The sequence below is a fragment of the Planctopirus sp. SH287 genome (genome assembly GCF_056500625.1).
In genome coordinates this window covers 3,650,001-3,707,671 of record NZ_CM151403.1, presented here as the reverse complement: position 1 = coordinate 3,707,671, position 57,671 = coordinate 3,650,001, and the positions used below count along the sequence as shown (strand labels likewise).

General features: G+C 53.4%; 35 protein-coding genes and 1 other RNA gene (1 of these 36 only partly in view). 19 read left to right on the top strand and 17 right to left on the bottom strand.

The annotated features are described in order from the left end of the window. Window positions 1-398 precede the first annotated feature (398 nt). From SH287x_RS13725 to SH287x_RS13710, 4 genes are all read left to right on the top strand, one after another. Window positions 399-890 carry an ecotin gene (locus SH287x_RS13725; protein ID WP_479514886.1) on the top strand — a complete coding sequence of 164 codons (492 nt, stop codon included), beginning with the start codon at window positions 399-401 and terminating at the stop codon, window positions 888-890. 329 nt (window positions 891-1,219) lie between these two features. After that, window positions 1,220-2,506 (top strand): efflux RND transporter periplasmic adaptor subunit, encoded by a 1,287-nt coding sequence (locus tag SH287x_RS13720; protein WP_479514885.1) that lies wholly within the window; start codon window positions 1,220-1,222, stop codon window positions 2,504-2,506. Window positions 2,507-3,011: 505 nt separating this feature from the next. After that, window positions 3,012-3,896, top strand: a complete 885-nt coding sequence (locus SH287x_RS13715; RefSeq protein WP_479514884.1) for an alpha/beta fold hydrolase — start codon at window positions 3,012-3,014, stop codon at window positions 3,894-3,896. A gap of 167 nt (window positions 3,897-4,063) precedes the next feature. Continuing rightward, on the top strand, window positions 4,064-5,653 hold the full coding sequence (locus SH287x_RS13710; protein WP_479514883.1) for an aspartate aminotransferase family protein: 1,590 nt from the start codon (window positions 4,064-4,066) through the stop codon (window positions 5,651-5,653). Window positions 5,654-5,669: 16 nt separating this feature from the next. Here the strand turns inward: SH287x_RS13710 and SH287x_RS13705 are convergent, their stop codons facing one another. Beyond that, window positions 5,670-6,074, bottom strand: a complete 405-nt coding sequence (locus SH287x_RS13705) for a Rieske (2Fe-2S) protein (protein WP_479514882.1) — start codon at window positions 6,072-6,074, stop codon at window positions 5,670-5,672. 220 nt (window positions 6,075-6,294) lie between these two features. Here SH287x_RS13705 and SH287x_RS13700 point away from each other — a divergent pair, with 220 nt between their 5' ends. Continuing rightward, the gene (locus SH287x_RS13700; protein ID WP_479514881.1) at window positions 6,295-7,089 is read left to right on the top strand and encodes an HpcH/HpaI aldolase family protein; all 795 of its coding nucleotides are present in this window, start codon (window positions 6,295-6,297) and stop codon (window positions 7,087-7,089) included. A gap of 14 nt (window positions 7,090-7,103) precedes the next feature. Here SH287x_RS13700 and uvrA read toward each other — a convergent pair whose 3' ends face one another. Then, entirely contained in the window at window positions 7,104-14,522 is a 7,419-nt protein-coding gene (gene uvrA / locus SH287x_RS13695) for an excinuclease ABC subunit UvrA (RefSeq protein ID WP_479514880.1), read from the bottom strand. A gap of 402 nt (window positions 14,523-14,924) precedes the next feature. Here uvrA and SH287x_RS13690 point away from each other — a divergent pair, with 402 nt between their 5' ends. Further along, entirely contained in the window at window positions 14,925-16,229 is a 1,305-nt protein-coding gene (locus SH287x_RS13690) for an HlyD family secretion protein (protein WP_479514878.1), read from the top strand. A gap of 97 nt (window positions 16,230-16,326) precedes the next feature. Here the strand turns inward: SH287x_RS13690 and SH287x_RS13685 are convergent, their stop codons facing one another. Beyond that, window positions 16,327-18,087: a 30S ribosomal protein S1 gene (locus SH287x_RS13685; protein WP_479514876.1), complete on the bottom strand. Its 1,761-nt coding sequence runs from the start codon at window positions 18,085-18,087 to the stop codon at window positions 16,327-16,329. A 435-nt stretch (window positions 18,088-18,522) separates the two neighbouring features. Here SH287x_RS13685 and SH287x_RS13680 point away from each other — a divergent pair, with 435 nt between their 5' ends. Beyond that, window positions 18,523-19,440 carry a DNA-methyltransferase gene (locus SH287x_RS13680; protein ID WP_479514875.1) on the top strand — a complete coding sequence of 306 codons (918 nt, stop codon included), beginning with the start codon at window positions 18,523-18,525 and terminating at the stop codon, window positions 19,438-19,440. 230 nt (window positions 19,441-19,670) lie between these two features. On the opposite strand, the gene cysK is transcribed toward SH287x_RS13680, so the two are convergent. Continuing rightward, window positions 19,671-20,609: a cysteine synthase A gene (gene cysK / locus SH287x_RS13675; RefSeq protein ID WP_479514874.1), complete on the bottom strand. Its 939-nt coding sequence runs from the start codon at window positions 20,607-20,609 to the stop codon at window positions 19,671-19,673. A 111-nt stretch (window positions 20,610-20,720) separates the two neighbouring features. Further along, complete coding sequence (locus SH287x_RS13670; RefSeq protein ID WP_479514873.1) at window positions 20,721-21,185, bottom strand: RrF2 family transcriptional regulator; 465 nt, start codon at window positions 21,183-21,185, stop codon at window positions 20,721-20,723. Window positions 21,186-21,484: 299 nt separating this feature from the next. Here SH287x_RS13670 and SH287x_RS13665 point away from each other — a divergent pair, with 299 nt between their 5' ends. Further along, the gene (locus tag SH287x_RS13665; RefSeq protein WP_479514872.1) at window positions 21,485-21,766 is read left to right on the top strand and encodes a hypothetical protein; all 282 of its coding nucleotides are present in this window, start codon (window positions 21,485-21,487) and stop codon (window positions 21,764-21,766) included. Window positions 21,767-22,128: 362 nt separating this feature from the next. On the opposite strand, the gene SH287x_RS13660 is transcribed toward SH287x_RS13665, so the two are convergent. The 3 genes from SH287x_RS13660 to SH287x_RS13650 form a co-directional block, all read right to left on the bottom strand. Next, window positions 22,129-22,251 carry a hypothetical protein gene (locus SH287x_RS13660; RefSeq protein WP_479514871.1) on the bottom strand — a complete coding sequence of 41 codons (123 nt, stop codon included), beginning with the start codon at window positions 22,249-22,251 and terminating at the stop codon, window positions 22,129-22,131. An 833-nt stretch (window positions 22,252-23,084) separates the two neighbouring features. Further along, window positions 23,085-24,347, bottom strand: coding sequence for a 2-oxoglutarate dehydrogenase complex dihydrolipoyllysine-residue succinyltransferase (odhB, locus tag SH287x_RS13655; RefSeq protein ID WP_479514870.1), 1,263 nt, complete (start codon window positions 24,345-24,347; stop codon window positions 23,085-23,087). A 191-nt stretch (window positions 24,348-24,538) separates the two neighbouring features. Continuing rightward, window positions 24,539-27,577 (bottom strand): 2-oxoglutarate dehydrogenase E1 component, encoded by a 3,039-nt coding sequence (locus SH287x_RS13650; protein WP_479514869.1) that lies wholly within the window; start codon window positions 27,575-27,577, stop codon window positions 24,539-24,541. A gap of 747 nt (window positions 27,578-28,324) precedes the next feature. Here SH287x_RS13650 and SH287x_RS13645 point away from each other — a divergent pair. After that, entirely contained in the window at window positions 28,325-29,434 is a 1,110-nt protein-coding gene (locus tag SH287x_RS13645; RefSeq protein ID WP_479514868.1) for a ComEC/Rec2 family competence protein, read from the top strand. Between the two features lie 43 nt (window positions 29,435-29,477). Here the strand turns inward: SH287x_RS13645 and SH287x_RS13640 are convergent, their stop codons facing one another. Together SH287x_RS13640 and SH287x_RS13635 are read right to left on the bottom strand one after the other, a co-directional pair. After that, window positions 29,478-30,416, bottom strand: a complete 939-nt coding sequence (locus SH287x_RS13640) for an alcohol dehydrogenase catalytic domain-containing protein (RefSeq protein WP_479514867.1) — start codon at window positions 30,414-30,416, stop codon at window positions 29,478-29,480. Between the two features lie 26 nt (window positions 30,417-30,442). Then, on the bottom strand, window positions 30,443-32,482 hold the full coding sequence (locus SH287x_RS13635) for an ABC transporter ATP-binding protein (RefSeq protein ID WP_479514866.1): 2,040 nt from the start codon (window positions 32,480-32,482) through the stop codon (window positions 30,443-30,445). Window positions 32,483-33,466: 984 nt separating this feature from the next. Between SH287x_RS13635 and SH287x_RS13630 the strand changes: the two genes are divergently transcribed. Together SH287x_RS13630 and SH287x_RS13625 are read left to right on the top strand one after the other, a co-directional pair. Next, complete coding sequence (locus tag SH287x_RS13630; RefSeq protein WP_479514865.1) at window positions 33,467-34,846, top strand: hypothetical protein; 1,380 nt, start codon at window positions 33,467-33,469, stop codon at window positions 34,844-34,846. Between the two features lie 518 nt (window positions 34,847-35,364). Next, window positions 35,365-37,107: a hypothetical protein gene (locus tag SH287x_RS13625; protein WP_479514864.1), complete on the top strand. Its 1,743-nt coding sequence runs from the start codon at window positions 35,365-35,367 to the stop codon at window positions 37,105-37,107. A gap of 903 nt (window positions 37,108-38,010) precedes the next feature. Here the strand turns inward: SH287x_RS13625 and lpxB are convergent. Further along, entirely contained in the window at window positions 38,011-39,183 is a 1,173-nt protein-coding gene (lpxB, locus tag SH287x_RS13620) for a lipid-A-disaccharide synthase (RefSeq protein WP_479514863.1), read from the bottom strand. A 223-nt stretch (window positions 39,184-39,406) separates the two neighbouring features. Next, window positions 39,407-39,646: a hypothetical protein gene (locus SH287x_RS13615; protein WP_479514862.1), complete on the bottom strand. Its 240-nt coding sequence runs from the start codon at window positions 39,644-39,646 to the stop codon at window positions 39,407-39,409. A 397-nt stretch (window positions 39,647-40,043) separates the two neighbouring features. Between SH287x_RS13615 and SH287x_RS13610 the strand changes: the two genes are divergently transcribed. Continuing rightward, the gene (locus SH287x_RS13610) at window positions 40,044-40,934 is read left to right on the top strand and encodes a hypothetical protein (protein ID WP_479514861.1); all 891 of its coding nucleotides are present in this window, start codon (window positions 40,044-40,046) and stop codon (window positions 40,932-40,934) included. A gap of 228 nt (window positions 40,935-41,162) precedes the next feature. Beyond that, on the top strand, window positions 41,163-42,293 hold the full coding sequence (locus SH287x_RS13605; protein ID WP_479514860.1) for a methylated-DNA--[protein]-cysteine S-methyltransferase: 1,131 nt from the start codon (window positions 41,163-41,165) through the stop codon (window positions 42,291-42,293). Window positions 42,294-42,464: 171 nt separating this feature from the next. Here SH287x_RS13605 and SH287x_RS13600 read toward each other — a convergent pair whose 3' ends face one another. Further along, on the bottom strand, window positions 42,465-45,296 hold the full coding sequence (locus SH287x_RS13600; protein ID WP_479514859.1) for a protein-disulfide reductase DsbD family protein: 2,832 nt from the start codon (window positions 45,294-45,296) through the stop codon (window positions 42,465-42,467). A gap of 516 nt (window positions 45,297-45,812) precedes the next feature. On the opposite strand from SH287x_RS13600, the gene ssrS reads away from it, so the two are divergent. Both ssrS and SH287x_RS13590 read left to right on the top strand, forming a co-directional pair. Further along, window positions 45,813-46,011: non-coding RNA, 6S RNA (gene ssrS, locus SH287x_RS13595), on the top strand. 263 nt (window positions 46,012-46,274) lie between these two features. Continuing rightward, on the top strand, window positions 46,275-47,573 hold the full coding sequence (locus SH287x_RS13590; RefSeq protein WP_479514858.1) for a replication-associated recombination protein A: 1,299 nt from the start codon (window positions 46,275-46,277) through the stop codon (window positions 47,571-47,573). 117 nt (window positions 47,574-47,690) lie between these two features. On the opposite strand, the gene SH287x_RS13585 is transcribed toward SH287x_RS13590, so the two are convergent. From SH287x_RS13585 to SH287x_RS13575, 3 genes are all read right to left on the bottom strand, one after another. Beyond that, a complete protein-coding gene (locus SH287x_RS13585) occupies window positions 47,691-49,367 on the bottom strand; it encodes a sulfatase family protein (RefSeq protein ID WP_479514857.1) in 1,677 nt (558 codons plus the stop codon). A gap of 349 nt (window positions 49,368-49,716) precedes the next feature. Then, window positions 49,717-50,184: a transthyretin-like family protein gene (locus tag SH287x_RS13580; RefSeq protein WP_479514856.1), complete on the bottom strand. Its 468-nt coding sequence runs from the start codon at window positions 50,182-50,184 to the stop codon at window positions 49,717-49,719. A gap of 71 nt (window positions 50,185-50,255) precedes the next feature. Continuing rightward, window positions 50,256-51,290 carry a DUF1559 family PulG-like putative transporter gene (locus SH287x_RS13575; protein WP_479514855.1) on the bottom strand — a complete coding sequence of 345 codons (1,035 nt, stop codon included), beginning with the start codon at window positions 51,288-51,290 and terminating at the stop codon, window positions 50,256-50,258. A 435-nt stretch (window positions 51,291-51,725) separates the two neighbouring features. Between SH287x_RS13575 and SH287x_RS13570 the strand changes: the two genes are divergently transcribed. Then, window positions 51,726-52,451, top strand: coding sequence for an AraC family transcriptional regulator (locus SH287x_RS13570; protein WP_479514854.1), 726 nt, complete (start codon window positions 51,726-51,728; stop codon window positions 52,449-52,451). Window positions 52,452-53,059: 608 nt separating this feature from the next. On the opposite strand, the gene SH287x_RS13565 is transcribed toward SH287x_RS13570, so the two are convergent. After that, the gene (locus tag SH287x_RS13565; protein ID WP_479514853.1) at window positions 53,060-53,536 is read right to left on the bottom strand and encodes a hypothetical protein; all 477 of its coding nucleotides are present in this window, start codon (window positions 53,534-53,536) and stop codon (window positions 53,060-53,062) included. Window positions 53,537-54,058: 522 nt separating this feature from the next. Here SH287x_RS13565 and SH287x_RS13560 point away from each other — a divergent pair. From SH287x_RS13560 to SH287x_RS13550, 3 genes are all read left to right on the top strand, one after another. Beyond that, window positions 54,059-55,624, top strand: a complete 1,566-nt coding sequence (locus tag SH287x_RS13560) for a MotA/TolQ/ExbB proton channel family protein (protein WP_479514852.1) — start codon at window positions 54,059-54,061, stop codon at window positions 55,622-55,624. 166 nt (window positions 55,625-55,790) lie between these two features. Beyond that, entirely contained in the window at window positions 55,791-56,597 is an 807-nt protein-coding gene (locus SH287x_RS13555) for a hypothetical protein (protein ID WP_479514851.1), read from the top strand. Window positions 56,598-56,735: 138 nt separating this feature from the next. Next, window positions 56,736-57,671, top strand: partial view of a hypothetical protein gene (locus SH287x_RS13550; RefSeq protein ID WP_479514850.1) — the 5' portion only. 117 nt of this gene lie beyond the right edge of the window; the window shows 936 of its 1,053 coding nt (coding positions 1-936); its start codon is at window positions 56,736-56,738; its stop codon lies beyond the right edge, outside the window.

Here is a 57,671-nt window from a genome sequence, read left to right as displayed (position 1 = left end):
TCGCCAGATCATGTTCAGTACCATCAACAGCGACAATCCGCAGATCATCGCGCGCCCAGAATCAAGTTACCACCCGTTTTGTGGGATTTCCTGCCCTGTTTCTCCTGATCTGTGCGCGAGCTTTCCTTTCGCCAATCAGTTTTATGCGAGAAAGAGCGATGCGGGCGGGGGATTTGTCAGGAATTTCGTATCGCGATGCCCTATTTCAGGGAATCATAATGCTCACTTGTGATAAAAGTGCGGCAGAACACGGGCCTTCAACACCCCTTGGTTTGCTTCCACCAATGACTGGCGTTTCTTACTCGAACTCTGTTACTCGAACTCTTTGCCACCGGTGCAATCTGAACTATTGGCAGACATCGACCAAACCCCTCTGAATTTCCCTCTGGAGAGTCGCCGTGAAAGTCAGCCTGCTCTTTTCATTTTCGATGGCCGCATGGTTGAGCTTGTCGATGATTGGCTGGGCCACTGAAGCGGAAGACAATCTCAAAGCTTTTCCGCCAGCAGCGAAAGGAACGACCCGTCACGTGCTGTTTGTCCCGGCTCAGGCCGATGAATCGCTGTTGAAAGTCGAATTGCTGATTGGCAAGACCGTTAAAACAGATGCCCACAACCGTTTCTTTTTTGGCGGGCAGATTCAGTCACAGAACATCGATGGCTGGGGCTTTACCAAATATGTGGTTCCTCAACTGGGGCCGATGGCCGGAACGTTAATCGGAGTGGATCCCAACGAACCGCAAGTCGAACGATTTATTACTTTGGGCGGTGACCCTTTTCTTGTTCGCTATAATAGTCGGTTACCGCTGGTGGTTTATGTTCCTGAGGGAACCGAAGTTCGGCATCGCATCTGGAAAACTGAAGCCGAGGCGGTGGCAATTCCTGTTAAGTAAATCCGACACTGACAATGATCCCGAATGCCGGGTCTTATCAGTCGGGTTTGATGGATTCTCCGCGACCTTGCTCAGGAGAACAGATTTTCATACGGCGGGACTCGCCGAGTCCTGCCCGGCGTGCAAGAATCAGGAACGTACCCTCCTTTCGTATGGCTTTCTGAGATCTTTAGTAAGATGGCCTTGTGAATACATGGCTATGAAAACAGAGTGTTCTGAAAACTATCGTGTTTTATGAACATCGTGTTTTGCGAACAGAGTGCTGAAAGCCGCCTGGGGGCATGACCCACAAGTAAGAGTTGTCGGCGAACAATTGACTGGGGATTTTGATGAACGTCGCGACGAAGTCCGTATGCTTGCTGATGGCTGGTGGTGTGCTGATCAGCCTGATGACAACGGGCTGCACCAAGTCGAATGCTTACCGGGAGTCCCCTCCCCCTGAAGTCACTGTTTCCAGGCCGCTCATACATCCGGTGACACAGTATTGGGAGTTTACTGGCTCAACATCCTCTGTTGATACGGTACAGCTCAAGGCCCGTGTGACGGGATATCTGCAGTCGGTTCACTTCAAAGATGGGGCGACCATTAAAGCGGGAGATCTGCTGTTCACCATTGAACAGGATCCGTTCCGGATTGCTCTGGATGCGGCTCAAGCCAACCTGCGTAAGGCCGAAGCGGCCTATGCTCTTTCAGTGGCTGACCTGGCTCGGGTCGAAACCTTGATCAAGAAAAACGTTTCGACCGAAGCTGATCTCGATGCGAAAATCGCCGAACGCGATAGCAACAAGGCTCTGATCGAAGCGGAGAAAGCGGCTGTCGATCGGGCACAACTGGATTTGCGTTACACGGAAATTCGCTCACCGATTAATGGCCGGGTGGGCCGCCGCATGGTCGATGTCGGAAATCTCGTGCTGGCTCAGGAAACACTGCTGACAACGGTTGAAGCTTATGATCCCGTTTATGCTTACTTCAATGTGAGTGAGCGTGATTTGCTGGAATTCCGAGCCGAGCGAGCCAGGAAATCCGAAGAGCCTGACCACTCTGAACCCATCGCGCTGCAAATGGGACTGCTGAACGAAAAAGGCTACCCGCATGCGGGCTTTTCGGATTACTCCGACCCTGGCGTGGAAGCCAGCACGGGAACTTATCTTGTTCGCGGAACATTCCCCAATTCCAACGGTTCGATTCTTCCTGGCTTGTTTGTGCGGATCCGGACAGCTCATAAGGAGTTCCCCAAGGCACTCCTTGTCCCGGATGTCGCGTTAGGCTCGGATCAGGAAGGGAAGTATCTGCTTGTGGTCGGGCCTGAAAATATTGTGGAACGAAAGTCTGTTGTCACGGGAACAAAAGTGGGTGAACTCCGTGTGATCGAATCCGGAATCACCGCCGATGATCGGGTGATCATCACGGGGTTGCAGCGTGCCCAACCAGGCAATCCTGTTCAACCCAAGGACGTGGAAATCGCACCGCCACCCGCAGAATTGACAGGTTCGCCAGTTCCTCAGGCACCGGCCTCTGCTGCGCCTGGTGAGAAGACCTCACTAGCTCGTCCACAGCCGGTTTCTTCTGCAGCAGAGACTGATCAAGGAAGTGGAGAAACTGGCAAAGGAAGCTGATATCGCAGGAACTCAGAATTCAGTCCGAAAACCCTTCTCCCTGAGGGAGAAGGTGGCCGCAGGCCGGATGAGGGGGCGAGCGTTGCCAGTGGTAACACTTGTGATTCATCGACCCTCACCCCGGCCCTCTCCCGCTTGCGGGAGAGGGAGTGTTCTCGGACAGGAACTCAGAGTCAGTCCGAAAGCTCCACAATCCTTCTCCCAGAGGGAGAAGGTGCCCGTAGGCCGGATTTCACGGCAGAGATTTGTCATCCCTGTTTCGACAGAAAACATCGCTATCGATTAAAGTCGTGGGTGCTTGCTCAGCTCGGAAAGAGTATTCTTTTGGTGGGATTTCAGTGACCAGAGCCAGCTTGCTCAAAGCCATGACATGGCCTCTGTCTGGATGGTTTGGTGACGCTGACAAATATTGAAACTTTTTTAAGCAGAGGACGGTTCGTTTGTTGAATCGGGAAACAATTCCTGATTCGGCTTCGCAACATTTCCGACCTGCCGAAAGATTGAAGTGACAGGAACATTTGCGGATAGCCAGTTTGCCGTCATTGGTGGAAACCGCTTCCACTATCTCGATGCAGGAAGTGGTTCACCGGTCGTCATGCTGCATGGCAATCCCAACTGGTGCTATTATTATCGCAATCTGGTGGAGTCATTGCGATCGACGCATCGTTGTCTGGTTCCCGATCATATTGGCTGCGGCCTTTCAGATAAGCCTGTCGATCGTGCGTATCCTTATCGTCTGGAACGTCGCATTGCAGACATCACTGAATGGATGGACGGATTGGGATTAACCGAACCGGTCACTCTGGTCGTTCATGATTGGGGGGGAATGATCGGCTGTGGCTGGGCCGTTAAGCATCCCGAACGTGTTTCCCGACTGGTGATTCTTAACACGGGGGCGTTTCCACTTCCGGCAGAAAAACCGGTTCCCTGGCAACTCCGGGTCGCCCGCACGCCAGGGTTAGGAGCGCTGGCTGTTCGTGGGATGGGTGCCTTCAGTGAGGGAGCTGTTCGCAGTTGCGTGACCCGTCGGCCCATGCCGGCAGATGTGGCCCGAATGTACTGCGCTCCTTATGACAGCTGGGATCATCGACGGGCCGTCCATCGTTTTGTGCAGGATATTCCCTTGAATCGACGCCATCCCTCGTGGAAAACGGTGGTGGATGTGGCCCAGCAACTTCCGGTTCTGGAAGGGAAACCCATGCTGATCGGCTGGGGTGCCAAAGATTTTGTCTTTGACGACCATTTCCTGGCCGAATGGCGACGACGGTTTCCATTGGCAAAAGTCTATTACTATGCCGATTGCGGCCACTATGTTCTTGAAGATGCACAAGAAGAGTTGGTACCACTGATCAGCCAGTTTATCAGAGAGCCATCAGGCAAAATGGTCTAATGTGTTTTCCCTCTTAACAGTCGCGTTCTTGCGGCGTAAAAACCCATACTTTTCAGGACAAATGACGGACATACGCCGCCACACTGACCCAAATACGGGTCTAGTCCAGACGGGCTGGCCACCTTGAGTTGCCTCTTCTTGTTCACTCCCCAGGGAAATTGGCCACGATGACTTCAGAGAAGCCTCCCTCTGTCAGTGCGTGTTCTGTCACTGCGTCTTCTGCCACGACATCATCATCAATGATGCCTCCGGTTCGGTCGTCATCCGGTGAGAATAAAACGGTCGTGTCGCATTTTCAGGGATCGCGCGAACCCTGGTTTAAGCCTCTGGCGAATTTCACCGATGAGCCTGATTCCAACCGGATTCGCCGGGCCACCGAGGCCATCGAACCACCCGCATTGAGAACCTACACACCGACACAAGCCGTCTTTGCCAAGTCTGCGGGCGTCTTTCACTGGACACCTGAAGGGAAGCAGCTCTATGACTTTTCGTCTGGAGTTCTCGTTTCTAATCTGGGGCATGGCCCGTCGCGCTGGATGAAGCGATTGGCCGCCTATTGCGGCTGGCAACCCGAGATGCTTTTCAGTGCGGCAGGTGCCTCATGGAATGATGAAGCCGAGCAGTTTGTCACGACCACCACGCTGACGGCTTACAACGGCATTACGCCCATCGAAACGATGGCTTGCGAGCGGCTCCTGACCAGCCTGCGGCGCGCGCCGGGTGGTCAGCGTCTGGAGTCAATCGTCTGGGCAGCTTCGGGTTCGGAAGCCATACAAAAAGCCCTCTGGTGCTGCCTGAAGCGATCCCCTGAGCGGCAGATGATCATTGCGACTCGTTACGGATATCACGGAAAAAAAGGACTTTCCTGCGCCGTCACAGGCAGCGAGACTGATCCCGAACGCGATAGTCGCGTCTGCTTTCTCAGCTTTCCGATGGAAGAAATTCGGGATCATTCACTCTGCCATCAACCGCTCTATTTGTCGAAGTATCGTCAGGAGTTGGAAGCTCTCTGGGCCGAACATGGAACACGATTGGGTTGCCTGATCACCGAACCTTATCTGGGAGGTGGTGGAAGCTATCACCCCCCGAAAGAATACCATCAACTGCTCCAGTCGTTCTGTCGTGAGCACGACATCCTGCTGATCTTCGATGAAGTCCAGGCCAATTTCGGACGGACAGGTTCGCTGTATGCGTTTGAAACCTATGGGATAGAACCAGACTTCGTGGTGTTGGGAAAAGGGTTGGGGAACGGCGTGCCTGTGGCGGCTATCGCCGGGCCGTATGAAGTGATCCAGAAAATGGCTTATGGCGAACTCAGTGATACCTGGAGTGCCAATCCCCTCTCATGCGCTGCGGTTGTTGCGACGCTGGACGAGTATGAATCACGGGATCTCGTCGGCCATGTCCGTCGCATGGAACCTCTCATGTTCGCTGGTCTGGATCGGCTCAAAGAGACGGGGTTGATCTCTTATGTTCGTGGCGAAGGGATGGTCTACGGCATCGAATGCGCGCCATTTGCCGGTCACTCCGCCCCCGAGGTGGCCGCCGCCATTGTTCGCGGTTGTTATGAAGGTCTGCCTTCAACCAACAACACCCAGGACGGGGGGCAAATCGGGATTCACCTGCTGGGGCCACTTGCCAAGTGCGTGCTGAGAATCAGCCCGCCACTGATCATCACTGAAGCCCAGATTCATGAGTCGATGGAATTAATGTTCCAGTTACTCCTCCGGGTTCGCAACCAGTTGTCAGCCTCCTGAAGCTTTTCAGGTGTGATTATTGAATCGGGGACGCCGGGGTGACGGCCACTTCAATCTGATCTCCTGTCACGCGAAGCGGGAAGCATTCCAGTCGGATTTTGGATTTGGGATTGTCGAGCCAGCAGCCATCGCTCAGGCGAAATTTCCAGGCATGCCAGGGACAAAACACGCCCCCTTCTTCATCGACATAACCATCTGCAAGCGGTGCCCCCATATGGGGGCAAAAATCGCTGGTGGCGTAGTAATCATCACCCCGGCGAAAAATGGCAATCTGCCTCTCCGCCACGATAAACGACCGGCCTGTCCCGTCGGGAATGGTTCCCACTTTTGTCACCGGAAGATAGACCAGCACCGGGGGGGCTGGAGCGGACGCTGATTCTGACGCTGATTCTTCAGAGTCCTGTGGGCTGTTTTCGGACATTCCGGTTCCATTGTTTGCGAACACAGTGTTTCTCTCGATGATAGCCGAGCAGGCGGGTTTGATCACCTGCCGCTTTGTTGTATGTTGCTATGGAAATGTATGGATAAGATTTCCATTGGCAATTCCCCGTCTTCCGGCCTGGGGCCACCTTCTCTCTGCGGGGAGAAGGATTTGATGGTTTTTAGATAGACATCTCAGGTTTCAAAGAAAGTCGTGATCTATGTGGAGTAATCCCGTCAAGCGTGCCCTTGCGGCTGGCCAACCTCAGATTGGAACCTGGCTCTCGCTGGGAAATGTCTTTGCCGCCCGGTTGATGGCCCGCAGTGGCTTTCACTGGCTGACGGTGGATCTGGAGCATTCCCCCATTGGTTGGGACAGCGCGGGCCAACTTTTTGGTGCGATCGCCGATGCGGGTGCGGTCTGTCTGGCTCGCGTTCCCCGGGGTGATCACGACTATATCAAACGTGTTCTGGACGCCGGTGCCCATGGGATTGTTGTCCCGATGATCAATACCGTGGAAGAAGCGAAGATTGCCATCGCCGCTGCCAAGTATCCCCCTGCCGGGAATCGCTCAGTCGGCGGGTCAATGCACGCTCTTAACTTCGGCACCAGTGCCGGGGAGTATTACAAACATGCCAATGATGAGATTCTGGTCGTCCTTCAGACGGAATCACCCGAGGGTGTTGATAACGCCGATGAGATTTATTCTTTGCCGGGCGTGGATGCGATTTTCGTCGGACCTAATGATCTGGCGGCACAGATGCGTGCTCCTGAGGGAACGGAGGCAACACCGGCTGAGTTTGAGGCGATGCTGGCACGCATTCTTGCTGCAGGAAAACGACATGGTGTTCCCGTGGGCATCCATACGCAATCAGTGGAACAGGCTCTTCAGCGTGTCGAACAGGGCTGGCAGTTCCTGGCCGTTGGCAGCGAACTCAAGTTCATGGTGACCGTCGCGCAGGAAGTCGTCGCAGGAATGGGCATGCAAACCGCCGGCGACCTCGCCCGATATTAGACCCGCTTCCGGGTCTATAACCCGGCAATTTTCTTGAGCAGCTTTAACAGTGCTGGCGATTTCATTTGATCGACGGTTGTGAAAGAGAGATTGACGATTTGTGATCGGTCGTCGTCCGTTCCTATGGAAAGGCTTTCCCCTAAATCGCGGATTTCCTCCATGGTGATGGTGGCTATTCCTGCTGATGGGCCGGGGCTGAAGAGTTCAAGATCAAGGCTCTCTGTCAGCTTGGTAAAGATGTTGGCCAGTTCGCGTGGCTTCGCGCCCGCTTTGGCCTTGGCCGGAAAAAGCCGATACTTGACCAGCGTTTTCGTTGTCCAGTCAATCTCTGTGTCAGGAAAAGTGGACTCCATCAATTCAAACAGCGCTTCTGCGACGGCAGGTTCCCAGGAGATTTTTCCCACAGGAAAGCCCTTGCGCAGCAAATGCCACTTGCGTCCCAGTTTTTTCCAGGGCATCAGATCTTCAGGCTTGGTCGCCAGTTCCTTTTCACCCAGTCCCTTTTCACCCAGTGCCAGATAACTTTCCACAGCCGCCTTAAAGAAGCTCTCAAAGGCCGGCGAGGAGGCATCCTCCACCTTCGCGAGCGAGATCATCACTTCCTGTAATCCGCCCGCAATCTGGCGCACCCGCACACGCTCTGCCCGGTTGTAGATCGGCAGTTCATCCAGATCATCAATATCGAGAAGCCCCAACGACTCACTCAACTCGTCCTGATCGAACGTTCCTTTGGCAACTCGGAACTTCACCTGCAACAGCCATTCATCCCCGGTCAATGCATGGACGAACCAGCTGGGAATCCCTTTGGCCTTGGCTTCGATCACACTGCGGTCGTTCCAGGCAACGGAGAGGCGTGGCTCTGCTTCCAGAGGGTCAAAAATCTTTTCCAGTAACGCCACCGGCCATCGGGATGGTCGCCCCGAATTCGCCAGATGATCCACCAGATGCCACTTCTGGCCATCGATTTCCCATGGCATTTTCGAGTTCTTGCCGAGCGCCTTGAGATCAAGATCATCGCGACGGCGAGCGAGAGCTGCTTTGGCGTCAAAGATCTCTCTCGCTCCCTTGCGGCTGGCTTCCAGCACCGGCGCCAGGCACTCGGCGGTGAGTGACTTGAGCGTCACGCCGGCAATGGTGGCGACAGCCGGTTGATCGGACGGCGTTTCCCCCCGGGCCATTCGAGCCATGTCTTCCGGCGTACCGGTGGCCACGATATAGCCGCCTTCGCTACCGGCTGCCGGGCCAAGATCAACAATCCAGTCGCAGGTCTTGATGACATCCAGATTGTGTTCGATGACCACCACCGTGTTCCCGGAATCCACGAGGCTTTGCAGAATCTTGAGCAGTTTGCGGATATCGTCGAAGTGCAGGCCTGTCGTTGGTTCATCCAGGAGATAGAGCGTGCTGCCAGTGCTGGGCCGCGCGAGTTCCGCCGCCAGCTTGACGCGCTGAGCCTCACCGCCGGAAAGGGTGGGCGCCGGCTGGCCCAATGTTAAATAACCCAGGCCAATCGCATCGAGCACAGTCAACGGGCCGCGAATTTTCGGGAAGCTCTCGAAGAGTTTGACGGCTTCAGAGATCGGCATTTCCAGTACGTCGGCGATGTTCTTTCCGTGAAATTTGACAGCCAGTGTCTCCGGGTTATAGCGGCGGCCCTGGCAGGTATCGCACTCGACCCACAAGTCGGGAAGGAAGTGCATCTCAATCAGCTTTTGTCCGTTCCCTTCGCACACTTCGCAGCGACCGCCAGCCCGATTGAAGCTGAAGCGAACCGGCCGGTACCCGCGCACTTTAGATTCCGGCAAGTGGGCAAACAACTCGCGAATATGCTCGAACACTCCCGTGTACGTTGCCGGATTGGAAGACGGTGTGCTTCCCAGGGGCTGTTGATCAACGACGATCAGCTTGCTGAGAAAATCCAGTCCCAGCAATTCGTCATAAGGACCCGGCTGCTCGCTCGCGCGGTGCAATTTGCGGGCAATGGCACGGGCCAGCGTATCTGTCACCAGCGAACTTTTGCCACTGCCAGAAACACCAGTGATTGCGGTCAACGTACCGAGTGGAATGCGAAGGTCAACATTCCGCAAATTGTTCTGCCTTGCCCCCAGCAGTTCCAGCCAGTGGCGGAGCTTCGCTGGTGCTGGTGCTGGAACAGTTTCGACTTTACTGGAAGCTTTTCGTTTGGGTTGACCGGTGCTCCTGGAGGCGCTCTTTCCAGAAGCTTTGGATTCATCGGAGTTCGTAAATCGCGAAGCGACTCGACGTTCTGTCGGAACGATAATGTCTTCCTTCATTGACAGGAATTTCCCTGTCAATGAGGCATCATTCTCTTCCATTTCATGGGGAGTCCCTTGAGCTGTGACCAGACCACCCAGTCGACCTGAACCCGGCCCAAAGTCGTAGAGCCGATCAGCCGCGGCGAGGACTTCGCGATCGTGCTCCACCAGCACGACGGTGTTTCCCAGATCGCGCAGCTTTTTCAGCGCGCGGAGCAACCGGCCGTTGTCGCTGGGATGCAATCCAATCGTGGGTTCATCGAGCACGTACAGCACACCCGTCAGCGCCCGACCCAACTGACCTGCCAGGCGAATTCGCTGGCTTTCCCCCCCGGAAAGTGTCGGCAATGTTCGGCTGAGCGTCAGGTAGTGCAGCCCGACATCGACAAGAAAATCAAGACGCCCGGTGCCTTCGTCCAGCAGGTCTCCCGCAATTTTTTTCTGCGAGGCATTTAACGTCAGGCTTCGCAGGAACTCCTGGGCTTTATTCAGTGGCAGTTCGCAAAGCTGCAGGAGCGATTTTCCCTGCAATCGGACAGCCGAAGCATCTTCCCGTAACCGGCTGCCACTGCACGAACTACAAGGAACTTCACCAATGAGATCGAAGAGTATCTGCCGGTAGGAATACGACACCCGCGAGGCTTCCTCCAGCGAAGGATACAGCCCCTTATACTGGAAGCGGTACTTCACCGACCCGGCTCCGGGCGTGCTTTTTCCTCTGGATTTCGCTTTGGTTGTTCCGGCTACTGCATGAGAAACGGTAAACCATTGCTCGTCAGCACCATAGAGAACAAGTCGCTGCTCAGCGGGTTCCAGTTGATTAAACGGAGTGTCCAGCGGCAAGCCAGCTTCTCGACTGAGCGCTTCCAGTAATTCCAGCATCTGGGGAGATTGCCGGGGATCGGGCCAGGCAGAGATCGCCCCTTCGCGCAGCGTGCGCGTGGGATCGCCAATCAAGGCCACCAGATTTGTCCCTTGCTGTGTCCCCAGTCCTTCGCAGCTTTCGCACCAACCCAGCGGGCTGTTGAATGAAAAGTTGTGGGGGGCCAGTGTTTCAAAGCTGCGGCTGCAATTGCTGCATGCGCGGAAGAGGCTGTAAGGTTGAACCTTCCACGCCGTTTCCGATTTGTCGTCATCGACTGTCGCGACTCGAATGACTCCCTTCCCCTGATCGAAGGCGGCTTCCACGGAATCAGCCAGACGACGACGCCCCGTCGGCGCAATCGTGACGCGATCGACGACAATCTCGACGACATGCTTGCGCCGCCGATCGATTTCGGGAACTTCATCCAGGCGGTACGTTGTGCCATCCACACGTACGCGATTGAAGCCTTGCTCGCGCAGCCGCTCCCAGACTTTGGCGTATTGCTGCCCGACCGTCACTTCCTGCGGTGCCAGCACCAGCACACGTGAACCTTCCGGCAAAGCCATCAGGCTGTCGATCACGTCGTCGGTTGTCTGCGATTTCACCGGGATGCGACAATCAGGGCAGTATTGCGTTCCTAACCGGGCATAAAGCACGCGGAGATAATCGTAGATTTCGGTTGTAGTGCCGACCGTCGAACGGGGCGTATGGCCAACCGTTTTCTGCTCAATCGCAATTGAAGGCTGCAATCCGTGGATATGCTCCACCTTCGGCTTGGGCATCTGTCCCAGAAATTGCCGGGCATAGGACGAGAGCGATTCGACATACCGCCGCTGTCCTTCGGCATAGAGTGTGTCCATGGCCAGAGAGGTCTTGCCTGAGCCACTTGGCCCACAGAAGACACTCATCTGATCGCGGGGAATATCCAGGCTGATTTTCTGTAAGTTGTGCTGAGCAGCACCACGAATAACGATGCTGGTCTGAGCGGTATTGCCCTGCTGGTTTAATGCAGGGGCCGATTGCCAGCGGCTGGAATTGGCTTTTGATGCGCCGTTCGTTGCCGGCGCCGGGAGTGAACGAGCCACGCTCTTCGGAGTGGCAGAAACATTCTGATGACCTTTCTTCGATCCCTTCTTGCCCTTACCTCCACTGGCGGTTGAGGCTGGCTGCATCCCCACCACAGAGTCACCCGTCACATGACGGCCGCTGGCTTCCAGTGCCCGTGCGAGGAACCGTCCCGTGTACGATTCCGAGCAACGGGCGATCTCTTCCGGTGTTCCCTGAGCCAGGATGCGTCCGCCCCCTTTGCCCCCTTCCGGCCCCAGATCAATCACCCAGTCGGCGGTCTTGATGACATCCAAATTGTGTTCAACCACAATGACCGTATTGCCGGCATCGACGAAGCCATGCAGCACCCGGAGCAGGTGCGCAATATCCACAAAGTGCAGGCCAGTGGTCGGTTCATCAAGGATGTAGAGCGTCTTCCCTGTGCTGCGCTTTCCTAATTCTTTAGCAAGCTTGATTCGCTGGGCTTCCCCCCCGGAGAGCGTGGGCGAGGGTTGTCCCAGCTTGATGTAATCCAGCCCCACATCATGCAGCGTTTGCAGCAGATTCTTGATCTTGGGCAGGTTCTCGAAATGCTCAAGGGCCGTCTGAACGTCCATGTCGAGCACTTCGGCAATGCTCTTGCCCTTGAAGCGGACTTCCAGCGTTTCCTTATTAAACCGGCGTCCCTGACAGACAGGACATGTCACCCAGATATCGGCCAGGAAATCCATTTCCAGCTTATTTGAGCCGTGCCCTTCGCAGGCTTCACAGCGTCCGCCCTCCACATTAAAGCTGAAACGCCCCGGCTTGAATCCTCGTGTCTTCGATTCAGGCAATTGTGTGTAGAGATCACGGATCAGATCAAACAGTTTGACGTACGTTGCCGGGTTGGATCGTGGCGTGCGGCCAATGGGTGACTGATCAATATCAATCGCTTTATCGACTAGCCCCAGGTTCGCGAAGGACTGATGGGCGCCGGGAGTCCCTTCCCCCATGTTGATTTCACGATTGAGCAGCGGCCAGAGGATGTCGTTGATGAGGGAACTCTTCCCCGACCCTGACACTCCTGTGATGCAGATGAATTTCCCCAGTGGAAACTCGGCATCCACATTTTTGAGGTTATGGTGCGTACAACCTTTGATCGAGATTGATTGGCCAAGACCTTCTCGCCGGTTTTCGCGAATTTCGATCTGTTTTCGCCCGGAAAGATAGGCCCCTGTTTCGCTCTCCATATTGGCCAGCAGGTCATCCAGCGAACCTTCAGAAACCACGCGTCCACCGCGTACACCGGGGCCTGGCCCGAAGTCGATGATATGGTCGGCGGCTTTCATCGTCTCGTCATCATGCTCGACGACAATCACGGTGTTCCCCTGATCGCGCAGGTCTTCGAGGCTACCCAGCAGCATCTCATTGTCGCGCGGGTGGAGGCCGATTGATGGTTCGTCGAGAATGTAAACCACTCCCACCAATCCACAGCCAATCTGTCCCGCAAGACGAATTCGCTGACTTTCGCCACCGCTCAGCGTCGGGGCTGTCCGGTCGAGTGCGAGGTAATCCAGACCACAGCGCAGGAGGAATCCCAGACGCCCGCGAATTTCTTTGAGAACCTCATCGGCAATCATCATCGATGTCGGGCTGAGAATGAGATCATCGAAGAAGTCATACGCTTCACTCACGCTCAAAGAGCAGACTTGCGGCAACGAATAGGCCGTCCGTCCTTCGCTTGCCGCTTTGGGAACTGCTATGGCAGTGGGAACCGCTACGGCTTTCGCTTTGGCTCCCTTCTTGCGAGAAGGCTTTACAGGTTCTGGCAACTCGTCGATGACCGGGATAAACGACTTGCTGGTGATGAAGTAGTTGCTGGCCTGCCCGTTGAGGCGGGAGCCGTGGCAGGTGGTGCAGCCAATGACTTCCATGTACTTTTCAAGCTGTTTTCGCCGCATCGGATTCTTGGCTTTGCGGTACTCTTCCAGCAGTTCACTGACGTATCCGGTGTACTTCCCGCCATGCTTCCACACGCCCCCCGAGTGTTTGAAACTGAAGGTGATCTGCTGCTCTCCCAGACCATTGAGAAACAGATCCCGTGCCTCGTCGGGAAGTTCGTTCCAGTTGGTTTTGACAAAGGTCTCGGGCTTCATCCCGACCTTTTTCTCGATGGCATTCACGACACCATCGATGAGATGTCTTCGCCAGCGGCCCAGTTTTGAAAGCTTGCCGATCAGGGCCAGAGCACCTTTTTGAATCGACACTGTTTCATCAGGGATCAGCCGCTCGAGCAGGAAATCGTGCCGCATTCCCAGGCCGTTGCAATCGGGACACATTCCTTGCGGACTGTTAAAGCTGAACAACTGAGGAGAGGGAGGATCGTAACTGATGCCGCAATGAGTGCAGGCATAGGCTGTGGCAAAGAATTGTTCGTTAGGAGCGGCATCGTCAGGAACGTCGCCCTCGTCCTGATCCTCTTTCAAAGCGGCCGACTTCAAGGCTTCTGACAAGATTTCTTCGGGGGCTTCCTGAAGAACGATCAACTGTCCATTGGCCAGTTTGAGAGCGTTTTCAACCGCTTCGGCCACTCGCTGGCGTGTCGATTTTCCTGCTACCAGCCGATCGATGACGACATCAATCGTATGCTTCATCTGCTTATCCAATTGCAGATCGTCGCTGAGAGAAATGAATTTCCCATCGACGCGTGCTCGCAGATATCCCTGCTTCAGCAGATCAATAAAGAGGTCTTTGAACTCACCTTTCTGCCGCTGGATCAGAGGAGCGAGGATCTGATACTTCACACCGGCAGGAAGCAGCAGCACCTGCTCAACGATGTTTTCCGGGGCCTGCGATGTGATCGGGCGTTGGCACTTATAACATTTCGCCTCACCCACGCGGGCATAAAGCACACGGAGATAATCGTAGATTTCCGTGATCGTGCCGACCGTGCTGCGAGGGTTCCGACCGGCTGTTTTCTGTTGAATCGAAATCGACGGAGCCAGCCCCGTAATCGAATCCACATCCGGCTTGGGCATTGAACCCAGAAACTGCCGGGCATATGTCGAAAGGGACTCGATATATCGCCGCTGGCCTTCCGCATAGAGCGTGTCGAACGCCAGTGAGCTTTTCCCTGAACCGCTGACGCCTGTCATCACAATCAACTGGTTCTTGGGCAGCGTCAAACTGACATCGCGGAGGTTATGCTCCCGCGCGCCGCGAATCACAATTTCTGATCGGGAAGTCTTATCTGAAGCGGTCATAAATGGCTCTAAGAGAAATACCTGTGCATTCGCTGGTAGCCGGTGTGGCTCACTAAAATTCATCGTGGCCACGAGTCTGGACTTTGTCGGATGCAGATCTCAACAAAGTGTAGCGCTGTTGCTCGCGATTTTCTCCGCTGCATTCAGAAAACCAAGACTTCATCAATCAGAGAGTCCCATCAACAAACCCAAGGCATTCCATTCGTTCTCCGTTTCGCCACTCCCTTTCCCTCGCAGCACGGGCTATAACAGATAATGAGGAGTGGTAAGCCGTTTCTCTGATCCATTCCGTCGTGTTTTGATTAAGACGGCTTCCACAAAATCGAGAGGTGCGGCTCTCTTGATCTTGTGGGAACAGATTTGAAGTGCTTCCCTTCTCTTGCCTCCGCAGGTTCTTTCAGCATGGAATCGATCTCTTCCCCTGTCAGTGCAGCTTCTGGCCGACAAGCCGCCCCCGCAGGCACCACAGCAGCCATGGCGGAACGCGTGCAAGGACTGCGGCTACCACCCCCGCCTCCGCGGTCAGGAATCAATGCTTCCACATCCATTGCCTGGCTGATCACCACGTTATCTATTTCAGGGTTTGTGTTCATTTTTTTATATTCATTTGTCTATCAGATCGGCGGGGCACCAGCTGCGTCTCCTGCCTTAACTACAGCAGATCAGAACAACGATTCGGCAACATCAGGCACCTCTGCTTCGATGACGACTTCAAGCGACAAGAATGAGACAAATAAGCCGGCTCTGGTGGCTGGGACTGTTGATCCCAACACAATGGTCTTGGCTGCCCAAGGCTATATTATTCCCGAGCAGCAGATTCTGGTCAGTCCTCAGGTGAGTGGCCGGATCATTGAGCTGAACATCAAGGAAGGGACACGCGTCGAGAAGGGCTTTGTGCTCGCAAAGCTGGAACCGACAGAATATCGGGCCGACTATGAAGGGGCGGCTGCAAATGTGGGGGCGGCTGAAGCCCGACTCGCAGAACTTCGTGAAGGGAATCGACCAGAAGAAATTGCTCAGGCTCAGGCCGAATTGGGCGAGGCGCGAGCAACGCTTAAACAGCTTGAGCAGACTTTTCGCCGTAATGCAGAACTCTTTGGGCAGAAGATTCTCAATCGGCAGGAATTTGAAGATTCCGAGTCGCAATTGCTGGCACAGGCTCAACGAGCGCTGAGGCTGGAAGCTAATGTCAAATTGATGGAAGACGGCTTTCGTAAGGAGCGTAAACTGGAAGGCGAAGCCAACCTCCGGAGAGCCATTGCAGAACTGGAACGGGCAAAATGGCGGCTTGATAACTGCACGATTACAGCACCGATCTCTGGCACGATTCTTAAGAAAAATGCCGAAGAGGGAAACATCGTCAACCCCGTGGCTTTCAATGGCTCTTTTAGTCTGTGCGATCTGGCTGACCTGTCAAAGCTGGAAGTCGACCTGACCATTCAGGAGCGGGATATCTCTAAGGTCTTTGCTGGCCAGAAATGTAAAGTTCGTTCGGAAGCGTTTCCCGATCGCGTCTACGAGGGTGTCGTTTCCCGACTGATGCCGATCGCTGACCGCGCTAAAGGGGCCATCCCCGTTCGCGTGGTCATTCAGGTTCCTGCTGACGAAGAGGGTGTTTTTCTGAAGCCGGAAATGAGCGCCCAAGTCACTTTTTATGCGGGAAAAGCAGAGCCGGAAGTCTCTTCAGACGCGACGCTTTCCCGCTGAGAGACAAACACGCGAGCGATTTGTCCAAGCAAACCGCTTGTCAAAGAAATCAGCCCGGTAGAGAGGATTCTCAACCGGGCTGATGTGTTCTCAAAATTTAGCGGAAAGCGCCGGGGTCACCAAACAGACCTGTGGCACCAGTATTCCCGGTAGTTCCCCCTCGCAACGGTTCTTTCCGTTTGCGTTCGTATTGCTGTCCCTTGCCGGGAGACAGATCTTCATCTTTGGGTGGAACAGGCATATCAGGCTTGGGCTTGAGAGCCTTGACGGAAAGGCTGATTCGCTGCCGTTCGGGCTGGATTTCCAGCACTTGAGCTTCGATCTGCTGACCTTCACGCAAGACATCCCCCACACGCTTCACTCGTTTGTAGTCGAGTTCGCTGATGTGGATCATCCCTTCAACGCCAGGTTCTAATTCGACAAACGCACCAAAATCTGTAATGCGGGTGACTTTGCCAGAAACATTCTTGCCGACCGCATAGGTCTCAGGTGCTGCGTTCCAGGGATTCTGGACAAGCTGCCTCATCCCCAAGCCAATCTTCTGCTTTTCGCGATCAAGCGAGAGCACGACAACATCGACTTTTTGCTGCTCAGCCACGCAGTCGCTGGGATGCTTGATGCGTGTCCAGCTCATTTCACCCACATGGAGGAAGCCGTCAACGCCACCCAGGTCAACGAACGCGCCGTAGTCCTTGATGGTTTTAATGGTTCCATTGAACTGTTGCCCCACTTCGACCTTTTCCCAGAAGCTGGCGGAAGCTTCCTTCCGCTCGGCAATCAAGATGGACTTGCGACTGACCACCAGATTTCGTTTGGCAGGATTCACTTCTGTCACTTCGACAGGGAACTTTTTGCCAACAAACGAATCCATCGACGACACGAAGCCCAGTTCGACCTGGCTGGCGGGAAGGAAGGCGCGGATCTGGCCGACAGCAACTTCCAGCCCCCCCTTATTCACGCCAGTGACATAAGCTTCGACAATCTGACCCTTCTGGAGTTCATCCCAGTTGCCACGAGCGCGGCGGGTCGACTTTGTCAGGTTGACGTGAATCAACCCTTGTTCGGCATCGTACTTTTCGACGATGACGAGATGTTCTTCACCCGCATGCGGCGGCTTGCCTTGAGGAAAGTTGCGGGTGGGCAGCATTCCCGGTACGCGGAATCCCAAGTCAACAAAGGTGTTTTCTGGCGAAACCGACTGCACCTTGGCCTTGAGCTTCATTCCGGGAACAAGCTGTTCCTCAGAAGTGATCTGGGCGGCAACCGTATGATGGTCACCCCCTCCGACAACTTCACTCGCCCCCTTGATCGTTGGGGTGTTGACGCTCATGGCGGCGGCCAGTTCCGCTTCCAGCGCAGGATCGAGATCCTCGGTTCGCGGGATTTCCACAGGAGCGGCGTTAGGAATGGTCGCCGCTTGCGGAACACCCACAGGCTGACCTTCAGCGGCATAGGTGGGAATGGCCAGCGCGTCAGTTCCCGCCACGGTGGGATTGAGTTCCACACGTCGTCGAGCAGGAGCTTCCGCTTCCGGGGTGCCTTCCGCTGCTGGGGAGTCTACCACAGCCGGAGAGTCTTCCGCTGCCGGGATCACTTCTGCTTCGCCAGCAGATTCAGACGCTGCAATTTCCGGAGGAGCATCAGGCATCCCCTCTTCAGTGGCAACTTCTGTGGCCAGCTCTGCAGGAGGCATTTCCGGGGGTGGCGTGAGATCACTCACAGGCTCACCGGCCGCAACGACTGCCTGAACTTCAGATTCGTTAAGTGCTGCCGGAGGACTGGCAGTTTCCGAAGGCTGGGCCGCCTCTCCCGAGACGACTTCATCCACGGGTTTGTTTTCACCATCGCCGCTCATCATGCGTTACCAATATCGATCAGTCTGAGTGGCAAACCGAAGCCAGTCGTGGTCGGCCACAATTCTTTGTGTTGGCTGGCAGCCAGAATGCTAGCGAAAAAAATTTGTCAATGCCACGAGCAAGTCCAGTCTCCAGAAAAAGTCGTTAAACTCTTTTCCCTGGCCAGCCTTCTGAAATGCCATGCAATTTGCCTGAAATCCCCTTTCATCGCAAATGTTTCCTTGCGGGCCTGGTTGAATTCTTCATTCAGGGCGGCAAGGATTGACTAGGCCAGAATGCTGAGTTTCTGCTTGTTTTTCTCGTTAGCTTTGTAACGAGGCGGCCATCTTCCCCGATCGTTTCTGGGGTCTGTCAGCAGAAACTCTAATCGAAATCGCTGTTGCCAAGTCTCCTTTTGAGACTGTTTTCTGTTCAATTCAAAAAATCAGGAAATTCCCTTGAGCGCGTTAAAATTGGGTGACTGTATTCAGGGAATGAGCCAGTTACCTGAAGGTTCGGTCGATCTGGTCTTTGCCGACCCGCCGTTCAACATCGGATATTCTTATGATGTCTACAGCGATACCAAACAGAGTCAGGACTATCTCTCCTGGTGCGAAGAGTGGATCAGCGGGATTCACCGGGTTCTTAAACCTGATGGCACTTTCTGGCTCGCGATTGGGGATGAATATGCTGCTGAACTGAAAGTGGCGGCACAGAAAATCGGATTTCGCACTCGTAGCTGGGTGGTGTGGTATTACACCTTTGGCGTGAACTGCAAAACCAAATTCACTCGCTCGCACGCCCATCTGTTTTACTTTGTGAAAGATCCGCTGAAATTCACCTTCCGTTCGGAAGAATTGGAAAACCGGATCCCATCGGCTCGTCAACTGGTTTACGCCGACAAACGTGCGAATCCCAAAGGGCGGCTTCCCGACGACACCTGGATTATCCCTCCGACGGTCGAGGACATGGCGCGGCAGACGAGCGCGACATGGGTTTTGAGGCCGCAAGATCTCGCTGACCGATTTACCGCTGGTGAAGACACCTGGTATTTCCCGCGAGTGGCTGGCACGTTTAAAGAACGTGAAGGATTTCATGGCTGCCAGATGCCCGAACAATTACTTGGGCGAATCATCCGGCTCTGCTCAAATCCGGGCGAGACCGTGCTTGATCCTTTCTCGGGAAGTGCCACCACGCTGGCTGCTGCCAAAAAGCTGGGCCGGGAATATTTCGGATTTGATGTCAGCGAGCAGTATGTGACACACGGCTTGAAACGACTTGACTCCATTCAAGTGGGAGACCCACTGGACGGTGCCGCAGAACCGACCATGAGCGCCCCCAGTACGGCGAAAGGAAAGGTTCTCAAGAAATCATAGACCAGAGTTTGCCTCTCCATATACCAACGATTTCTCCCACGAGGTCTTTAGAACCTTGTGGGCTGGCCTACAGGGGGAAACGACGCTCAACTTGTGTCACTCTGCGAACCGTTGTTCGCCGATAACTTGCCTCTTGTGCTTTTCTGCAGGCAGGTCACTCTCAGACGGGCAATCTGCGCTTCCCCGACGAATGCCTTTGTTCAGAAGCAGGACAAGAAAGACTCGATCAATCAGCGCAAGTCATCAAATAGAGGCGTGGAGAGATATCGCTCTCCAGTGCTGCACAAAATAGTGACAATTGTCTTTCCAGCGAATTCGGGACGAGCGGCCACCTTGGCTGCGGCGCAAACATTGGCCCCGCTGCTGATGCCTACGAATAAGCCTTCTTCACGTGCCAGTCGACGGGCCCACTCGAAGGCTTCATCATTGGTGACTGTCACAATGTCATTCACCAGTCGCGTGTCCAGATTCCTGGGAATGAAGCCTGCCCCGATCCCTTGAATTTTATGAACACCAGGAGAACCGCCACTCAGTACAGGCGAGTGCACCGGTTCTACGGCAATCGCCTGGAACTGAGGGTTGAACTTCCGGAGATAACGGGTCACGCCGGTAATTGTCCCCCCTGTCCCGACGCCGGCCACAATGGCATCAACCTTGTGTTGAGTATCTTCCCAGATCTCCGGGCCAGTTGTTGCCTCGTGAATCGCGGGATTAGCGGGATTCTCAAATTGCTGAGGCATCCACGCGCCAGGTTCTGACGCGACCATCTGATGGGCTTTGGTGATCGCCCCTTTCATTCCTTCCGCTGCGGGAGTCAGCACAAGATTAGCCCCCAATGCTTTAAGCAGTGTTCGTCGTTCAACAGACATGGACTCGGGCATGGTTAGCGACAGGCGGTAACCTCGGGCCGCGCACAGGAACGCCAGCGCAATTCCGGTATTTCCGCTGGTAGGCTCAATAATGTGCGTTTCGGGCGTCAGGAGGCCAGTTTTTTCAGCAGCATCAATCATGGCCTTTCCGATCCGGTCTTTAACACTCCCCAAGGGTTGAAAAAACTCACATTTCGCCAGCACGGTCGCATGACCTTCCGGAATCAGGCGACGAATTCGTACCAGAGGCGTGTTACCCACGGTGGTCGTGATGTCGGGAAATATCGTTCCGTAGGCCATGGCGCGATCACTTCTATTATGGATCATCAGAAGAACATTATTATGAGAACATCAAGGCAGGAGCGCAGACTAAAGTCTGATAACAGGCCAGGCAGCTATCCGTTAACAATGTTAGATGCCATCTCCACCGGCCAATTCCAAGGCAAAAACTTCCTGGTCATCAACAGGTTCCAGTTCTGTCAGTGCCGCCAGCGTCATGTTGTCGAGGTAACGAGTGGTAAAATTGCGAATTTCCAACAAGACCCGTCGGAATCGACAGATGCTCGCTTGTGAACAGGGGCGGTGCCGTGAAGTTGAGACGCATCCTACGGGAGCAATCACGCCATCAAAGAATCTGACCACTTGACCCATGGTGATTTGTTCAGGAGGTTGGGCCAGGTTGTAACCACCATTTCGGCCGGGAGAGCTGTCGATCCAGCCCTGTGATTTCAGATCCAGCACGATGTGTTCGAGGAATCGCTTGGGAGAATCGTTGAGCCGTGCCAACTCAGTAAGTGAAATAGGCCCCTCACCGCAACGGCTCGCCAGCGTGATCAGAATCCGAAGCGCGTAATCCGCTTTGCGTGAGAGCTTCACTCGTCTTCTCCCTCGGGTGGAAATATAATATCACCATTACTATCGTGTTTTATTTTTCCTGAAAAGAGAAAGAATAGTGTTTTATCAAAACGTATGTCATATCTTATTATGAAATATCATGTTACGTCTTTTTGTTTTTTTGTAAAACGCTTCACTCAAACTACCCATTCTTCCAGCGTCAAAAATCGCCCTTGTTTTTCGGCACTTCTCGACATAGAGTTCAAGTCGATACACCCACTGAGTCGATGATAATTTCGTCGCCTTAACTTCTCGAGCAAAAACGGAGCACCTGATTGATCATGGCCCACAACCGACTGACATCGATGAACCTCTTCGAACAGCGAACAATCTCTCGCTCTTTCGAAAGTGTCGGTGCGGGCTGTTGTCTGCCAGAAGGGGAGCAACGGTGGAATGCGACCGCTGGATTTGACTCAGAATTCCAAGGACAAGCCAAGTCGGACTCGATGGCAATCCCCGCGTGGGCTATCCCCATCTATGAAGCCGCTCTTTTGACGGCTCGACGGCAAGTCAGGAATCGCAAGGTTCTGGAAGGAGCACTCGCCGGAACCAATTTCAACTAATCAGGCTTCCAACCAGTCAAGATGGAGGGGCGTGCTACCAACGATGGCCGTTCTCTGCCCGAAATGACATCAGCATGATTAACTGCACTTGATGACTCTTGCATTGTCAAAGTTGAAAAGCAGGGTTGAACAGGTTGTAAAGTCCGACAACGGAGGACGTTGCGGCGACATCAACCCTAAGACAAAGCCGTGACACGGCACTCTCTCCTTCAAACGGTCACGACACTTATTGCCAATCTTTTGAGTCGCGATCGTGACGCCTCCTCCTGAACGCAATGAGAGCCGGGGGCTTGACCAGCCACCGGCTCTCATTGTTCTTCAACTCGGCTTTTAACGCAGTTGAACCGTATCGCGATAATTTTTCAGATTTGACGCGGCATTAGCAGCAGCAGACAGGCATCCCGTTGAGGCAGATGCAGCAGGTGCAGCCGCAAGCCATCAAGGCACAGCACTGATCGCAGCAAGCCTGAATCATCTTGCAGCATTCGGCATCGCCCGAAGTGCAGGTGATGCAGCAACCATCGGCAGTCATTTCGCAAGTGCATTTGCACATGGTCATGTTGCAGCAGCAGACACAATTGCCATTTTGCACGCAGCAGACACTGCACAAGCAGCCGGCGCATTGAGCACAAAGGGCCTGGATCATGCTGCAAGTGACTTCGTCATCACACTTGCAAATCATCTTCATGCCGCCAGCACACTTTTCGAGAGTGATCTTGCACTTCGGTACGGTGAGGCAATTGATCTGAGCGGTTGGGACAGCGGAGACTGGCATCTGAGTGACAGGAGCAGCGATTGTAGCCATGAGAGTCATTCCTTTTTCATGTGTTTTCAGAACTTGAAACCTTCGCTGACCATCCGTCGTCGGCTAAGGCAGCAGTGGGTGTGACTATACTCCGACGATTCGGATACACAATCTCGACAAAAACACTGTATATTTCCCTTGGCCCCTTCCCAGTGGTTCTTTGTGCCCCCCCATGCCCCTCCCAGGGTGCCACAAGTTAGCTGTACTCATACGAATCGCAACTTGAAATAGCGCGTTGATGATCTCAAAAACATGCTTGTCCAAAGCTGCAAGTATGGCACATAGAATGCTGTTTCAAATGGGAATGCTTATGAGTCAATGACGCACTGAGTTATGCATAATGCGCATAGAAAAAGGGAGTCCAGTCATCACTGGACTCCCTTGTTTATAGAGCAATGTGATTGCCCTGTTTGTCGATTGTCAACGTTTGAAATTCAGGTTTGTTCTGTTATTAAGTCCTATTGTTGAGGACTTAAGGCGACATCAACCCGAAGACAAAGCCGTGACACGGCGCTAAACTTCCAGCATGAGGCGCAGTGGGCTTTCAACACATTCCTTGATTCGCTTCAGGAAGCTGACCGCTTCTTTGCCATCCACAATGCGATGATCATAGGTCAGTGCCACATACATCATCGGACGGGCAACAATCTGGCCGTTGACAACCATCGCGCGATCCTGGATCGAGTGCATCCCCAGTACGCCGCTTTGTGGGGGATTGACGATCGGTGTCGACAGCAGTGAGCCGTAAACACCGCCGTTGCTGATGGTGAACGTGCCACCTTCCAGATCCTGCGGCTTCAGTGAGTTTTCCATCGCCCGCTTGGCCAGCTTGTTGATCGACATTTCGATTTCAGCAAACGAGAGCTTTTCCGCACTGCGAATCACAGGAACAACCAGTCCCTTGCCACCACCCACGGCGATCCCCATGTCAACATAGTCGTGCATGACGACATCGTTGCCCTGGATTTCCGCGTTAATGGCGGGATAGGCTAGCAACGCATTGATCGTAGCCTTCACGAAGAACGACATGAAGCCCAGCTTGATGCCGTACTTCTCGACGAACTTGTCCTGATATTCTTTGCGAAGCGCCATGGCGTTCGACATGTCGATTTCGTTGAACGTGGTCAATAAGGCCGCATTATGCTGGGCTTCGACCAGTCGCTGGGCAATTCGCTTACGAATCGTCGTCAGTGGCTGGCGTCGAATGACGCGCTCCCCAGCAGGAGCGGGTGTGGCAATCACATTGGCAGGAGCCGTTGCCGGCTTGGCAGGTACTGGAGCCACCGGTGCAGGTGCTGCTGGAGCAGCGGCTGGTGCTGAAGAATGACGTAGCACGTCTTCTTTCAGTAACCGTCCCCCAGGGCCACTGGCAGTGACGTCGGAGGCAGACAAACCCTTGTCAGCCAGGGCGCGGGCAGCCGACGGCATGACAATCGGATTGCCAGCCGTTGAGGCCGGTGCAGGTTGTGGCGATGGAGCAGATTGAGGGGCCGCAGCAGCCGGTGCCGGAGTTGATGGGGCAGCAGGCGCAGCAGCTCCCGCATCTCCCAGGCGAGCCACAACCGCTCCAACGGCAATCGTTTCGCCGGGCTGAGCGAGGATCTCCTGGAGCACTCCCCCGTGAGTCGCCACGATGGGTAAAGTCGACTTTTCGCTTTCGACTTCCACCAGTTCATCGTCAGGAGCGATGGTATCGCCCACTTTTTTGAACCACTGCCCGATGACGACTTCAACAATCGAATCGCCGAAACTGGGGACTTTCACTTCCACCGGCATGACAGCCTCTTGCCTTCCCTCTTGGACATGGATCTATTGTCTGAAGCGGACAGGCCGATTCCTCGTACATCGGAGGTCGACCTAACAAAATGTCTCAATCAATATCTGTAAGTCTGGAAATCAGTTCTGTATTTTTATGAGAAACGGACTCTAACCATCTTTGGCTGAGTCCGCTTCAATCTCATGATTATTTAGTTGCCAAATGCCTCGGACAGTAACCGTTCCTGTTCGATTTCGTGACTCTTTTTCGATCCGGTGGCTGGACTGGCCGATGCGGGGCGACTGACGCACCGCAAATGATGTGGCTTCAATACATTGAGTCCCCACTGTGCCAGAACAAACCGCCAGGCGCCCATGTTTTCCGGCTCCTCCTGAACCCAGGTCACAGGAGTCTGGGGAGCGTAGCGAGCTAACTGATTCTGCAACTCAGCCGTGGGCAGTGGATAGAGCTGTTCGACGCGAACGATCGCGACATCATTCCGCCCTAATTCCTGACGACGGGCCGCCAATTCGTGATAAACCTTACCGGTGCAAAGCAAGATCTGCTTCACTTCAGTATCGGGTCGGTTGTTCAGAACATCGGGAATGATGCGCTGGAACGATCCCGTCGCCAACTCTTCCAAAGTCGCCGCCACGGCAGGTGAGCGGAGATAATACTTGGGTGTCATCACTACCAGCGGCTTGCGCCACGCACGCAGCACCTGTCGGCGCAGCATATGGAAAAGCTGAGCGGCTGTGGTGGGATAACAGACCTGGATATTGTCTTCGGCACAGGCTTCAAGGAAACGTTCCAGACGAGCACTGGAGTGCTCCGGGCCTGCCCCTTCAAAACCGTGTGGCAACAGCATCGTGAGACCGCTATACCGATTCCACTTGTCTTCGGCACTAGCGATGAACTGATCGATGATCACCTGAGCCACGTTGACAAAGTCACCGAACTGAGCTTCCCAGACAGTCAGACCATCGGGGCAGTCGAGGCTGAAACCATAGTCGAAGCCGAGAACCCCGGTTTCCGACAAAGCACTGTTATAGATAAAGAATTTCGCCTGATCGGCGGCCAGATGCTGAAGCGGAACGTACTTGGCACCCGTTTCAATGTCATGCACCACGGCGTGACGATGAGCAAATGTGCCGCGTTCACAGTCTTGACCATGCAGTCGCACCGGATGCTTGGCCACCAGCAATGAGGCATAGGCCAACGTTTCTGCCGCACCCCAGTCAACCGGCCTTTCTCCGCGAGCAATGGCTTTGCGCTGATCGAGAATATTCTGAATCTTTGGATGAGGCTTATAACCATCAGGAAGTTGCGTCTGGATTTCCAGCAACTGCATCAATGTGGGAACAGGAACTCCGGTGGCAACATCGTGAGCAATGTCTTCATTGCCTCCACGGTAACTCTTCCACAACTGATTGGGTTGCTCCCAGCGATGCTGGTAATCCGAAGCCGTTGCCACCTGATACTCGGATTCCAGTTGCGACTTATGCTGAGAAACAAGTTCGTCGGCTTCCTGCTGTGTCACGCCGCCCAACTTCGTCAGATGGTTGGAATAGGTGACTCGCATTGGCTGGCGGCGATCAATCGCCTTGTACATGCCGGGGTTTGTGAATCGTGGTTCATCCTGCTCATTGTGGCCACGCAGCCGGTAGCAGTACATGTCGATCACAACATCCCGCTGGAATTCACGACGGAAGCCCATCGCCAGTTCCACCACCTGAGCCACGGCTTCAGGATCTTCCCCATTCACATGGAAGATCGGAATCTGCAGCATCTTGGCCACATCGGTTGCATAAGATGTGGAGCGTCCCTGATGCGGCGGTGTCGTGAAACCAATCTGGTTGTTCACAATCACATGGACTGTTCCCCCCGTCTTGGTCGACTCCAGTTCGCTCAGGTTGAGCATTTCCTGGGTGATCCCTTCACCGGCAAAAGCCGCGTCACCGTGGATCAGCAGGCCCATCGTCTTGCGACGAGCCGTATCGTTGCGGCGATCCTGTTTGGCACGTACGCGACCCAACGCCACTGTGTTCACAAACTCCAGATGGCTGGGGTTGAAACAGAGTGAGAGGTGAACTTTCTTGCCGTCAGCCGTGACGTAGTCGTTGCTGTAGCCCAGGTGATACTTTACGTCACCGCGCCCCAGATGCATCTGGGGATCCAGGTCGGCAAATTCACGGAAGATCGCACGAGCCGGCTTACCCATGATACTGGCCAGCACATTCAGGCGGCCACGGTGAGCCATCCCGAGGATGATTTCTTCCACACCATGTTCGGCCGATTTGTTAATCGCCAACTCCAGCAGTGGAATCAGCGTTTCGCCCCCTTCCAGAGAGAAGCTTTTGGCTCCCTGGAATTTTCGCAGAATAAAGTCTTCAAAAACAACCGCATCACTGAGTCGCTTGAGAATTCGTTTCTGTTGTTCAACGGTAAGGGAAATGCGGTTTTCGCACGCTTCCATGCGATCCTGCAGCCATTCGCGAACTTTCACGTTGTCGATGTGCATGAACTGCGCACCGATCGAACGGCAATAAGTATTGCGGAGCCACTGGAGGATCTCGCGCAATGTGCGCACATTCGGCCCGCTGGAACTGACCGTCGAAAACTGACGATCCAGATCACTGGGGCTGAATTCGCAGGAGGCCGGGTCGAGTTCGGGAATTGGCTCCCGTGGTTGACTGAGCGGGTCTATGATCGCTGCGTAATGACCCATCGCCCGATAGTTACGGATCAGACGATCGACGCGTTCCTGAAGGATCGCCGCTTCCAGCTCAACCGGTGAGACGACCTTGGTGTCGCCCATTGTGGGAGCGCGGAAGAAACTGGCTTCGTGCTCAGGGGCCTGGCGTGCGACTTCCGAAATTTGCCGGAAGTATTCCCTCCAGGCAGGGTCGACGTTCTCGGGCGACTTCACAAATTCCTGATACAGCGACTCCACATAGGAGGGGCTGGAACTGGCGACATTCTCCAGGCCGCGGGCAATTTCATCGCGACTGAGAGCATCGCCGGAAGCAACGGACAGCCCGGTATTGGAAGCGGCTCCGTTGTTGACAACCCCGGCATCACTGGCCGTCTGGCCGTTCACAGATGAACCGGAAGTGGATGAAGCAGATGGCGGTGGCGTCGGAGGAGGCGACATAAAGTTAGGGCTATTTGCCGAAGGGATCATTGCAGGATCAGGGGAGGAACTGCGTGGGGGGCGAGGAGTAGCCAGCAAGGCGTCAGAAGGACTCATCTCGATCACTTCATGGGGGATCCCGGCTCGCCAAAAATGTTCAAAGCCCCGGGTCATGCTTCAAACTGGCAACTCAGCCCGACATGGGCCAAGAATTAAGACCTTGGCGAGAATACCTGCTCTCAACGTATCAGAATTGGCAATTTTGCAACACAGGAAGTTGGGGTGAAGTTTGATTTCCCGGAAAAGTTGCATGGGTTCATCGCCTGCACTGCCGATTTTCCACAAACATTTTTCCAAAGCCACCGCAAATCACCCATCACAACGATCCGCTGCCGTTCAAAATTTTGACGACAATGAAAATCAGCACTCGACCTTATCAATTCTACGAAAGGAAATCGAAAGAGAGGGGAAAATGGATGATTGCAATCGGTAAAGCTCACTAAAAAAACAGGAATTGCCTGGCGTCCTCCATCAATCAGCGTTGAAGCCCTGCTGAAAAACAACTTTGGATAATGCAAGTAGGTCAACTTTCATCCGGCATTTCATGACCCAGTGCATTGTCAAAGTATAAAATTCGGGAATCTTCTGTTGTTAAGTCCGACAACGGAGGACGTTGCGGCGACATCAACCCGAAGACAAAGCCGTGACACGGCACTCAGGCTTCAACTTCAATGACTCAGTGGCGAAATGGCTCGCAACACGCTCTGATAAATCAACCACTGTTGATTCGTGTTGTTGCACTGCTTTTGAAACTTTACCGGCTCAGAGACATCGCCGGAAAGACAACAGCTTTTGAGGTTGAGAATGAGTTTGACTTCTCTCTTTTGCCGGGCCATGGGGAACTCTCGCGTCCTTGCGGCATTCATCACATTGACAATCGCGGGCGGGAGTTCTGTTATCGCCGACGAAACCGACAAAAAGCTCGACATCTATTTCATTGATGTCGAAGGCGGAGCGGCCACTCTGTTGGTGACGCCTGACGGGGAATCCATTCTGATTGATTCTGGTTACCCGGATTACGGCGGGCGGGATCTTCAGCGGATCTTGCGTGTGACTAAAGACATCGCACGCCGTCAACAGATCGACAAGGCCATCGTTTCTCACTGGCATCTCGATCACTACGGAAATCATGCCGCCCTTGTCAGCCAGATCCCGGTGAAGCAGTTCTTCGATCGCGGGATTCCAGACGGCTTGCCAGATGACAAAGGCTTCCCCGAGCGGATTGCCCTCTACCGCGCCGCGACACAAAACAAATCGGTCGCACTTTCTCCCGGAGATGAACTGAAATTCGCCGCTAACTCCCAAGATTCGTCATCGCCCCAATTGACCGCTCAGGTGCTGACCGGAAGTGGACAAACCATCGCCAACAACGGCCCGGCCAATCCTTTTGCCGGCGAACATGTCGCCAAGCCTGAAGACACTTCTGACAACGCAAAAAGCCTGAGTATTCTCTTCAAACTCGGCGATTTCGCTTTTTTAACCTGTGGTGATTTGACGTGGAACACAGAACATCGGCTGATGTCCCCCAACAACCCTGTGGGGCAAGTTGATTTGTTCATGGTGACACACCATGGACTGAACGTCAGCAACAATCCGGTGCTTGTGAAAGCCATTGAGCCTGTGGTGACTGTCACCTGTAATGGCCCGACCAAAGGAGGAGCGAAAGATGTCCTGGAGACTTTGGGGAAAATTCCGTCGCTGAAAGCCCAGTATCAATTACATCGTAATATTCAGTTGCCCGATCATCTCCAGCCGGCCGCCCATCGAATCGCCAACTCCAGCGACAGCGCCGACTGCAAAGGCCACTTTATTAAAGCGAGCGTGGAACCAGACGGAAAGAAATTCACCATTCAGGTGGAAGGCCAGGCTCCCGAAACGTTCAACGTGACGACAAACAATGTCGCGACAAAATAGCGTCCGTTAGCAGCAATTTTCCGGTATGAACACCCGGTATGAATCAGGGCTTGAGAAGAATTTTGCGTGTGCCGGGCTTCTGTGCATGGGCCAGAGCTTCCAATCCCTGAGCCAGCGGATAGATCTGTTCAATCAGTGGCCGCAAAACTTCGCCATGTGTCTCCAACCACTGGAGGGCCTTGGCGAAGGGGCCGCACCGTGAACCGATCACCCGGATTTCATCGATCACAAGGGATGCCAGCGACAGCTGATGTTCCCCGGCGACCGTGGTTTTCAGCACCAGAGTGCCCTCGGGTTCCACCAAAGAAATAGCAAACCCCAATCCTTCGCGTCGGCCTGTGGTTTCAATCACAACATCCCACTTTCGCCCGCTTGGTAACTCGGAGACAAGAAACGTTTCCAGCCCCAATTGACGCGAGAATTCCAGCTTGGACTGATGTTTGCCCACAACTGTCAAGGCTTTGGCGTTGGAATGCAGTGTTGCCGCACAAAGACTCCCCAGGCGACCATCTCCGACTACCAGCACACGTTTTCCCTCAAGATCGACCTGCTCTTGAACCCGGAGAGCCGCTGCCACCGGTTCAGTCAGCACGGCGATTTCATCAGGGATCTTGTCGGGGACGCGATGCAAGTTCTCTTGCGGAAGTGAAAACTGGGTGGCAAATGCTCCATCACGGTTCAAAATTCCCAACACCGTCCGATGAGGGCAATGCAGCTTCTGGCCACGCTGGCAGTATTCACAAACCTGACAACTGCAGTTGATCTCGCCGACCACACGCTGGCCGGCCAAAGGCCCAGCCTGTGCTATACCGACAAATTCGTGCCCCAGCACGCCCGAGAAAGACATGTACCCCGCCATCAATTGCAGGTCAGTTTCACAAACACCCGCAAGGCTCAGTTGAATCGGAACTTCACCCGGGCGCAGATGGCCAGATTTTTCTGTCTTCAAACTGATCTGACCACGATCAAGAACGATTTGCATCGTCGTGCTTTCGTGCCGGTATTGAATCAAGCGGCATAGGCTTGTTCTCTCTGGGCGGCATAGAGGTTTCGATAATAAGGGCAACTGCGCAGCAGCGTTTCGTGCTGTCCACTGGCGATCACCTGACCATGATCCATGACGACCACCCGATCAACCATATTAAGTAGGGAGTCGCTCAGGGAATGGGTCACAATCAGCACTGTTCGACCGGCTTTTCGCTGAGCCAGCGCTTCGTATAGGCGTTGTTCGCTCTCACGGTCAATCGCTGATGTGGCTTCGTCGAGAATCAGTATCGCTGGATTTTTCAGGAACGCACGGGCCATGGCGACACGTTGCCGTTGCCCTCCGGAAAGACGTTGTCCCCGCTCTCCCACTGAAGTTGCCAGACCATCCGGGAATTGCGAGGCAAATGAATCAATCGAGAACTCACGAGACAGGTCGGCCACTTCTTTATCACTGGCCTGAAAGCTGCCATAACGCAGATTGTCCGCGATGGAACGATGAAAAAGCTGTGTTTCCTGAGGAACCAGCGCAATCTGCTTTCGTAACATCGCCAGGCTGGTATGGCGGATATCAATCCCGTCGATCAGAACCATGCCATGTTCCGGGTCGTAGAGTCGTGGTAACAGGTTGACCAGTGTTGATTTCCCGGAACCATTCCCACCGACAATCGCCACGGTCTCACCAAAGGGAATTTTGAGCGAAACTTTATCCAATGCGGGTGGCCGAGAATCATTTGTTTCCTGAGCCACGGGATGAGTGTAGGTCACTTCACGAAACTCAATCGATTCAAAATGCCGGGGCAGCTCTTTCCAATCCCGATCCTGTTTGACACGCGAGGTCGTTTTCAGCAGAGAAAAAATCCGCTCACAAGCGGCTGACCATTTTTTCAATCCGGGATAAACGCCGGAAAGCTTTCGCGCGGGATCGAGCAACCCCCCCATCAACGTGTAAAGCAACGCCAGTTCAGCGATATCCAGCGGCCCGTCGGAAAGTTGCACTCCAAAAATTCCAGACTCTTGCCTCAGCACCAGATAAGCACCAGGCAATAGTGCGATACAGGCTCCGATCGTCGCCAGAATTTCGGTCGTTGGGCTGGCTAATGCGTCTATCCGCAGGATTTTCATCTTCTGCGCAAACGCCACTTTGTGCTCGTTATGAAAATCACGCCGACGGTAGCGTTCTAACCCAAAAGCAAGAATGGTGCGAAACGAGCGAAGGGTCTCTTCTAACTGCTCGAAAATCCGGGACATGCTTTCCATCTGGTGGCGATTGGCTTTTTTCAGCTTCTTGCCATACTTCGCGAAGAAGACCGCCCCCAGGGGAACCACAACCAGCGACAGCATTGTCAGTCGCCAGTTAACGAAAAAGCAGCAGGCCAGAATCGCCACGATTTTCATCGGTTCCGCAATCATGCGGCCACCAAACAGTCCCAGTCCGGCCCCCAATTGTGACAGGTCATACGTAAACCGTGCCATCAGTTGAGGCGTTCCCAACAGGCCCAGAGTGGGGAAATCGAGTCGCAGCACATGCTGATACATTCGCTGACGAATCATCAGCAGACAGGATTCAACGGCACTTCCGACCAGATTCTCTTGAAAATAAACGACAACTCCTTTGACCGCAGTGACCAGATAGAGCGTCATCAACAACATGACCAGCGTCGGGAAAGCTTTCTGAGGGAGCCACGATGAAAAGCCGTTCCGAAACCAGCTGAGATAGAATTGTCGTCTGTCAGAATCAATGAGATTCCGGCGAGCACGTGAAAGCCGGCTCAGTAACCCTGATTGCTCCTTCGAGGAGTGATCGGCGGAAATCTGATCGATCTGCTCCTGGTAACGCTCTGCTTCAGACTCATATGCGATCGATTTGCTGCGTGCTGACTCGATTTCCTGATCAAGATATGCCGTTAGACTCTGGCCATGCACCAGCACGTTAATCAATGGAAATGACAGCATCAGCGTGGTAGCCCACAAGACGGCAATCATGACCGCCGCGATCGACGAGCCAATCAAAGAGGCTCGAACACGCCAGAGATAAGGTGCAAGCTGAGTCAGACTTTCCATGTCACTGGCACATCCCGGTCACTGGCACATTTCTGTCACTGGCGCATCCCATCACTGGCGCACCCCTGTACAGAGAACTGCAAACTTGAAATCACTCGCGCCTTGTCAAAGCTTAAAAGCAGGGTTGAACAGGTAGTTAAGTCCGACAACGGAGGACGTTCCTACGCATGAAACCCCAAGATAAAGCCGTGACACGGCACTTAAGAAGCACAAAAACAAACCCAGAGTTCTCGCTGACTCTCGCACAAGTCGTGCAATAGGGCAAGGACAATTGCGGCTCTCGCTCACCCCTATTCTTCGCAGGGTTCCCAGTCACCCTCTGGCTCCGTGTTGATGGTCTGCCGATGTGAAAGATGTTGCCTGATAAAAGCCCGGCAGAAGCATAGATGACCGCACGATGAAAACCCTGAGTCATGGGAAAGCTGCGAAGCTGAAAAGCGGCAAAGCTGAAAAAGCTACGAAGGAAGGGAGGTTTGGCAAGAAATAGGAGCCTGTCCCCTTCGGGCAACCTCTGTAAAGAGGGTCAGGGGAGGAATATAGGGAGAGCAGCAATTTTCTCACGCCCGGAATAGCCCAGCCTTTCTCGCAGGGATCCCCAGTCGCTCGCGCGGTGAACACATCACAGGGGACAAATGTGACGATTGTCGGGACTAAGCTCGCCTCTGGCTGAGATGTTCGGCAAACAAAGCTCTGTAGCCGATCTACTAAAAAGAAAAATCGACTCGCGACAAACCAGAGGTGTGGGGTGAATAGGTTGAGTGGGTCGTTCTGGTTTCCATTTTTTCGGCACATTCTGCCACTTGCCCCAAAAAACATTTCAGTTCTGCCGAAGCCCGCTGCTCCCTCAAAAAAAAAACAGATTTTGTCTCAAGCCTCTGTGAAGGGGTGTCGATGAAGACGATGAGACAAGTTGTTGCCCGGCACCTGCGAACAAAATGCCAGACAACAGCTCTACGCCGTTCTGACAGGAACAAGGATCGAGCGATGAAAATTGCGTCCATGATGGTCGCTCTCGGAGGCCTTTTGGCTTTCGGACTGGCAAATACTGCCGAAGCGAAATACTGCGGTGCAGCCCGATATCGGTGCTGTCCAACCGAGGCTTGTGCACCGGCGGGTGATTACTGCGCCGCCAAGGCCTGCCCGACGACCTGTTACCAAACGGTTCAAGAAACCGTTTGGGACACGAAGCAGTATCAGTGCTGCCGTACGGTCTATGATCAGATCACTTGCCAGGTTCCTGTGACCTGCACCCGTACCGTTCAGGAAACGAACTATCGGGAAGAGTGCTACACCGTCTGTAAGCCGGTTTATCAGACCTGCTACCGCGAAGTGACCTGCACGATCAAAAAGCCGTGCTACCAGACCTGCTACCGCGACATCACCTGCAAGATCAAAAAGCCTTGCTATCAGACTTGCTACCGCGATGTCTGTTACACCAAGTGCAAGCCAGTCTTCCAGACTTGCTACCGAGATGTCACCTGCACTGTTAAGAAGCCAATTTGCGAAACGCATTATCGTCAGGTCTGTTGCACCACTTACAAGACCGAGACAGAAACCTGCTACCGCGACGTTTGCTACACCACCTGCAAGCCGGTCACCACTTACAAGACCGTTGAAGAATGCACCGGTGAATGGGTGACAGAATCCTTCCAGGTTCCTGGCAAAATGGTGCAGAAGTGCGTGCAAGACCCAGGCACATGGGAATGGGATGCTTGCAAATGCCGCTGCGTCTACCGTCCTGGTTGCGTTCGCACTGTCTGCGAGCAATGCCCGCCAACCACCTGCTGCAAGCGAACCTGGGTTCCCCGCAAGGTCTGCAAACAAGTCCCTTGCACGACTTATGTTCGTGAAACACAGACCTGCCGTCAGCCCTATACCGTCTGCCGCCGCGTTCCAGTTCAGTCAGTGAAGCAAGTTCCTTACACCTGCGTCCGCTGGGAAAAGGAATGCATCACCAAGCGGGTTCCTTACACCACTTGCAGTATGGTTCAGGAAACTTGCACCAAGCGAGTTCCTTACACGACCTGCACCTGGACAGAAGAGTGCATCACCAAGCGGGTTCCTTACACCACTTGCAGCTGGACAAACGAGTGCATCACCAAGCGGGTTCCTTACACCACTTGCAGCATGACTCAGGAAGTCAAGACTCGTCAGGTTCCTTACACCACCTGCCGTCAGGTCTGTGAGACCAAGATGGTGACCCGTACTCGCTGCGTCCCCAAGAAGGTTGTCGAAACCAAGACGGTCTGCGTTCCCCGTACAGTCTGCCGTCGGGTTCCTGTGACCACCTGCGCATCAGTTGACCCCAGCTGTGCTGTTCCTGCTGCCACGGCTCAAGCTCCTTGCAGCACCTGCACCAAGTAGTGCATTGTCAAAGTATAAAATTCGGGTTTCTTCTGTTGTTAAGTCCGACAACGGAGGACGTTGCGGCGACATCAAGCCTAAGACAAAGCCGTGACACGGCAGTAGTCAGTCAAAAACTTGTCTTAAAGCAGCCGGGATTATCACTTGATGATCCCGGCTGCTTTCATAGAGGCCTGTCGATAATCCCGCCTTTTGAAATCAGCATTCCTGCGTAATATCCCGCAAAAAATGGATCACAGTGCCGACCTGTGATCAGATCCGCCTGTCCAAGATCCGGGTTTTGGTTGACAAACATCCGAGTGTTTGAGGAACCTATTGTCTCAACATCGAAGATCATTGATCAAAACCGAAGTCTGCTGCCAGATTGACGTTTTGAGATAAGTCGTGCTCTTTGAATTCGTTCCCATGCCACGAGACCGATGGGATCGTTGACGTGATGCCATAACAGGCCACGCTCAACGCATTGCGGCTACTGATTACGAACAATTAGGATCCTACTTCCGAAGGGAGTCTTTTCTGTGCTGCAGTTCAACATCTCGAAATGGGCAAAAGGTTGTATTTCTGCGGCCATGATCGGCACGAGCCTCATCGCGGCATCCGCCAGCGTGCCAGCAGAAGAACCACGATTCACTTTCGTTCAGCCCGGTGCCGACCGGCTGCGAGATGATTTGAAGTATCTGGTGAACCTCGCGCCAACTCCCGCATTAAGGAAGGAATGGGAAAACCTCGACGCAACACTGGAAAGCTTTCTGGCTGGCGTCGATGGTAAAACTCCCATTCGCGTCGATGTCATTCTTGGCGATAAAGAAGTCTTCTATCAGTTCAATTTCCCCATCACGAAGCTCGAAGGCCGTGATGGCTTCAAAGAGAATGTTCAGTCATTTGGCTACAACGTCAAAAAGAATTCCGCTGGCCATTACGATCTGACCGAGATTGGTGCTTCCAAACGCAAGTATTACATGCGTGAAAATGGCAAGTATGCCATGATCGGGCAGCGGTTGCAGGACATTCCCGCGAATGCCCCTGACCCTGGCAAATACGCCGCCTCGTTGCTGAACGATTCCCAGGACATTGTGGCCGATCTCAAGAACGATCCCGCCACGCTCACTCAGCGTCAGGCTGACTTCACCAAGCTGCGCACTGAGTTAGAAGCCGCTGTGAAATTCAAGCGGGATGAAGCCAAGGAAGTTTTCGAGTTAAGACGCCTGGCAACGGTTCAGCAGTTGACGGAATTACAACGATTCATTGTTGAGTCCGAACACCTGCACGCCACATGGACGACAGAGACCAAGAGTGATACGGGAAATGGAACGCTTCTCCTGCGTGCCATCCCCGGCACTGATCTTGCCACGAGCATTGCGCTACTGGGAACAAAAGAGAGCGCTTTTTCGGCGCTCAAGCTTCACGACAAGCCCGTCATTTCCGGGAAGGTCTGTTTCGAGATCGATGAACTGAGAAAGAAGCATTCCGCCGAACTCTATCCGGTGATGAACGCCGCCATCGGCATCAATATTGATGGTCGTCCCCTGCTGACAGCCGACGGCAAAGCTGCTGCCAAGGAGTTCTCAAAAGGTCTTTTTGAGATGTTTACAGCAGCGATCCCACAGGGCCTGCTTGACGCTTATGTGGATCTGCATGCCACTGAGGGAGATGTCCATAATCTCACCTGCGGGATTCTGGTGGCGGATGCCGCACCTGCTGCCAAACTGGCTGCCATGCTTCCCAAAATTCGTGACGACTGGAAGTTTGAAGCCGATGTCGCAGAGCATGCCGGAGTTGCCATCCATAAACTGACATTCCCGCAGCGTCGCCTGGAAGGCTTTCAGTCAGTATTCGGTAAAGACCAGACCGATTTGTACATCGGAATTGGCAAGAACATTGTCTGGGGTGCCGCTGGCAAGGGTGGCCTTGAGGAATTAAAGGCGGCCATCGATACACAGGCTGCTGGCCCCAAGGCTGTCAACCCGGTGGTTCTTTCTGGGACAATCAAGTTTGGCCCTGCCGTACGTGTGCTGCAGATCTTCCGTAGCAACACACCATTGAGCAAAGAAGGCAAAACCAAGACCCAACTCGACACGATTAAGAAGATGGATAACCTCAGAAAGCTGGCAGTGGATGCTTTTGCGGAAGGGAATGACCTCTTCACTTTCAGCCTTGAACGCAAGGATAAAGACGTGATTGGCAACATTAACGCCAACCAGGGTGTCTTGCGTTACGTCGGCTCAGTCATTGCCAACTTCTCCAAGGAAGCGCTGCGATAATCCCAATGCCCGGCTGAGAGACGCTGGTTAGTCATTCTTTTGAACGCCCGGTTTCACTCCCAGAAGCCGGGTGTTCGCATTTTTGTGCAGATGGCTGAGTTGAATCGCAACTTGAAATAGCGCGTTGACGATCACAAAAACATGCTTGCCCAAAGCCGCTGTCTATTACACATAACTTTTATTGAGCCGCACGACTTGGCTCAATGAGTCAAGTCCTCTCAAATCGTGCCTTCATGCCATGCTTGCGGCATGCTCTTTGAATTGATGGAAGATCGGCGTCAAATGAGCATCCGCCATGCTCACTCAGAGCCGCTGTCTTTTATACATAAATTTCTTATTCCCTTGAGCAAGCGGCACGGCATTGACACCATCAAGGGGTGATGACCAGATCAACCCACGGGAGTTCCGGCCTGGGGGAAAAACCTGCTCATCGGAATGACTCCTTTGCGTTCTTCGCGCCTTTGCGGTGAGTCAAAGAATTTTTACCGCGAAGAAAAGAAGAGCGCGAAGGAATTCGGAAGAGATCGAGTGCCGTGTCACGGCTTTGTTTTCGGGTTGATGTCGCCGCTACGTCCTCCGTTGTCGGACTTAACAACAGACGAAACCCGAATTTTATACTTTGACAATGCACGAGGGGAGTCGAACGGGATGGGGCGGGAGCCTGCTCTATGACTTTTGAACAGCATCAATCCCTTGGATTCCCTCGGCTGTATGCCAGATATTGAGGTAACGGCCGCAAGGTGGTATGGGCCACCCATGCCAATTTCCTGGTGCGGTTCAGGTGGCGAAAAAGTTGTGTATAAAAGACAGCTCAGAGCCGTGAGCATGGCACGAAGAGCGCTATTTCAAGTTGAAATGCGTATGACAAACGGATTTCAAGGTGAGCCAATTCAGGCTGGGCAACTAGGCCGCAGCTGATGTCTGGTCGGCATCTCGGCGAGCGAGCAGTTTCAGAATCACATCAGCCGTTCGGGTAATGGCACCCGCCTGGACGACATCGCGCCGGATGCCATCCAATTCATCTAGCTTTGCCTCAAAGACAGCGGGGGTGGCCAACCATGGCGAGATGGAATCCACCAGCTTGGTGACGGCCTTGGGATCATTCCCTACAAACAGATGTTCCGGAAAGACTCGTCTTCCAGCCATCAGATTCGGAAGTGAAAAATGGGGAACGTCAATCACCAGGCAGCCAATCCAATAGGTCAGCCACCCGCAAGAATAAAACGTCACATAAGGCGTACGACGGGCCAGAAGTTCCAGCGCCACAGATCCCGAAACGACCAGGGCACAATCGACCAGATCAATCACTTCCGGCGTGCGCCCCAGGAAGAAATTCATACGCAGTCCGCCGCCTGTTTTCACAAACTCTTCAATGCACCACTGCTTTTGCTTTTCTTTATAGCAAGGGACAAAGAATGTCAGATCATCGTAACGCTCATTGAGGATCCGGGCTGTTTCCAGCAACCGAGGCCAATTTTGAGTGACTTCGTGCCCCCGAGAGCCAGGTAAAAGCGCAATCGCCCGGCCATGAGAAGGCTTCCATTCACGGGTGAACGATTGATCGAGTGGATGATGGGCCACTTCATCAAAAAAAGGATGACCCACGTTTGTGACCGCAACATTCCTTTGGGCATACCATTCGGTTTCAAACTGCAGCCCAGAGAAAACGTGATCGACAGTGCGCTTCAGTTTATGAATCCGCCAACCACCCCATGCCCACATCTGAGGAGGCATGAAATAATAAACGGGAATCCCCAGCGATTTTGCTGCCTTGGCGATATGCCAGTTGAAGCCGGGAAAGTCGATCAGAATGACGGCGTCAGGTTTGTGTTTTTTCAGATGAGCACGGGCCTGACGGAACACACTGTAGAACTTGAATAGCAGCGGCAGCACACGGAAAATCCCCATGACAGCGAGATTTGTCAGAGGATAAATGACTTCACAGCCAGCCACTTCCATGGCTGGCCCGCCCAGACCGCTGACTTTCACGCCGGGAACTCGTTGCTGGATCGCGCGAATCAAATGAGCCGCATGCTGATCGCCACTGGGTTCACCCACGGAAAAGAAAAGGTGCATGCCAATCGTCCCTGACACCGTGACTTAATGCTTGCCGGAAAACAATTTCGCCATCCGTCCGGAAATCTGTTTGCGACAGATCGTCTGGCGGATGGCAATTCAGGTCAAGGTGAGTCCGTCACCAAGGCCAGCCTCAGAATTTTACACGATGAGCAGACGGCCTCTTCTGCCCTGAGAAACATGTTTCACAGAGGCAGAGTGGCGTCATCAATCATCCGCCAATTCAGGCAGCTTCGCGTTCAGAGATCGGTTGTTTACGATTCTGGAGCAAAGGAACAACCTGCCCGAGCAGTTGCCGCATTTCTGCGACGACTCCCATCTCGAGTTCATCGGTCGAAATCCCTTCGCATGCCTGAAAACAGGCGTAGATTCGTCTAACCAACTCACGGTTGCCTTCGGTGTCAACACCATGCAACTCGCCATCGGTTGAAAGAACGAACATCGGTGCAGATGTTGGTTCCATCGGAGGACTTTCTGTTGGAGGCCCATCCGCCAGAAAATGTCAGCAAGTCGAGAGACCAGTCTCGACCAGTGGCGGAAGATCGTCTTTCGTCTACATCGGCCCTGATGAGGGAGAACCCCAGCGGAAAACACCGACTTTGACGAATACACCGACTTTCGGGTGATCCCCTCAATGATTCGCCGGCAAATCATGCCGATATCGCCCCGTTATTAACCACAGCATCGGTTGCAGATAGCCCTCCAGGTCGTCGTCACTTCTGAGTTCGATCGCGACACCCCTCTTTCTTTTGCCTTGTGAAAAGGTGATTATCAGGTCTGCCATGAGTGGTTTCCATGCTTAAGGATCTGGTTCACCTTTCTGGTGTTGGACATTGCTGGATATTGAGAGGGGCGGCCCCGTGAGTCAGGAAAATCTTCGCTGGATACAGAACGGGCAGGGGCGAGTTCCCACCTGCATGTGGTCTTACACCACCGATGCCCCGTTAGCCGACATGAAGCTGGCCCGGGAAAGTGGCGAGGTGGTTGCCAGTGATCATTCGGGCGGGCTTTACCTTCTCGACGCGGATGGTCAGGTGCGGACGCTGACACGGTTAGGACAGGTCGCGCGGGAAATCTCGATTGCTGATAACGGAGCGGCTGTGGCGGTTGTTTCCGGGCCAAGCTCGCTGTCGTTCCTGACCAAGCGACTGTCATTTCTCTGGACAAGACAACTGGCTGATTCCATTCTTTCGCTGGCGATGACGCCTTATGGAGAACACGTTGCCGTTTCGTTGACGGGCGGACAGACGGTCATTTTGACGCAGGGAAACAAGAAGCATTCCAGCTTTGAAACGCCCCGCCCACTCAAGCATCTGGCATTTCTGGGAACTGAGCCATCATTGGTGGGTGCGGCAGAATATGGTCTGATTTCCAAAGTCGGTCTGGATGGATCGATCCACTGGTCAGAAACCCTCTGGTCAACGATTGGAGGACTCTCGACGACAGGAAATGGCGAGTCGATTCTGTTAGCAGGCTTCATGCATGGCCTGCAAATGTTCTCCAATGATGGCGCAGCCGCCGGGACACTGATGCTGGATGGAACTGCCAGCCATGTCGGGCAGAGCTATCACAGTCATCGGATCTATTCGGGAACTCTTGAGCAGCATCTGGCTTGTCTGACAAAAAACGGTGACCTGCTCTACCTGTTGCCCTTGCCTGAACCACTCCTGAAAATGCAGGTGACCGCACTGGGAGATGCCGTCATTATCGGGTTTTCATCCGGTCGAATCATGAAGCTGGCCATGCTTTAAAGTCATGTATTTTGCTGCCAATAACTTCTGATTTTCCAGAAAACTCTCCCCTTTTGAATTGGTGCGCAATGACTGCTATGGAAACCTGGGATCCGGTCGTTAACGTCAAAAGATGAGGGATCAGTGAGAATCGGGGCTTATGGCAAGAACAAAGAGAACAACGACTTCGTGCGAGTTCAAAAACAGACAGCATCTTCTCGCGCGGCTCATGATGATGAAGGTTGATTCATGCCTGGAAGTTCCCAGCCAGCGCCCATCCGTCAGACGCCTGCTCGTCAGGCGCCTGATAAAGCGAAGGATTCCCCCTTTTCAGGGGTGATGGAATTCACTCAAACAGAAACGGAACTCAATCAAGACCGTTGGGAAGCAGTCTGCGCGCGGCAGCTCAAGGGGCTGCAAACGTTCGTCTATGCAGTACGAACCACGGGAATCTATTGCCGACCAGGTTGCTCATCGCGGCGGCCTCGTCGCCAGAACATACAGTTCTTTGAAAACGCTGATTTTGCGCAGCGGGCGGGTTATCGCCCCTGCAAAAAATGCCAGCCACATCGTGACTTATCAGCCACAGATGAGATCGTCGACAGGGCCTGCCAATGGCTACAGCAACAAGCGGCAGGCTACTCTCTTAAAGTGATGGCTCATGAAACAGGCTTCAGCCCGGCCTACTTTCATCGATTATTTCGTAAGCGGATAGGCATCACGCCCAAAGCGTATTGGATGACCCATCAAAAGGCTCAGTTACCGACCAAACTCTTAGTGAGAAATCAAGTGAATCCCAGCGTCATCAAGAGTGGAACTCGCGCCGTCATGCCTGCCAATGTTCCCTGCTACATGACCTCAAAATCTCCTCTGGGTTGGCTGATCACGGCTGGTTCACCCCAAGGGCTATGCTTTGTGGCAATGGGCAACTCAAAATCAGAGGTGCTCGTATCACTTCAGGAGCGGTTTCCCGGTGTGAATTTCGCCCCGACTTCCCACGATTCTTCGCCAATGCCCTCAACACTCTGCCAGGACAAACTGCGGGAATGGCATCATCAGCTGGTCACGTTTCTCGAAGGGAAAATCACCAAGCTTGAGATCCCTCTGGATTGGCAGGGAACCGATTTTCAATGCCGGGTCTGGCAGGCACTGACCATGATTCCTTTGGGAGAGACACGAACTTACCTGCAACTGGCACAAGCCATCGCTCAACCCCAAGCCGTCCGGGCCGTTGCTAATGCCTGCGGTGCCAACAAGCTGGCTATTGTCGTTCCTTGCCACCGCGTCATCGGCAGCAACGGTCAACTGACTGGCTTTCGCTGGGGGATTGACCGCAAGCGGGCTTTACTCGAACTCGAACAACAAAGCCTCAAACACTAATACGGCTTCCTTCTTAACTGTCGCGTTCTGGCGGCGTAAAAAAACAGACTTTTCCGGAAAAGTGACGGACATCCGCAGCCACACTGCCCCGGAAACGGATGCCGGCAATCCTGCTCGCCAGCATCCTGGTGCCTGCCCATGGGAGTCAACAGGCATGTCTGCGTGAAACCACTATTTCACCGCAGCAGTTGCGGCTTTTCCAGCAGCCAGTTTTTTCGTCTTCCATTGCTCGAAACGATCCCAGCCTTTGTCCAGAAAGGCCGCAAACTCCCCGTCCTTCTGCTCAAGTCCTTTATAGACAGCCAGAATCGTTTTGCCATCAGGAGTCACCACGGCATAGGCGGGTAAAGACACATCGCCGAACCATTTCACTTGTAGTTCCAGATTCCGTTCAAGCAGGCTTTCTGCATATTTTTTGTCGGTGATGACCGGCACTTTGTCTGCAAAAAGTTGAGTGAGTACAAATCGCTGCAATCGGGAATGGTTGGCTTCCTGACCCATCTTCTTTTCCATCAATCGGCAGTTGATACAATTCACGCCGGTAAAATCAAAGAAGAGTGGACGCTGCTCGTTTTGGGCATGCTGAATGGCTCGGTCAACATCCAGAGCAAACTTCAGGTCTTCGTGCATCAGCACCGGGCCTAATTCTTCGCTGTCTTTTGAGGCCGACTTATTCAATTGAGGCGGCGCAAAGGCCAGAATCTGAGGCATGATGGCTCCGCCTGCTTTTTCCGGGGTTAAAACCCCCACCATCAAAAAGAGGGACAGTCCAATGAACGCGGTTCCTGCCAGTGCCTGAAGCGGCGAAATCCGATCCTGTGGCTGATCGTGGGAGAGATGAAAAACCCCCAGCAGATAAAGTCCCGCAGTGATCGCCAACACGCTCCAGGAGACCATCACAAAGACAAAGTCAAACAGGATGGGCTGAGGATTCATCGATAAATCAGCCACGCTGAAGAACTTGATGGCAGCGCCAATTTCTACAAATCCCAGCACCACCTTGAGTGTGAATAACCACCCGCCGCTCTTTGGGAGTTTCCGCAACATGCCTGGAAACAGCGCCAGAAAGAAAAATGGCAGAGCAAAAGCGGTTGAGAACGCCAGCATCCCCAGGATCGGCCACAAGACATCTCCTTGAGAGGCGGCCACGAGAATTGTCCCCGCCACCGGGAATGTGCAGGTGAACGAAGTCAGCGTGAAGGTCAGGGCCATAAAAATTACGCCCAGATAACCACCAGCAGATTCATGGTTGGCCGTATAGGTCAGAAGCCACGAAGGGGGCTGAATTTCAAACAAGCCCAGCATACTCAAACCGAAGGCGACAAAAACCGCTCCAATCGCGAAGTTCATCCAGGGATTATTGGCCAATTGGGTCAGGAACGTCGCTCCAAAGATCACCGATAACCCCACGCCCAGCATGGTGAATGTTGCGATAATTGACAGGCAGTAGACCACAGCCAGCCCCAGCGATTTTCCCTGACCCTGCTTGAGAAAAAAGCCAACTGTGATCGGCACCATCGGGAAGGCACAAGGAGTCAGCAAGGCCAGCCATCCCGCCAGAAAAGCGGTTAAAAGATAGCCCAATGTCCCAGGAGCGATGCCTCCTTCTTTGGTCAATTCGGCACTGAGTTCCCCTTCAACATCCTGTTCAATCGTTGCAACAACCGGCGCCGGTTCTGGTGATGTGGCTTCTGTCGGGTCGTCCATGGGGACGGGGGCTTTGTTTGTCGGGCTTGCAGCAGGGGTATCGCGAGGAACATCTGCTGTGGCAGCAACAATGGCTGCTTCAGCAGATGTCTGTGCGCCGAGCGCAAAAGCAAACTTGGGCATGGGCACACAACTTGACGTTGTGCAAGCCTGAGAACGCACCACGCCCCTGAGGCCATAGCCTCCTTGAGGCTGTCCCTCAGCGACCGTAAAAGGCTTCGTCCAAGTCACTTTGCCGTAATAAACCTCCAGGTCTCCTCCATCACCAAGCTCGGTCTCATGCGGGTGGTCGGCTTTAAATGGCCCAGCTTCAACAAGACCTGTCAGGTTGTCGAAATCAACCGTTGTCGCCGCTCCACCAAAACCATCCGGCTGTGTCATCGAGAACGTGTGATAGTTTGGATCAACTTTAGCGGTAATCTGAAGGGTGACTTGCTCACCGGCTTTCGCATTCGAGGGGGAGAGCCTGGCGACGAACTCCATGGGTTGTGGCTTGCCACCACGCTTCAGACGCTCTGTGATTTCCCAAGATAGCGCGGGCAATGTTGCAGCAGGTGCAGCAGCGCCCGAAGCCATCGCATTGGTCTTCTCGACAATCAGTTCACCTTCCAGCCTGGCGGTGAATTTGGCGGCGGGAATAATCGGCAAGCACTGGCCACCTTCACCCGAACTGCAATACTGGCCTTCGAGAGATCCCGAAATCGCCAATGTTTTCGCATTGACGGAAGCATCCAGTTCCAGTGTCTGTATCCAGGTGGCTTCATCGTAAATCTTGAAGAGATCCACATCGAACAGCGGCTCAAACACCTTCTTGGGTGGCACGGACGAGACAAACTCACTGACACTCTTCACACCAGCAGGAAGCTTGACAGTAATGATCGTGCGACCATCGAACTTCCCCTGAACGTCATAAATGTAATACTCCGGTGGAAGTACAGCTTTGACTTCCAGCTGAACACGGGTTTTACCAGCAACTGGTGGCAGCGGAGTGAATCGAGCCGTGATTACGGGTTTTTCTGGCGCCTCGCCAATTGCGGTGTCACCGAACAGATCATCAAACTGAGCCTGTGCTGGTGAAGTGGAAAATCCACCCAATATCAACATCGTCATCAAGGCCCAGGAAAACAGGCTCCAGGATGACCGACACACTCTCCGCGTGAAGGCCGTTTTTTTCTCGACCGCATGACCTTGCGTATTCATTTCTGCGGCGGTCACGGTCGTGACCTCTAAGGGGGCAATATCAACACTGGTATTGCGATGAAACCAGGCCGGTACAGAATGAAGACTCAAACGCATAGTGTGATCCGGATACGACAAGGTCAGGTCTATGCTGGCAAAACCCAGATCTTTGGGCTGCTGGCATTTTTTCAGAAGAGCCTTGGAAATCTGAAAAAGCCGAACGTCTCAGTCACCTCGAAGCATCCGTCAGGTGGCTCCTCCCTGACGATACGACAACTGGTGAGTAAAGTTTACACAAGTTCCACCTGTTTTGTGGAAATTGCCTAATGACTCAGCAGTAGGCACGTACTGTTCCACTTGCGGCCACTTTACCAGAATTTCCACGAAAACAGCATGAATCCCTCGTGCCGGAAAAGGTTCTCCTGAGAAACGGCCTCCGATTTTCCTTCCCCAATTGGAAAAACGATGGGTGAGCGTGCAAGAATCGAACCTGAGTCGGAGATTTTTGTTTCTTAAATAAAACGGCGACAAGCGTCCTTCAGAAGATTTCAAGAAGATTGGATTCTCGCCCGGAGAGGAACTTGCCACTCTCCCGCAAGCGCGCTACCATGAACTGGCCCTTCGGGGTTTGTGCATCCCCTGCGGTGCGCGTGATGAGCCAAATGCGTTGACCCTACAATCATTGTTTCGGATGTCGGATCCGTCTGGCCGCGTGTATATCCGATGCTGTTCACACAGCCTCTCGGCTCACACAACCTGGGCGTTCGGCATCCACCTGAACATTAAGGGTTCAGAAAACCATCAGTGCTCACACGGCTCACGCGGAGGTTGCACTTTTTTGTTTGCAGGTCTGCTTTGTTTGTGGGCCTGCTTCTGAAAACGTGGACTCCTAAGCACCCACAGCCCAGCAACTCTCAACCAGCAGACTCTGAGGTGGCCTTCTGCAAATTTTTGTAGGGGGGATGCCAATCCCCAATTCTTCTCACCTTCGATGACTGGTACGCACGACACCACACATCTGGCGCGTTCTCATAGACTGTCCACTGTTAAATGCCATAATGCCTGTGTTGACAGTCTTCTTATGCCAGGTGATTCATGTCTCTCTTTTCCAGTATTGAGGCGTCTTATCTTGAAGATGCCAAGCCACTTGCTGCCCGGATGCGTCCCCGCACGCTTGATGAATATGTTGGCCAGACACACGTTCTGGGGGAAGGGACGCTCCTGCGGCGGATGCTGATTGCGGATCGCATTCAATCCGTGGTCTTCTATGGCCCGCCCGGCGTTGGAAAAACCACTCTGGCCGAACTGATCGCCAAAAGCTCCAAGCGACGATTTGTCGCACTTAATGCCGCTGCCACCGGAGTCAAAGAACTCCGTGAAGCCCTCGACGAAGCTCGTGAACGGCTCAAAACAGGTGGCAACAAAACCCTGCTGTTTGTCGATGAACTTCATCACTTCAACAAGCAGCAACAGAATGTCCTGCTGCCCGATGTCGAACAGGGAGTTGTCTCGCTGGTTGCGGCAACGACTGCCAACCCGTTCTTCGCACTGATCGCCCCGCTTCTGAGTCGCAGCCAGATTTTTGAGTTGAAGCCGCTGACTGCGGAGGAAATCAAAGCGGTTGTCCGGCAAACGCTCACGGATGAAACACGAGGCTATGGCCGGCGAAAGCTCAATGTTCCCGAAGACGTGTTCGACTTCCTTGCCGCCAGCAGTGACGGTGACGCTCGCCGGGCGCTCCTGGCGCTGGAGATTGCCGTTGAGTCGTTAAACCCTCAGGTGCCAGATCTCACACTCGACATTGTTCAGGAATCACTGCAAAAGAAAGCCATTCGATACGACAAGAGCGGCGACGATCATTATGACGTTATCAGCGCCTTTATCAAAAGCATGCGAGGAAGCGACGGCGACGCCACGATTTACTGGCTGGCCCGTATGCTGGAAGCTGGTGAAGAACCGCGTTTTATTGCTCGCCGGATTGTGATTGCTGCCAGCGAAGATGTGGGCCTCGCCGATCCTCAGGCACTGGTCGTCGCCATGGCTGCTGCTCAGGCATTGGAGATGATTGGTATGCCTGAAGGCCGAATTCCACTGGCTCAGGCGGCTCTCTATGTGGCGATGGCCCCCAAATCAAACGCCTCTTACAATGCCATCAATCAGGCGTTGAGTGACATTCAGAAGCAGTACATCCTGCCAGTTCCCAATCATCTGCGGGATGGCCATTATCCGGGTGCCAAGCGACTGGGTCATGGAGAAGGTTATATTTATCCTCACGATACCCCTGAGGGATGGGTCAAGCAAGACTACCTCACCGAACCCCGCACATACTACACACCGACCGGCCGCGGCTACGAAGCCCGCATCATAGATCGCTTGAAAAACCGCCGGGAATAATGCAAGCCATCATAGCCTCTTCATACCGCCGCGCAGATTGTGAAAGTGACGATATTATACGAATCGCAACTTGAATTAGCCCGTGTTTAATCCTTGGCCAATCGCTTGATTAATCACTCAATCGGTGAAGGGAGAGCGTTCAAATGTTTGTCGGTCGCCGGTGAGGCGGGGGTCGCCTGTGGCGATTAATTCCTGCTCTAACAGGCGTCTCAGTCGCGTAATGGTGGTGCGGGTGAGTTCATCAGAACCGGTTTCTCCCACTGCGAGATTATTCATCTGATGAGGATCTTGCTGAATGTCATAGAGTTCGATCTCCGGGCGCGGAGCGAATGACCAGCGGAAGGCCGGGGCTGCGGCTGCCGACTTTTGATTGAGCACCAGCCAGGCTTTAGTGACACCCGCATCCAAATCGGGGAAGGTGGCCCGCGTGTCATTGGCCAGCACTTCAAACGACCAGGATCCGTTGGCTGGTTGACGTTCATCGCCCATGGGCATTCGCTCGGGATGATAATTGACGACCAGCAGATATTTGGCCGTACGGATCGCGCGCTGAGGATAAGGTAACCGCCCGGCACGCGCATCATCCACATGCCGTTCACGGCCGATCAGCACGTGATCTCGCCGGGGATCAAGCAGGCCGGACTGCTCGGATCGCAGCAGAGGAACAAGGCTGTGCGCTGTCATGACGTCGGGTTCACTCACGCCCGCCAGCTCCAGAATGGTCGGAGCCAGATCAGGTAACGACACGAGGTCATCCACGACACGAACATCGTTCGTTCCATTTTGGCTTGCAACCGGGAGGGAACTGATCCCCGGGCCGCAGATCGCCAGAGGGACTCTTGTGCCAAAGTCATAAAGATTGCATTTGCCATGGGGAAATCCGGGTGGCCCGTGATCACCGCTGATGATAAAGACGGTATTGTCCCAAAGCCCATCTTGCTTGAGGCGTTGAATCAGTACACCAACCTGAGCATCGAATGCCTGGACTTCTCCCAAGTAATCAGCCAGATCTTCTCGAACTTCGGGGACATCGGGCAGGAAGGGTGGCATCTGGCCTTTAAGTTGATCGGGATCGATCCCCCAGAGAGCCTTGCCTGAACCACGTGTCCAAAGCCGATGGGGATTGGTGGCACCGTACCAATAACAAAAGGGAGTCTCTGCGGGCCGTGCCTTGAGGAAGTCATCGAAGTTCCCCGCTGTTTCCTCCAGCAGTTTGCCTCGGGCGGCTTCAAATGTGGCTCCGTTCTGCATCTGTTTCGTCATGTTCTGCGAAAACTGATTGACCCGGCGTCCCCGCTTCTCATAAGCAAACTGACGCTTGCCATAAGGGGCATCGACCGGTTCGCCGGGACTCCAGACTTTGTGCGATTTGCCGATATGGTAGCCTGCATCGTTGAGGATCAGTGGCCAACTGGGGATCTGATCATCCCAGTGGGCACCACGTAAGATCGCCCCCAAGCCTGTCCGCCAGAAGTGTTGTCCCGACATCAACGAACTCCGGCAGGGAGTGCATGACGGAGCATTCACGAAAGCGTGGGTGAAAAGGACTCCCTGGCGCGCCACTTCGTCGAAATGGGGTGTTTTCACCATTTTGTGCAGCGAGAGAGAATCCCCCGGCCGGTCATAAATAGAAGCAATCCGGCCCCAATCATCAGCAAAAGCAAACACAAAATTGGGCTTGCCGTGCTGATCGGCAGCGAAGCATTGACTGGAAGCGAGTGAAATTCCCAAAAGCAGGGGGAATAGCCACCACTTCGTTTGGGAATTATGGCAAGGCCTGCACTGTGACAACATCTCTGTTCCTCCTCGGAAATCATGGGGAAGAATCAGACTACGGAGAAAGGAGCGAACCGGCAACAGGCTGGTTTGAGATCGCGAAACTTACGGTGCTGTCTCGACGAAAGTTTTTTGGCTCCAGTTCTTATTAAATCGTTACCCTAGCGCTTTCTAATTCTCAATGGTCTTGCTGTCACATCGGCAGGGCAGTTCTTCAATCAGTCTGTCTATTGAGAGTTGGGGTTGCTGTCGATTTAGCAGTGCCTCGCCCTCACCCGGCCCATCGGAATGGGAGAGGAGTCATTAACTCTCTCCCACACAGGTCGCGCTATCGGATTGGTTAATAGCTGGAGGAGTTCAGCCCGGTCTATCGGTCGTCTAAATTCAGTAGTAATGGGGCGATGTTGTCGTCAACTGTGACCCGGAAACCAGAACGGTGGGGGTCCGAGTATTTCACAGGAAGAAGTGATTTCGGAGGAGGAAGTGTTCTTTGAAGATCCATATGCTCCTGAGGTGATAGCGTCTCATCAATGGGCACGGTTTCCAGCTTTTGGATGCTGATCAGGTAGTCACCTTCCACGGCGCCCGGTGGTTGGTGAGCAGGCCCCAGGTATGTTGTGACGGAAAAATGGCCTTCTGAATCCGTGATGCCAGTGGCAGAATGGCCTTTGGAATTCGTGCTGGAAAGGGCGACCGACGCTCCTTCGACCGCTTCCCCTTTGTATAAAACGGTTCCTGTGACTGGAAATGTGGCTGGAAACTGGGAGTAACCACATCCTGCCACAGAAATCAGGCAAAGAATTGAAAGAACTGGTCGCAATGCTCGTGTGGACATTGTCTCTATTCCAGGGAGTACGATTGTTGAAACGTCAAGTATCTACTGGAGATTATGTCGTCAATGCCCGCTTAGAACTCTCCTACGGGATTCCCGTCTGCCCGATCACCTAATTGAGCGTATGTCATCATGGAGATGTTTTCGCTAATAAAGCGAACGGAACCGTCTCCGAGAACAAAGTGACAGCCGCCGGTATGTTTTGACTTGAAACCAAAAATTGTATTGTAGTTCAAGCCTCCTGAATTGCGCCGGCAGGGATTGGGGTCAGTTTCGCTATGATTCGGATCGTCCATACAAGTGGGATAGTTGATAGGAGCCGTGGTGGCGTACCAGAGAGCTTCAGGCCAAGCCCATCCCCATTGGCTGAAGTGTTGATTGCATGACATGCGGATTTCTCCCATCATGATCGTATTCGATAGCCCATCGGTCACATCCCGAAACTTTGCACTCCATGGGTCGAAGGTGCCGCGGGCGAACATGCCGGATATTTCCGCAGATCGGCCATAGTCAGATCGTCTGTTCCCGCGATTAAAGGGGTCTTCACCATCGCTATTGGCATCCAGACCTGCAACAGAGGCATAGGAGATGCCAATATTGGTTCTCAGGTTGCAGCCATTTCCTGATAACATTTCCTGAGCGCCAAGGCTGGGAGCATAGCTTGTGGGAGCATACCCCTGATAAAGGGCTGTCGTGGTGATTGTTGCGATGGTGTCGGGATTGCTGGGGCATTGCAGAGTCGGAATGATGTGCTTGCCCAGTTCTTTACCGTTGACCATATAGGTCGTGTAGTTTCTGGATCTCTGGTTAATACCGTTATACAACGGTGCCTGATCCATGTAGGGGAGTAATGCCGTAAATACAGTTTGGTTATTTCCTCCTCTTCGGTCGTAAAAAGTAATAGGTAACTGCCCGTGGACATCCGAGTAGTTATGGATCGCGATTCCCAGTTGTTTGAGGTTGTTCTTGCACTGGCTGCGGCGGGCTGCTTCGCGGGCTTGCTGAACTGCGGGGAGAAGTAATGCAATGAGCACCGCGATGATGGCGATGACCACCAGAAGTTCGATCAGTGTAAAGCCTTTTGGCCGGCGATCGTTTCGAGAAATCATGAGCGGCTCTCCTCTGGGGGACGAAAAACTAAAGAAAGATTGTTTTTTACTGTGCCGGGTATCTGTTGGAATATCTTAGAGAATGTGGTGTTGGGTTCTGGATCTCTTGCAAAACATGGGGATGCTATATGCTCGGATGCGGCGTGCTACATTCCCCAGGTTGTGGGCTATGTATCTGATTTCCTCTGTTTTTTGTTTGAGGTAAAGCTTGCCTCTCAAGAGCGTGGAGATGCTTCAACAGGTGGATATTTGAATCACAGTGGAGATGGACAATGTCTTCAAAACATTTGTCTGGTCGTGACGGAGACAGCTGACGTTGCCATCGCTCGACACGAATTTCGGATCATGGTAGTTCTGGAGTCCCGGCTGTTCTTGGTGAAAACCGCGATGAAATGAATGGTTATGCGCATAGACCAGACAATTCACAGAAAAATCATGTGTGGCCAGGTTGATATGTCGTTGTTGGAGTCGCTCTATGACCTGATGACCGATGTGGCTTTTTTTATCAAAAACCTGGATGGCCAATACGTGGTGGTCAATTGGTCATTGGTGGAGAGGCATGGTTTACAGCAGAAGTCTGATGTCATCGGTAAGCGGCCTTATGAAATCTGCCCAGGGATTTATGGGAGCATTCCGGCTGAACAAGATCGCAGGGTGCTGTCGGGCGGCGATTCCATCATTGAACATCTGGAGTTGCAGTGGTTTCGGCCGCATTCACCCCGATGGTGCCTGACTACGAAATTCCCCATCCGTGATGATGACGGAAGTATTACGGGATTGATTGGCCACTCGCGAGATATCAGCACTCCTGTGGACTATCACGAGATTCCGGAGGCCTTTGCCAAGGCGCTGGCAAGTTTTGAAACATCATTGGACGCAGAGGTCACGCCTGGTTGGCTGTGCCAGAAGTCTCAAATGACGCCGATGCAATTGTCTCGCCTGACAAAAAGGCTCTATGGAGTCACTCCGGGGCAATTGATTGCCAAGATTCGCATTCAGGCGGCTGTGGTTGCTTTGCGACACTCCAGCAAAAGTATTGCCGAGATCGCTCAGGCCAGCGGATACTACGATCACAGCGCCTTCACTCGCAGTTTTCGGATCGCCACGGGCTTGACACCCACTGAGTTTCGGCGTTCCGGCAGTGGGACTGGCACCGTCTAAAACTGTCAGTAGCGTTCTTGCTAACACATGATGATGCGATCGCAACTTGAAATAGCGCGTTGATGGTCTCAAAAACATGCTTGCTCAAAGCCGCTGTCTTTTATACACAACTTTTTCGCCACCTGAACCGCACCACGAAATTGACATGGGTGGCCCAGGTTGCTTTGCAACCTGGGCGGCAGAGCCGTAGGAGGTTGTCTCCAGAAGGCGTTAATGAAACAAAGGGGTTCTGGCTGGCCCGCGACGCACGACCGATGACCAGTTCGGTGGTCATTTCGTGCCATTTCCCTGCCTGCGGTAAGAAATGTTCATTCACCACTTCTGTCTACGCGAGGCAGATCATCTTTTGTTTGACCGGGTATGGTCTCGTCGGATTGACTCAAGCTGCGACCTCTCACCGGCTTTGCCGGCCCAGGTTGCAAAGCAACCTGGGCTACCCTCGCTTGGCGAGCCTGCCAGCAAATGCTCAAGAAAACTTGTGTATAAAAGACAGATCAGAGCCGTGAGCATGGCACGAATGGATGCAGACAGGGCACGAATGCCGCAGGCATGGCACGCAAGAGTGATGTTTCTCATGAGGATGCGTACGACATGATCCTCTTGAGAATTTATTGCTTGGGTTCCACAGTCCCGTCGGGGCGGCGAGTCAGCACTGGAGACGATTCACGCGGCGGGAGTGAATACGTCTTGAGGCGCAACGGTTCGTTATCGCACAGGCCTGTCAATGTCAGGAATGAGCGGCTGGAGTCGGGATTGCTGGCGCTGACGTTCCACGAGATGGCTGGAAATTCATCGAAGATCGCAGCCAGTTGACTGACTTCCAGTTCAAAGCTGGCCCCTTGCCAGTCGCCGTCGTTTTTGCCACCGACAACTTCGGTCATCCCCAGGTACATGCGAAGTTCCCAGCCTCTGTCTGTCCATTCGCATTCGTAGCCAACGCGAGCGACATCATCCAGCGAGGAAAAGGCTTCGGCGCAGCGTTCAGCCGCAGTAATCAGCCATTTGGGGCGTTTATCTTTTTTTACGGATGCCTGTTGATCCATCTGTTTGAGCAGATGTTGAATGACTAGATGAGAATGCGCCAATTGAAGTCTCCCCGTTGCTTTGTCCCATGGTTATCGGGCTGAGTGGGGGCAATTCCGAAGTGAAATCGTGGAAGTGGCAAATGTCGCCGAAGAATTGCTGGTGTCCGGAACTCTGCCAGTCACATGAGTCAAACGAACTGACGAAATTGAGATAAACAGTTATCTCAAAAAGAAGTGGTTGCCTGCTCATGAATTGTAGCCGGCATGTTTTATCAGTTGGAGAGGATGACGACCGGCTCGTTGACTTATTCCCGTTCCCATGAGCAATTTCCGTTGAAAAATTGTGCATGGTCATGTTGTTATTGGGATGCGGTCAGAATCGGCTGATTATCCTGTTTTCTGGCTGGTTCATTCTCGCGAGTCCTCCCGCTGGACGGTATCGTCTTATTCAGATGTGAGCCGATCTTCAATTCTCGGGTTGGGGATGGGTTGACAGAGCCTTTCATCAATCCACCGGGCACAATTCTCTCTGTGCTTGTTTTGAGTTCGTTTTCCGCTCCTTGTGATGGTTTGAGACTGTATATGTATCTCGAATTTGATTGTGAAAGCTGTCAGAAACGATTGAAGGTTCGTGAAGAGAGTGTGGGGGGGAAGGTTCGCTGCCCTTACTGCCACCACACCCAGGTGATTCGAGAACCTGAATCTCCTTCTGAAGAGATTTTTGACTTTACTTCTGGCGCTGGTGCTGCTGGCGGAGCGGGAGCCACATCTGGTGGAAAGCCAGCGGCAAAAAGTGGGGGATCCAAAGGACGGGCTTCGTCACATAAAGGCGACGAGGCCGAGAGTGGTACCGATGTTGATCCGATCAAATCGGGGCTGGTCGGGCTGGTCGCGTTTCTCGTGATTTATGCCGTCACTTATCCGATCCGGTTTCACTTTATCGGGCAGTTGTTTTGGGATCGCGGCTGGGTGCAGTATGCAGAAACGTTGATGGCGACGTGGGCGATGTCGATTCTGTTTTTCAAGTATCTGAAACTGAGACGTCAGAACGAATCGCTGGTGTTTGATCTTCTGCCGATGTCAATTTCGCCCCGAATTACGGTTGATAAAGTCAATCAGTTTGAGGCGCATGTTCGTGGGCTGCCGATCTCGCCTCAGGAAAGTTTTCTGGTCAACCGCGTCCTGCGAGGACTGGAGCACTTCCGTGTGCTGAAGAACAGCAGCGATGTTGGCAGCCGGCTTTCCTCCCAGTCGGATATCGATGGTAACGCTGTTGATGCAAGTTATTCCCTAGTAAAGGTTTTCGTCTGGGCGATTCCGATCCTTGGATTTATTGGAACGGTGATCGGGATCGGTGCGGCTGTGGCCAGTTTCGCAGAAACCATGGCCAGTGCCGGGGACATGGGGGCTTTGAAAGAGTCGTTTAATAAAGTGACGGGAGGGCTGGGGACGGCTTTCGATACGACGTTGCTCGCGCTGTTGCTGAGCATGATTATCATGTTCCCCATGACATCAATGCAGAAAGGGGAGTCCAACCTTCTTAACGGCGTTGATGAATACTGCAATGAGAACCTGCTGAAGCGACTGGTCGATGACAATGCCGGGGCGGCTTCTGGCAATGCGGCTTCGATCCCTCTTGATAAGAAATCGATCAAGGAAGCCATTGATCAAGCTTTGGTGCCACACCAGGCGGAGTTAGCGGCCTGGCAGAAGAAGTTGGAAGCCATTGGTTCATCGCTGACTGAGCAAATGGTCAAAGGATGGAAGACTGTTGATGAACAGCAACTTCAGCGGCATCAGGCGTTTTCCAAGCAGATTCAGAAGGCTGCAGACTCTCTCAATGAAGCTGTTCAGGCAACGAAGTCTTTGCAGGATTCTCAGCAGTCTCAAGTTTCTCAGATCGCATCAGCCACTGCTGAAACGCAGGGTCAGATTTTGGATCTCCTGAAGACCAGCAGTCAGGTGGCTCAGGATGTGGGTCAGAAATTTAACGAACAAGTTCATGCCATGAATGAAACCGCGTCGGCCCTTCAATCGACGTTGGCGACATTGGGCGGTGAAACGATTGTGGTGGAAGCGGCTCCTGTCAGTGGTTGGTCATTATTTGGCGGCGGGGGACGGAATCGTCGGAAAGCCGGTCGTGTTTAGTGGCCAGTCTCGCTGGAGAGCGTGTTTTTGGGATTTAATTTGGCTTAGCCAGAAAAGAACAGCACGAAAAAAATCAGCAGGAATTCAGAAGAATTCTGGCCATCATTCCCTGGCGATGGTCGTATCATGTTTTTGGTTCATTTGAGGTTCAACGGAGGAATTCGTTGTGGGGCGTCGCAAAAAGGAAGAAGGAGACAGCGTTTCGTTGTTTCCATTTATGAGCATTCTGGTCTGCCTGATTGGTTCGTTGACGCTCATGATTACGACCCTCATGGCGACTCAAACCGATTCTGAGCAGAGCAAAGAAGAAGTCGACCGGTATGTCCAATACACCGAGATGAAGGCGGAAATGGATGGCCGGTCGAAAGATCTGGCGGAATTGCAAACATTATTGGCTGCTGCTCAACAGCTTCGTAAAGATCTGGATCTTGCCAAAGCTGAAGTGAAAAAGCTGGAGAGTGATCAGCGATCGGGGAGTGAGGCCAATCTCAAGACGATCACCATGCTGGCCGATTTGAATCGGTTCAAAACTCGGATCAAGGATCTGGAAAAGCAGCCTGAAGTGCTTGATGCTGAAATCAAGAAGCTCAAGGCGGAGGCAGAACGGAAAAACGCCGGGCCGGAAGAAGCCGTCGTTCAGATTCGTTCGGGCGGCTCTGGCGTGGATATTGACCCCACTTTTGTCGAGTGCAATACGAGTGGGTTAGTGATTTATGGCGGGGCCAGCCCGGTGAATATTCTTAGAGGAGATATTGGCAAGGCTGATGGTGTCTTTGCCAAGCTTCTGGAAGCCACCGCTGCGAAGTCCAAAGCTCAAATCATTTTTTTGGTCAGGCCGGATGCCGTGGCGACTTATAATTCCGCACGCAATTTCTCCCGATCTCATTACGGGGTGGCAGGATATGCCAAAACCGGAAAGCTGCCGGTTCCTTCTCAGGGAAAAATTGACCTGAGTGTTTTCAAGGGGATTTAGAGTCTGTCCGGAAGCTCTCCAATTTTTCTCCCTCGGGGGAAGAGGAGGCATGTGTCTGCTTTGGCTTGGAATTGATTGTAAAGCGTAGAGACAGGTTGAAAAATGGGCCGACGTTCTTCTTCAAGTTCAGGAATGAGCTTGGATTCACTGATGGATACCCTGACCAATGTGGTGGGGATTCTCGTGATCATCCTGATTTTTGCGGTGCTGGGCGGGGCTGATGCTGTTAAACGGATTAAAGGGTTCGTCGACGCCATCACTCAGGAGCAACTAGCCACCACAGCTCAAGAGGCCGAGGAGTTGCGGAGATTGGTCGAGATGCTCCGGGCAGAGCAGCAGGAAACAGAGTCGTTAGCGGCTGTTGATCTGAAAACCCTGGAAAATCAGAAGAAGATGGCAGCTCTGTTACAAGCGGATCTTGAGCAACTGAAGTCCAAAAATCTTGATCCCGAAAAGGTCGCAAAGGATCTGGAAACACAGCGAGCAGCGGCAGAAAAACTCGAAAAGCGTGTTTCGGATCAGCAGAAGGAAATCGCCAGCTTAAAGGCCCGTCTGGCGGAAAAAGTGGCGGCTGCCGGCCCGGCTGATACCAAGGTTGTGAATCTTCCTGATCCGCGAGAAGCTCCTTCCGGTGCTAAACCAGTCGTCTTTATCTGCAAAAATGGTCGAGTCACTCCCGTTGATCCTGTGTCGTTGCAGAAAGAAGCCCAACAGCAGTTGCTGGCTTCGATTCGAGTGGTTGGCAAAGGAGATCGGATCGACTGCGAAAAGCTCAGAGAGCTTTTTGATAAACGATTTGTGGGGGATTCACTGTGCCGGGTCAGAGCGAGAATTGGTGGAGATGCCCGGGCTTATCTGGCGGTGGAGCCTCGAGAAAGTGCTGGAGAGCCAACGGGCGACATTTCTCGCCCGAACTCGCGGTTCAATGGATGGTTACGCCGAGTTGATCCGTCTCGAAATTTTGTCGAATTCCGTGTATTTTCCGACAGTTTTGATACCTATCTGGCCGCTCGAAATGAGTGTGCGAAGAGGGGGGTTCTGGCTGGCTGGATTCCTTATGATGCTAAAGCGGAG

What these genes read in the sequence shown, in the direction of transcription:
- SH287x_RS13560 (WP_479514852.1), top strand. Translation starts at nt 54,059, where the DNA reads ATGTATCTCGAATTTGATTGTGAAAGCTGTCAGAAACGATTGAAGGTT.
- SH287x_RS13645 (WP_479514868.1), top strand. Translation starts at nt 28,325, where the DNA reads ATGAGTTTGACTTCTCTCTTTTGCCGGGCCATGGGGAACTCTCGCGTC.
- SH287x_RS13570 (WP_479514854.1), top strand. Translation starts at nt 51,726, where the DNA reads ATGTGTGGCCAGGTTGATATGTCGTTGTTGGAGTCGCTCTATGACCTG.
- SH287x_RS13705 (WP_479514882.1), bottom strand. Translation starts at nt 6,074, where the DNA reads ATGTCCGAAAACAGCCCACAGGACTCTGAAGAATCAGCGTCAGAATCA.
- odhB (WP_479514870.1), bottom strand. Translation starts at nt 24,347, where the DNA reads ATGCCGGTGGAAGTGAAAGTCCCCAGTTTCGGCGATTCGATTGTTGAA.
- SH287x_RS13590 (WP_479514858.1), top strand. Translation starts at nt 46,275, where the DNA reads ATGTCTCTCTTTTCCAGTATTGAGGCGTCTTATCTTGAAGATGCCAAG.
- SH287x_RS13615 (WP_479514862.1), bottom strand. Translation starts at nt 39,646, where the DNA reads ATGGAACCAACATCTGCACCGATGTTCGTTCTTTCAACCGATGGCGAG.
- SH287x_RS13600 (WP_479514859.1), bottom strand. Translation starts at nt 45,296, where the DNA reads ATGCGTTTGAGTCTTCATTCTGTACCGGCCTGGTTTCATCGCAATACC.
- uvrA (WP_479514880.1), bottom strand. Translation starts at nt 14,522, where the DNA reads ATGACCGCTTCAGATAAGACTTCCCGATCAGAAATTGTGATTCGCGGC.
- SH287x_RS13640 (WP_479514867.1), bottom strand. Translation starts at nt 30,416, where the DNA reads ATGCAAATCGTTCTTGATCGTGGTCAGATCAGTTTGAAGACAGAAAAA.
- cysK (WP_479514874.1), bottom strand. Translation starts at nt 20,609, where the DNA reads ATGGCCTACGGAACGATATTTCCCGACATCACGACCACCGTGGGTAAC.
- SH287x_RS13630 (WP_479514865.1), top strand. Translation starts at nt 33,467, where the DNA reads ATGAAAATTGCGTCCATGATGGTCGCTCTCGGAGGCCTTTTGGCTTTC.
- SH287x_RS13585 (WP_479514857.1), bottom strand. Translation starts at nt 49,367, where the DNA reads ATGTTGTCACAGTGCAGGCCTTGCCATAATTCCCAAACGAAGTGGTGG.
- SH287x_RS13720 (WP_479514885.1), top strand. Translation starts at nt 1,220, where the DNA reads ATGAACGTCGCGACGAAGTCCGTATGCTTGCTGATGGCTGGTGGTGTG.
- SH287x_RS13605 (WP_479514860.1), top strand. Translation starts at nt 41,163, where the DNA reads ATGCCTGGAAGTTCCCAGCCAGCGCCCATCCGTCAGACGCCTGCTCGT.
- SH287x_RS13685 (WP_479514876.1), bottom strand. Translation starts at nt 18,087, where the DNA reads ATGATGAGCGGCGATGGTGAAAACAAACCCGTGGATGAAGTCGTCTCG.
- SH287x_RS13700 (WP_479514881.1), top strand. Translation starts at nt 6,295, where the DNA reads ATGTGGAGTAATCCCGTCAAGCGTGCCCTTGCGGCTGGCCAACCTCAG.
- lpxB (WP_479514863.1), bottom strand. Translation starts at nt 39,183, where the DNA reads ATGCACCTTTTCTTTTCCGTGGGTGAACCCAGTGGCGATCAGCATGCG.
- SH287x_RS13660 (WP_479514871.1), bottom strand. Translation starts at nt 22,251, where the DNA reads ATGCTGCAAGATGATTCAGGCTTGCTGCGATCAGTGCTGTGCCTTGAT.
- SH287x_RS13650 (WP_479514869.1), bottom strand. Translation starts at nt 27,577, where the DNA reads ATGAGTCCTTCTGACGCCTTGCTGGCTACTCCTCGCCCCCCACGCAGT.
- SH287x_RS13710 (WP_479514883.1), top strand. Translation starts at nt 4,064, where the DNA reads ATGACTTCAGAGAAGCCTCCCTCTGTCAGTGCGTGTTCTGTCACTGCG.
- SH287x_RS13580 (WP_479514856.1), bottom strand. Translation starts at nt 50,184, where the DNA reads ATGTCCACACGAGCATTGCGACCAGTTCTTTCAATTCTTTGCCTGATT.
- SH287x_RS13665 (WP_479514872.1), top strand. Translation starts at nt 21,485, where the DNA reads ATGGCCCACAACCGACTGACATCGATGAACCTCTTCGAACAGCGAACA.
- SH287x_RS13690 (WP_479514878.1), top strand. Translation starts at nt 14,925, where the DNA reads ATGGAATCGATCTCTTCCCCTGTCAGTGCAGCTTCTGGCCGACAAGCC.
- SH287x_RS13575 (WP_479514855.1), bottom strand. Translation starts at nt 51,290, where the DNA reads ATGATTTCTCGAAACGATCGCCGGCCAAAAGGCTTTACACTGATCGAA.
- SH287x_RS13635 (WP_479514866.1), bottom strand. Translation starts at nt 32,482, where the DNA reads ATGGAAAGTCTGACTCAGCTTGCACCTTATCTCTGGCGTGTTCGAGCC.